We start from the raw sequence: 57,671 nt of genomic DNA, 5'->3' as shown, positions 1-57,671 counted from the left end.
GTGTTTTTATCTTTACTAGGCATTTGCTTCCATTTCCTCTGCTAGCCACGCCTGTATAGCAGCGGCTGACATCAAGCCTTCAAGTTCAGCGCAGTGGGAAAGCTCAATTTCTGCAAACCAACAGTTGTATGGCGACTGACTGATTAACGCCGGACTCGCGGTTACCATGTCGTTGACTTTGGTCACCAGTCCGCTTACTGGCGCGTAAACACGTCCAACCCATTTTCCTGCTTCCAGTGACCCGCAAGTGCCGCCGACTTCAACAGCAGTCCCCGCTGTTGGTAACACTAAATATAAAATATCACCAGTAATATTAAGGCCATAGGGTGTTAACCCAAACAACACTTTATCGCCTACCCGTTTGATCCACTGGTAATGGGTATCATACAATAAATCTTCAGGAAACTTCCATTTGTTTACGCTCATTAGCTCCTGCTCCTTTCCCGGCTTAGCAACTTAGTCTTCTATAGCCATTAATAATAATTCAGCAACATCCATTACCTGCAAGGGTAATTTTTCAGTCCTGGCCGCCTTTTCCAGCATTTGTTCACACTGCTGACAGGCAGATACGACGATGGAAGCCCCCGTTGCGGCTGCTTCTTTTATCCGTTTACCAGCTATGGCATCTGCCAAACCGGCATCTGCACCTTGCAGATTTCCGCCACCACCGCAGCAAGTTGCTTCTTCTCCACAGGTGGCCATTTCTATGAATTTGATTCCTGGAATACTGTTAATTATTTGCCGCGGCGGATTGATAATGCCGCTGTTACGCCCTAAGTCACAGGGGTCATGGTAAGTCACTGTTTGGCTTAGTTCATTTGGTACTAACTTACCTGCAGCAACTAGCTCTGCCAGCATTTCCGTGGCATGAACCAGTCTAAATCCCAGACTCTCACCCAGCACCTCCGGATATACATGGCTCCAGACGTGATAGCAGGAAGCACAGCCAGTCACTAAGGTCTTAGCCCCCATCTTTCGTACAGTATCTACATTGTGCCGCGCAAATTCCTTAATCTCAGCAGCGTGTCCGGCCGCCAGCATGGGGAAACCACAACACCACTCTTCAGAACCCATCGTGGTATAGTTTACTCCTGCTTTTTGCAATAACTGTACCATGGCAACTGGAACCTGGGCTGCGCGGGGGAAAAAGGAAGATACACAGCCGACAAAATATATGACATCCGCCCCTGGTTCCTGATCCAAATTCTCTGGTATTTCATCCAACTCTTCCGCCCAGTCCAGCCTGGTAACATTGGCAAAGTTGGAGATATTTTTTTTGTCATGCAAATTATCTACCATCGCTGTATAGGCTGCAGGCGCTTTACCGTCAGTTACCAGTTTAGCTCGTAAATCCCGCCATAATGACTGTAGATCAATCCTCGCAGCGCAAGCACGCGTGCAAGCTCCACACATTGTGCATTGTGAAATCCGTTTCGCATATTCAGGGCTAATAGTTGCTTCACTGTTGCGAGCAAATATCTCCCGAGCCAGCGAAATCTTTGCGCGTGGAGCAGCTGACTCCCAGCCAATCTCCTTATATACCGGGCAGTCATTGCGGCAATTACCACATCTCCCGCAAATTAGGGATTCTTCGACCAAATTTTTATAAAAGCTGCCCGAACTCATACCCGTTCCCCTCCTATTTTGCCCCTGTACACCAGTGTGGTGGCTGCCAATAAGTCCATGCCCAAACTAAATAATGCCGGATTCAAGAGCAAGGGAGCTTGATACACTTTGCCAGGATTCATAATATTGTTGGGATCAAGTAATTTTTTTCGCTGTTTAAGCTCAACCAGCTCTGCTGCCGTGTGGCACCTGCCTACATAGGGTGTATTCCACAAACCAACACCATAAGGAGACCCACCATGCTTCGCCCCAATATCATGCAATTTTTTTACTAAAGCTAACCCTTGTAAGTAGCCAATGGTATTACGCTCATCAGCGTTGAACATCGTCATAACCATAGCATGTTTAACTGTTACAACATGTCCGTAGCTTTTTAAGCCCAGATTTTTTCGGCTCTCAAATAGTTCTATATCATGAAGATAGGCAGCTAAGCTATTAATAGGTAACCAAATCTCGGCCCCAAGCAAAGAGGGACCTTCTCTTTTTAAGACTAAAGAAAAAAAACGGTGCTGCCACTCATGCTCGGCTTCTTCGCCTAAATCGCCGGCAGTTGTAATTTGCAGACACTTGGTATAATTTTTCTGCGCGGCGGCTGTTTCTGTTGCTGAGCCGTCCGCATCAAAGGCTACCGTATAGGCTGTAGCAGCTCGCTGACTGGCCAGTCCCAGTCGGTGGCGTAACGCGTTACAGCCGGGATCGCTAAAATGCAAATTAAACGGAATTGCCGCAGATAGTACTGCACTCTCGATAAATAGCTGCATTTGTCTGGCATCTTCCAATTCGGCTAAGCCATGCCACTCGGTTTCTGGCTGTGGGCGAACCCTTAATTCTATTTCAGTCACTATTCCCAAGGTGCCCTCAGAATCAGCCAGCCAGGAAACTGGTGGCTTACTCATTGCATTTAACTCTTGCACACTACCATCAGACATAACGGTTTGCGCTGAAATTACCTGATCCACCACTGGACCGTATTTTAAGCTGCCAAGCCCATATCCCATCATGACTAACCAGCCGCCAACCGTTGCCGCCTGCGCACTGCTCGGGTATGAACACGTAGCTAAGCCAATGCGGTTGAGAGCACGTTCCAGCTGCCACCAGGTCATTCCTGCCCCGACCCGCACAATGCTCTTCTCTTGCTCAACTGCTACTATCTGGTCCAAACCGTTTAGATCAACCAATATCCCTTTACGCGTACATACCGTATTAAAGTAGACAGTAGAGCCCCCCGCCCGTGCGGTCATGGGGATTTGCTTCTCAGCTGCCAGCTTGGCAATATAAGCTACTTCTGCAGTATTTTTGGGTCTAATCACTATATCCGGCAGAGTATCGGCAATGGGGTTAACCAAAAAATCCGGCACTGGTGCCAAATCGCGTTGATAAAAGCCGCGCTCGAACAAATCTGTAGTTGCACGGTCACCAAAGGCTGTCTTCAAATTTTCTGATATTTGGGCGTCCATATCGTACTCCTTCCCTAAGCGAGATTAGGCTTTGCTTGCACACTACTTATTCAGGCTTAGAATATTTCGCATGTTCCTCAGTAAAAAATTTATCGGCATCGTCACCGTGGATTAGATTTTGCAGCCCGACAGCCAAATCATCAGGCTCCATTACACAAACCCACCCCGCATCATAGCTGTCACTATTGAGGAGTTTAGGATTTGTCGGCAGTTCGCCATTGGACTCAAGTACTTTACCTGACATTGGCACTTGAATTTTACCGGCCCACTTGCCTGACTGAATCGAGCAGAGTGTAGCCCCTGCTGCGAGTGCTTTCCCGATCCGTGGAATCCTAATAAAGGTAATCTCGCCAGCTAATTTTTGCAAAAAGTCAGTAACCCCGATGCGAATTGTGTTGCCTTCAACCTTCACCCATGCATGATCATGAGTGTAATATAAACCTTGCGGAATATTATATTGCTCCATTGGTTAATCACTCCTATTTACTTATCTGACTAATAGCCAACGCAGCAGCAGATCTTCGTTAATTGTAGTTATATTGCTTGCCAAGCTCTGCTGCCATTTACAGATGGCTGATCTGATATCAGAATCACACCACTTGGTACCTAACAAATAATCTTTCAGGGAATTAATATGGGAGTTCGCCCAACAAAGAAAGCCGTTACTTTCAAATTCTATAATTTTCCCGCCCTGGATAATGAGAATTGCATACCCTGGACAGACTTTCCCTGCCTGGTTAATGCATTCTCTGTTACCAGAGACATTCGGTGTAAAGCACTCCGGTAAATAATGGAGACGTATATAGGTTCCTTCGTTAATTTTCACTTGTCGGACTTGGGTTTGCTTGCCTGGCAGGTTAAGAAAGTCAGAACTTGTTAGGTCCTTGGCCGTGGCCTTTACAGCCGTCTTTAGTTTTTCGGAATATGGGACAGGCTGCAAACCCTCTGTCCATGTGGAAAAATTGGCAATTAACTGTTCTTCAATAGCCGTAAAGTCAGGTGTATATCCTAACTCTTCCTCCATGGTCGTTAAATACCGCTGCATAGATAACCTGGTCAGTTCGCGAAACCGCGGGCTGGGAAGGTTTAAGACATTGGACATAGTAGTCCTGTCAAAAGCTACTAAGATATTACCTGTGTACACAGCAAATCCATTAATGTCGCCAGCGCCATTTCCCGAAATCTTTTTACCGTTGACAACAATGTCAGCCGGAGGTTTAAGGTCAGCTCTGATATGGAAACTCGCCAAAGTTTTTATGGCAGGTTCCAAAAACTTGGCAAAAAACTCCTCACGCCGGCCTGCTAACAAAGGATTGCCGGCACGTAACACCAGTTGAAAAAAAATCTGTTCTTTAGCCAGTAAAACCATCCCCCCGCCAATATCGCGCCGGATAAGCGGGATATTATGGTCCTGACAGTATTTCACATTTACTTCTTGCTCTAGGTCATCATGTAAGCCGAGGCAGACGCAGGGTGCAGAAGGGCGGCAGATGACTAACCCTTCTTGCCTTGTTTGCGCCAATACATGATATATTGCTTGGGTCTCAGCCCACGGCATGAGTCCTAGCCGGTATAAGTTCATCTACACATTCCTCCTGTACCGGCAATAGCTGAACATTAAACACAGCACTAAATTGTTGCTCTAACTTACCCCTGACCTCATCAAGAGTGGTATCGATACCGAAATCGCACATAGTTGCCACTGGTCGGTTGGTGATGCCGCAGGGGTTGATTAAACTGAAATACCACATATCAGGATTGATGTTTAAAGAGAATCCGTGTATGGATACCCAGTTACGGACACCAATCCCAATCGCGGCGATCTTCCCCTTCTCGGTCCAGACGCCAGTCAAACCATTTTCCCGGAAACTTCGAATGCCATACTCGGCCAGTGTCCTGATAATTACTTCTTCCAGCATCCGGGAATAAAGGTGTAAATCCTGTCCATACCCCTTTAGGTCAAGTATCGGGTAGCCTACCAATTGACCAGGGCCATGATAAGTTACATCACCACCCCGGTCTACTTCAATAACTTCAAGTTCGGCTGCTAACAAGGTTTCTTGTGATGCTTTAACATTATCCTTGCTGCCAGAACGTCCCATAGTATACACAGGCTCATGCTCCAGTAATATCAGTGTATCGTCACCACGGCCGCTGCGGCGAACAGCCGAAAGATCCTGCTGTAATTTCCACGCAGCCCGATACGAAGTTCGCCCTAATAGTAACAGCTTACAGATCTTAGAACAGCTCGTCGCCACTTTTGCCTTCTAATCCGGGGTGAACATCAAAGCGGACCACACCGACGATCGCTTTATTGTTAACAGCTTTTTTCACTGCTGCGACTCCTTCATGCCCGAAACCAGCGCAGAGTTCAATGGCGCCAATTCCCTGCTCAACCAGTTCTTCGACTGTTTTCACGGCTGACTTATAGTCGCCTACCCCTACGACTGTCAACTCCACTGCCGGCGTAGTGATAATTGACCTGTGCTGTTTACTATTGGCCTCTGGTGCAATAAAAACAAATGCTGCTTTAAGCAATTTATACCCCTCCCTTAATTTTAGTATTTGATTACTAAATAGACAGGTGACCAAATTTTTCAAAAGAAGACCCGGCATGATAAGAACTGCGAACCATGGGCCCGGAACTAACTTGGGAAAAACCAATTTTAAAAGCTTCTTCCTGGAGCCACTTAAAAGTATCAGGGTGAATATATTCGACGACAGGTAGATGCTCTGCTGACGGACTAAGATACTGGCCCAGAGTGAGCATTTGGCAGCCAGCCGCAAATAAATCTTGCATTACGACAATTACTTCCTCTGTTTTTTCACCCAAACCCAGCATCAGACCAGATTTTGCCAATGTTACCCCGCTGTTTTGACGCACCCGCTTAATTAATTCTAAGGACCTGGCGTAGATGGCCTGAGGTCTTACAGCAGAGTACAGTCGTGGTACGGTTTCAATATTATGGTTAAGAATATCAGGCTTAGCATTCAATACCGTCTGTAGCGCTTCCTTACTCCCCTTAAAGTCGGGAATAAGAACTTCGATTGCTGCCTGCGGTAATTGTTCTCTGATCGCCCGAATGGTGGAGGCAAAATGTCCTGCCCCCCCATCACTGAGATCATCCCGGGTAACAGATGTAACAACAACATGCTTTAAGCCTAAATGCTTGGCCGTACTGGCTACCATCCCGGGCTCATTGGCATCAACACTATCAGGAATACCATGACTTACAGCACAAAACCGGCAATTACGGGTACAGCTATTTCCCAGAATCATAAATGTACACGTTTGATTTTTAAAACATTCACCAATATTCGGACAGTCTGCGCTTTCACATACAGTATGCAAATGTCCTTGTTCCAACAATGTTTTCATCTGATCAAGCGCTGGCCCCTCAGGCACAGGTAAGGTCAGCCATGGCGGTCTCTCTTTATCCATGTCTGATAATAAGTCCATTATTCTTCGAACGCTTCAAGAGCTTTAAGCACTGTTGTTGACAAGTAGGCCATAGATGGTGATCCGCCAAACGCTACGCCAACTGCCGCTGCTTCCAGAATTTCCTCTCTGGTAGCGCCCTCATCCAAAGCATTTTTTATGTGAATATTCATGCAGTATTCGCAACGTACAGCAAGCGCAATACCGAAACCAATCAGTTCTTTAACCTTGCGCTCCAGGTCGCCTTCAACATAAGCTGCCTGATCCATCTGTACAAAGGCGGCAAGAAGTTCTGGAGTGTCACCTTGCAACTTCCCCATTCCGGTACCTAATTCACTTAGTAATTCAACACTATCTCCTGACATGTACATCTCCCTACCTTTTCTAAAAAAATTTTTCATGAATTGATGATTTTTTAATTTAAATGAAAATTTTATGAGGCTGTTCTATCAGCTTCATTACCAGGGCCAGAAATTCTGCCGCCGGAGCCCCGTCAATCACCCGATGGTCAAATGCTAAGGATAATCCCATAATTGGCCGAATTACGATCTGGTCGCTAACAACAACAGGGGTCTTCACTGTCCGGCCAATTCCCAATATCGCTGATTCCGGCTGATTGATAATTGGGGTAAAGTAATCAACAGAGCCATAGCCACCAAGATTAGTAATCGTAAAACTACCGCCAGTCATTTCTTCGGGGTCCAGTTTATTTTTCCGGGCGCGTTTCGCAAAGTCCTTAACTTCCTTACTGATGTCAGCTAAACTTTTTTTGTTGGCGTTTTTCACCACAGGTACTACTAAACCGTCAGGAATCGCGATAGCTACGCCAACATTGACATCTTGCAATACTTTTATTTCCTCGCCACTTAGCGTACTGTTAATTCGCGGATAGAGTTCCAACGCTTTGGCAAGAGCTTTAACCAGCATATCGGTTATTGAGATCTTATCGACATCCTTAACGTCGCTATTGATAGTAGCACGTAAGGCTTGCAAAGCTGATAAATCCACACCGACATGCTGCGTAACTTTCGGTGCAACCGCCCAACTATTGGCCATATTCTCGCCGATAGCCTGACGCATTCCTTCATAAGGAATAACTTCAAGAGTAGGCCGTTCATCCGCTCCCATACTTATTTCTTCGATGGCTTTTTCCACATCTTCTCTGACTATCCGACCTTCAGGGCCTGTGCCAATTATCCGAGTGTAATCTACACCATTTTCCTGGGCCAAAGCACGGGCGGATGGAGAAATTTTAACCTTAACCCCTGGCTCTGCGCCAACTGCTTTCTGCACTCCTGGCTTACCGGCTGCTTTTGCTGCCGGGGCTGCTGGAGCACTACTAGCCGCTGCCGTTAATAAGCCGCTGATATCTTCGCCGGCATCTCCCATAATTCCCAGCAAACCGCCCACTGGCAGCTTGGCTTTCTTGTTCGCAACAATTTTAAGCAAAATCCCATCAGCTGGGGCATCAATTTTGTTAGCAATTTTATCTGTCATAACTTCCAGAAGAGCTTCCCCTTTTTTGACGGTGTCACCCTCGTTTTTTAACCACTTACCTACAGTACCTTCTTTCATGGACAATCCTAATTTTGGCATATTAATTTGTGTTGCCATTGCTGCTCCTCCTTCGCCAACCTATCAATTACATATTTCGATAACTATACCCTTTAGCAACTGCGGCTCGTAGCACTTCCTCCGCCTTGATCACTTTTGGGCCTTCAAACGTAAGTTTTATCTGTGCATCGTCTCCTGGCCGAACTTCCACTTCCCGTTCGCCATCTAAGGCAATTACACAAGGTGCCGCCACTTCAATTACTTCACCGACATTAATATAGTGATAATTCCGAACTGGTATCTGCTCATTGAGGCCTGGTGCAATTGGTGCACGTACCTGGAGATTTCCTGGGCCAATTTCAATCACCAAGCCCAAATCATCATAGGGTGTAACTGGTGCCAAGTTACCGGCGATGGCCGATATGCCAATATTGTGTGGCTCACCTCTGGTAACGACAATCTTGGTTATGCGTTCGGCATCCCAAACTGCGCGTGAACCAATAAAGGTGTCATTAAGTACTACAGCATCTACAAGGGCAATATCTACCGGCTCACCATTTTTATAAATAATCAACTTTTTACTGGGGTTAATAGCTGGAGCCCCAGTTACTAAACCTTGCGCCACAACTCCGGCCGCCAGGCCAGCAATCGTACTCTCAATCATGGTAGGAAAAACATTGTTGGTGCCAGTGGAAATGGGAAGAAGAGGAACATTCCGACATCCTTTTGCTACCATCCGGTTTGTTCCATCACCGCCCAAGGTAACTATGCAGGCAACACCACACCTAGCCATAACCTCTGCTGCATAAAAACTATCAATTTGCGTACCACTTAGGCATATATCTGCCTGGACAATTTCAATATCCGGTCGATGACGGCCGCAGATACTATCAACCGCACCGGGGACAATCCCGTAATATTCCGGCATATAGACAATCTTTTTAATACCGCTTGCAGCCAGACTCAAAATCAGACGACGCACAATATTGACTTTCTCCTGATTATCAAAGATCGTTCCGTACGCTACCAGACGGCGAATATCTTTACCTGATGCCGGATTAGCAATAATACCAACCTGCCCCATACTTCCCTTCACCACCTATACCATTAGTTAAAACAAACTTTTAACTGCGGCAATAATCTTCTCTTCACTCGGGATTACACAGCTTTCGAGCGCTGGACTAAACGGAATTGGTGTATAAGGCATTGCGACCCGTTTAATCGGGGCATCCAGAAGATCAAGTCCTTCTTCAGCAACCATAGCCGCAATTTCTCCGCCATAACCGCCGATTTTAACTGCTTCATGCACGATAACCAGTTTACCGGTTTTGCCTACAGATTTCAGGATACTTTCCGTATCAAGCGGTACGAGCGTACGGGGGTCTAATACTTCAACATTAATTCCTTCCTGAGCCAACGCTTCAGCTGCAGCCAAGGCCTTATGTACCATCCAGGACCAGGCTACAATGGTAACATCAGAACCCTCTTTCTTTATGTCAGCCTTGCCCAGCGGGATAATGAATTCCCCTTCAGGCACATCACCTTTAATACCCAACAATTGCTTATGTTCGATGTACATAACCGGATTATTATCACGAACGGCTGCAGCCATTAACCCTTTGGCATCTGCAGGAGTCGAAGGCATTACCGTTTTTACGCCAGGAATATGGGTAAACCAGGCTTCCATGGATTGTGAATGTTGGGCTGCAGCACCCATGCCGCCGCCGCATGGTGTCCTAAGAACCATAGGAATTTTGGCTTTGCCGCCAAACATGTAGTGCATTTTTGCGGCCTGATTGAATAATTCATCCAAGCAAACGCCCATAAAATCAACAAACATAATTTCGGCAATCGGCCGCAAGCCGGCTGCTGCTGCACCTACCGCTGCACCAACAATTGCTGTCTCGCTGATAGGGGTATCAATTACCTGACCAGGGAATTCATCAACCAGACCAGCTGTCACACCAAAACAACCACCAAACTTACCAACATCTTCACCCCAGATATATACATTGGGGTCACGCTTCATTTCCAGTCGCATTCCATCTCTAATGGCCTCAGCATATGTCATTTCTTTCATCATGGTTTCACCCTCCAAAATTAGATTTATTCTGCGTAAACGTCTGTTAACGCGTCTTCGGGGTTCGGATAAGGACTGTTTTGCGAGAAGAGGATTGCCGCGTCAATTTGTTTTTCAACTTTTGCCTTAATTTCCTCTAATTCTGATTTGGTGGCATACTTAAGTTCCACAAGTTTCTGTTCGAAGCGGGGTATCGGGTCTTTTTTCAGCCAGGCTGCTTGTTCTTCAGGATCTTTGTAGGCGCCGGGATCACCTTCAAAATGGCCGCGCCATCTCCAGGTTTTGCATTCCACTAAGCTGGGGCCGTCGCCTCTGCGGGCGCGTTCAATAGCCTCGGCGGCAGCTTCGTAAACAGCGATGACATCATTACCATCGACTACTACGCCTGGAATTCCATAAGCGGACGCGCGGTCAGCAACATCAGTAACTTTCATATGGTCACGCTGGCAATTGGAGATACCGTACAGGTTGTTTTCGCAGATAAACACTACAGGCAGATTCCAGATGGTAGCCATATTTAAGGCTTCATGGAAGGTACCACGATTTGATGCAGCATCCCCGAAAAAGCATACCGCTACCGAGTCGGTTTTCTTATATTTACAGGCAAACGCTGCGCCTACAGAAATTGGCTGCCCAGCACCAACAATGCCGTTGGCTCCTAAAATGCCTAATTCAACATCAGCAATATGCATTGAGCCGCCTTTACCTTTGCAATAACCAGTCGCTTTGCCGAATAATTCAGCCATCATTAAATCAACCTTGCCACCTTTGGCAATTAAGTGTCCATGTCCACGATGCGTACTGGTGATATAATCCTTGTTTGTTAAACTAGCGCAAACACCAGTCGCAACCGCTTCCTCCCCTAGGTATAGATGCACAAAACCAGGTAATTGGTTGTCGGCAAATAGTTCTACCGCTTTACTTTCAAAGGCTCTTATGGTCATCATGGTTTCGTAAAAACCAAGCAGTTTCTCTTTCTTAAGTTCCATAATTCTCCCCCCACTTATTTTTTCACAGTAAATAATTTTGGCCACTCGATCATGGTATGTCAATATATACCGTTAGTGCGGCTACAGCTACAACTATGGTGTCACCTTCCCCCAGCGCAGACAAATGTAGGCCCTGTACATTTAGCCCTCCAGCCACGATTTCGGTGGTAACAGTCCCAAAGGGGACTATTGCTTGTACTTCGGCTATATTGACTTTATCTGGCTCTGAACACCCGACCCGAATCTCAACAACCATTTCATTGGGGTCACTAATCCCGACAATGTCAAACAAACCGCACAAGCAGCTTCGTGACATGGCATCTTTGACTGCTCTCTGGGCTGCTTTGGTAAAATTGCCGCCATGCAAATCAGTGCCAATACCTATCTCGACAATATATCGCCTACGTTTCATTATTTCACCTCCGTTCTTACCCCCGGTTTTAGCTGTAGTCATTGGTAATGACTATACACCAAACTAATATTGCAAGATATATGCCAAGAATAAAAGGAATCACATAATCCTAATCAGAATTACGTGATTCCTCTTGCTTTTCGCGTTACCAGAATATTTTGCACTATTGCTCAGACATTCTGCTGCCTAGTGTAGTAACTATTATTTATGTAGTCACCTGTAGTAGTGTGTAGCGTTGTACCTACTACACATCGCTACAGTACTTCACTGTGATTATTCAATAGCATATTTCTTTAGTTTCCGATACAACGTACTGCGGGCAATACCCAGCGTAGCAGCTACTTTGCTGAGATTTCCCCGTTCCTTTGCCAATAACAGCTTAATTTCTTCACACTCTTTATCTGATATCTCACTCTTAATTTCTTGATAATGACACACTCCGGTATTTTGGTATGTTGCTTTCATTGGAAGTTCTCGCCCAGGTGAACAACCAAGCTCAGGCGGTAAACATGCTATTGAGATACTCTGATTTTCAGTGAGATTACAAGCTCGTTCAACAACATTATGAACTTGCCTGACATTACCCGGCCAGTCATAACAATTAATACAGTCTAAGACATCAGCCTCTATCGTATACTCACAGCTTTGCTCACTACCAATCTGTTCGACAAAATAACGAAATAGCATTTCAATGTCATCGCGACGATCACGCAAGGGTGGTATCTCAATCGTAAACACATTTAACCGGTAATATAAATCCTGACGGAAAGTCCCATTTGCCACCAACCTGTTTAAGTCTTTATTAGTGGCACAGATGACACGTACGTCAATTGGAATGACTTTGTTCCCACCAAGACGGGCAACTTTCTTTTCTTGTAGTACTCTGAGTAAAGCCACCTGTTGTTCTAAAGGCATATCCCCTATTTCATCAAGAAACAATGTTCCACCAGAAGCTAATTCAAAATTGCCAGGTCTGCCACCCCGCTTGGCCCCGGTAAAGGCCCCCTCTTCATAGCCAAATAATTCACTGCCGATAAGTTCGCGTGGTATGGCCCCACAGTTTACGGCAATAAAGGGGCCATTGCGCCGTGAACTCCGGCAGTGAATTGCCTGGGCAAACATCTCTTTACCGGTACCACTTTCACCCCGCAGTATAACATTGGAGGAAGTCGCTGCCGCTAACGATGCCTGGCGTATTGCCTCTGAAATTTGCTCACTCTTGCCGATAATGTCACTAAATTTAAATGTTGTATAATTACCACTAAACCGATTAACCAGGTTGTGGACTTTTTCCATCGGCCGCAAAATAATAACGCCACCATTTATACAGCCCTGTTTATCGAATATAGTTTCACCAGATATTACACAACGACTTGGCCCCATTTCCGTGTCGGTAAAAAACTCGACATCAGCATAAGCTTCTTTACCATTTAATAATGTCTGAATTAACTGATTTTTCCCTTTAAAAATAGTCTGCACCAAAGCTCCATTAAGGATATTACCAGTCTTCCCCAGAATTTTTTGGGCTATCGGATTAAACTCCCTTACCTTACCCAAGCGGTCAAAGAAAATTACGCCATCTGACATGGTGTTAAATATACTGGACAAGCGTTTATTCATCAGTGATAACTCATAATTTTTTTGCTGAATGCCGATTTGCATAGTTATTGCATTAGCAGCAGCGGCTACCATTGCCAAAGTATGAGAGTACGCGGCCTGGGCCGGTCCAGATATATCAAGTAAGGCGACAATTCGGCCGTCATAACCATAAATAGGTGCAGCCGAACAAGTCCACCAGTGGTGTTTGCGGCAGTAATGTTCTGCACCGGAAACTTGTACTGGTGCTCCAATCTTTAGCCCCACAGCGATTGCGTTGGTCCCCACATGTTCCTCCCGCCAACTCGCACCCTGAACAAAGTGAATATGCTTAGCACTTGTCAACACATCATGGTCCCCAAATCTTTCCATTATATACCCATTCTCGTCACTCAAAACAACAATAAAACCAGAATTACGAAAAAACTCGTAGATATTGGCCATGAATGGTTTAGCAATATCAACAATATCCTGTTTTCTTTCTAACATCATGCGGATATCAGACGGCTTCAGAACGTTCTGAGATCTACCATCATTGGGGTTAAGGTCTATTTGGGAACACCTGACCCACGATTCAGCAATTTGCGGTAAAATGATCCGACTTTCTAACTCGCCGCTGCTAATAAAATTTTTCCACAGCAGCGCTTTACTGCTACTGTTTGTTGAGTTGTCGCTTGTCATTATCCATAACACCACCTACCTATAAATTACAACTCGGAAATCGCACATGTTATCATTAATTAATTCTAGAGTGAATGTTTAATGCCCTTCCACATTAGGATCTAAGGGGCAAATCTATTACAAGCTATTAGATAATATATTGCAAGATTTATGCCAATGAATAAAGCAGGAAGCACATAACTCCTCATTGTAGTTATGTGCTTCCTGCATCTGTACTCTTGCCATATGTTATTCCTAAACCTAGTGCTATACTCGTCAACTAGTATACTGTTTGTGTAGTACCATGTAGCAATGTGTAGCGTTAAGTGACTACACATTGCTACACTATTGCTTACAGCTTGCGGCTGCCGCGTTTGGTTATCGCTACACCATCTTTACACAGCGGACACTCTTCACTCTTGTAGGTAGGAACCGTTAAGTGAAGCAGCGCCTGAGCTGGAATGCCGAAATCGGCCTTGCCGCTGCTGCGATCAACCAGCATGCCGACAGCAACCGGAATACCGCCGTGTTCGCGCACGACATCAACGACCTCTTTTACTGAGCCGCCGGTTGTTACAATATCTTCAACGATCAGGACACGTTGTCCTTTCTCAATGACAAAACCACGTCTGAGCGTCATCTTACCATTTTCGCGCTCAGTGAAGATAGCACGAGTACCGAGATGTTTTCCCACTTCATGGGCCAGGATAATACCGCCGGTTACTGGGCCGATGACAAGCTCAATATTGTCGTTTTTGAAGCGCTCTGCCATGGCAGCACAGAGGTTCTCAGTATGCTTAGGATACTGCAGTACCTGAAATTTTTCAACATATAACGGACTATGTAAGCCAGAGGTTAGTAAAAAATGACCTTCTAAGATAGCCCCTGTTTCCACAAAAATCTGCCGAACTTCTGCTTCGTTCATTACGCCTTCCTCATTTCTTCTAAAATTGCCAGCGCGGCCGCCCGCGGATTTTCTGCCTTGGTAATTGGCCGGCCTACTACTAGATAATGAGCGCCTGCCTTGAGCGCCTCGGCTGGGGTAGCTACCCGGCTTTGGTCATTTAAGGCCGCACCCTGCGGACGTACACCAGGAGTAACAATGGCAAAATCCGGGCCACAGGCCTCCCTGATTCGCTCAGCTTCCTGCGGTGAGGCGACCACACCATCTAGCCCTGCTTCTTGGGCCAGTTTAGCCAAGTGGACAACTTGTTCAGGAATGCTGGTAGTCGAGCGCAGAGCAGCCCATTCGGTGTCATTCATGCTTGTCAGCACAGTAACAGCAATCAGCTGGGGCCGCGGTATATTGAGGGCAGCTGCGGTTTCAGCTACCTGTTCAGCCGCTGCCCGCATCATAGCCGGACCGCCTGACGCCTGAACGTTAATCATGGCTGCACCCAAACGAGTCAACGAAGCTGCGCCTTGAGCCACCGTATTGGGGATATCGTGCATTTTTAAATCCAGAAAAACGTCTTTGCCTTTCTCACGCAAATAAGTCAAACATTCCATGCCTACACCATAAAAAAGCTGCATGCCTACTTTATAGTAGCTTACGGCATCGCCTAAGCTCTCAACAAGCTCCCTGACTTGTGCCATTGTGGCAAAATCAAGGGCTACAATCAATCGATTACGTACTTGTTCCACACTTTTTCCTCCATCGTACACGTTTTAGCCGCAGTTGACCTTGCCGACAAGGTCACTAACCTGGGTTAAACCACGTTTAGTAAGGTAGTCTCTAATTCCTTCGGCCACGTCCACAGATACATAGGGATTAACAAAATTAGCTGTGCCAACTGCCACTGCACTGGCTCCTGCCAAGATAAATTCAAGTGCATCTTCGGCATTCATAATACCGCCCATACCAATTATCGGCACTTTTACAGCTTTGGCTACCTGCCATACCATTCTTACCGCAACCGGCTTTACCGCCGGACCGGACAAGCCGCCAACTGTGTTGCCCAGAACAGGCCGCCAGGTCTTGATATCAATTGCCATTCCCAGCAGGGTATTAATAAGCGAAATAGCGTCGGCACCAGCAGCTTCTACGGCTTTTGCCATAAGCACGACGTCAGTGACATTCGGCGACAGCTTGACAATCACAGGTAGACTCGTTTTTTTCTTTACTTCCCGTACTACTTCACTCGCACTATCCGGGCAAGTTCCAAAGGCAATCCCGCCTTGTTTTACATTCGGGCAGGAAATATTGACTTCCAGACCAGCAATCCCGGACTGATCCAGCCTGGCTGCCAGCTCGCCATAGTCTTCTACCGTATTGCCAGAAATATTGACAATAACCGGTACTTGGTAGGCAGCTAATTTGGGCATGGTGTTAGTAATAAATTCATCAACACCAGGGTTTTCCAGACCAATACAATTCATCATGCCAGCTGGTGTTTCCGCTATGCGCCGCCCGCTATTGCCCACTTTAGGCGCCAGCGTTGTACCCTTAACGACAATAGCGCCCACTTGGTTCAAATCAACGAAATCGCTATATTCCAGACCAAAGCCAAACGTGCCTGACGCAGTCATAACCGGCGTCTTCATTTTTATTCCCGCAATATTGACTGCCAACATTGATTCATCCTGGTTCACCATACCACCTCCTGGGCCCAGAATACCGGGCCATCAGTACAAACCTTATGGCGTTTGCCACTGGTACTAGCACAGGTGCAGGACAGACAGGCACCCACGCCACAGGCCATGTAATCTTCCAGTGATACCTGACAAGGAACAGCATACTGGGCTGCAACCGCCGCCACACCTTTGAGCATAACATGCGGTCCGCAGGCGTAGATGACATCGAATTTTTGCTGTTTAAGCAGTTCAGGCAGTAGATCCACAGTGAAACCATGATGGCCAACACTGCCATCATCTGATGTAATATGGATGTTTTGACATACGCTGGCATAGAGGTTAGGCCAAAATAACTCTTGCTCATTGCGCCCCCCCATCAAGATGGTGGCTGGACGAGAACAAAAGGCTCTAGCCAATAGCAATAGTGGTGCCAGTCCCATTCCGCCGCCTACGAGCAGGGGTCGTTCAGCACTTACGTTAAAACCAGTACCAAGCGGCCCCATACAATTGATGGTATTGCCTGGCTGAAGTTTCGTCATAAGCTCCGTACCACGACCGACAACGCGATATAGTAAAGTCAGCGTGCCTTTAGCCGCATCACAGTCTGCAATGCTAAACGGACGCCGGAGCAGCGGGTCAAGTGTATCAGCGGCTACCCGAATATGAACAAACTGACCAGGCCGGGTATTGCTGGCAATCTCCGGCGCAACTACTACTAATTCCCACACATCCCCAGCAATAATATTATGTTTGATTACCTGAGCAGTTACACAGGTTTTAGTCACTGTTTCTTTCGCCTCCGCTTACATAGTCTTGCAGCGCCAGTACATAGAGAAACTTTCTTTGGCGGATGATGCTAAGTACATCAAGCACCGCGTTGGCTGTATCCATCGAAGTCAGACACAATAGTGAATGCTCGACAGCGGCCCTTCTGATTTTGAAACCATCACTATCAAAATCCCGTCCTTTAGTCAGGGTATTAATAACCATATTGATTTTTCCCGCTTTAATCATTTCAATAATATGAGGCTGCTGTTCATGAAGTTTGGGTACCATGCCAACAGTCAAGCCTAGGGAACGGAGATAACTAGCCGTGCCACTGGTGGCGATTAGTTCATAGCCCATTTTGGCAAATTCTTTGGCAATCTCACCTACTTCTACTTTGTCTTTATCGGCGACTGTCACAAGGATAGTTCCGGTTTGTGGCACATTCATCCCGGCACCGACAATTCCTTTATACAGTGCCCGGGAATAGTTATAGTCAATGCCTAATACTTCACCAGTAGACTTCATCTCTGGCCCGAGGGAAATATCAACCTGCTGCATTTTAGCAAAGGAGAATACCGGAACTTTTACGGCAATATATTCTTTAGCAGGCAGCAGTCCTGTTGTATAGCCCATTTCCTGCAAGGTCTCACCGAGGGCGACGCGGGTAGCAACATCTACCATCGGCACGTCGGTAATTTTGCTAAGATACGGAATGGTCCGGCTGGAACGGGGATTTACTTCAATTACATAGACCTCTTCATCCATGATTACATATTGAATGTTGATAAGACCTTTTACTGTAAGTCCTCTAGCCAGCAGTCCGGTGTATTCAACAATGGTGTCAATGACCTTTTGGGAGAGCGTTTGCGGCGGATAAACGGCAATACTGTCGCCAGAGTGTACCCCTGCCCGTTCGATATGTTCCATAATGCCGGGGATGACGAAATCCTTGCCATCAGATATGGCATCCACTTCAACCTCAGTACCTTGCATATAGCGGTCAACCAGCACCGGATGTTCAGGAGAGGCTTTAACAGCCCGTACCATATAATCTTTTAACTCGTCTTCGTTGTAAACAATCTCCATGGCCCGTCCGCCAAGCACATAGGAAGGACGAACAACAACAGGATAACCAATACGTGCGGCAGCCTGCGGTGCCAACGCGGCATCGGTGATCGATTCACCTTTAGGACGTGGAATATTCAGCTTACTTAGTAATTCATCAAATTTTTCCCGGTCTTCGGCCCGATCAATATCTTCCACACTTGTACCAAAAATCTTGACCCCGGCCCGCGACAACGGCCCAGCCAAATTAATGGCGGTCTGTCCACCGAACTGGACAATAACGCCTTCTGGTTTTTCTTTATCAATGATATTAAGCACATCTTCCGGGGTAAGCGGTTCAAAGTACAGGCGATCAGACGTGTCAAAGTCGGTAGAAACAGTTTCCGGGTTGTTATTAACAATGACAGATTCGATCCCCAATTCTCGAAGTGCCCAGACTGAATGCACTGAGCAATAGTCGAACTCTATGCCCTGACCGATCCGAATAGGGCCTGAACCCAGTACCATGACTTTACGTTTATCGGTTGTCACGACTTCATCTTCTTGCGCGTAGGTGGAGTAGTAGTAAGGGGTAACAGCCTCAAACTCAGCAGCGCAGGTGTCAACCATTTTGTAGCATGGCACAATATTGGCTTGTTTACGCATCTCCCGGATTTGGTATACTGTTTTGCTAGCAAGTTCGCCAATGCTTTTATCAGCAAAACCCATTTTCTTGGCAGCCAAGAGTACGTCGGTGGACAGGTCCTGGCTGATTTGCCGCTCCATAGCCACAATATTTTCAATCTTATCTAAGAAAAATTTGTCAATCGCCGTTATCGCATGAATTTCGTCTACCGCAATACCGCGCCGCAAGGCTTCGGCAACCATAAACGCCCGTTCATCATTGGGCAGATTGAGCTTTTCAGTTACTTCCTCATCACTCAGCTCGGCAAATTCAGGAATACATAGGCGGTTCAGGCCAATTTCCAATGAGCGCACAGCCTTCAAGAGTGCTCCCTCAAAGCTGCGGTCAATGGACATAACCTCACCAGTAGCCTTCATTTGGGTACCCAGAATCCGGTCGGCAAAACTAAATTTGTCAAACGGCCAACGCGGGAATTTCACAACCACATAATCTAGTGCAGGTTCGAAACAAGCCTTGGTCTTGCCGGTCACGGCATTGGTAATCTCGTCTAAGGTATAGCCGATAGCAATCTTGGTAGCTACTTTGGCAATCGGGTAGCCAGTAGCCTTTGAGGCCAGAGCACTGGAACGGCTGACCCGGGGGTTTACTTCAATAACAATGTAGTTACTGCTTTTCGGGTCAAGCGCGTACTGGACGTTACAGCCACCTTCAATCCCCAAAGCGCGAATAATCTTTAGAGATGCACTTCTCAGCATCTGATATTCGTAATCTGTCAATGTCTGTGACGGAGCTACAACAATACTGTCACCAGTATGAATGCCGACAGGGTCAAAGTTTTCCATATTACACACGGTGATGCAGTTGTCAGCAGCGTCACGGATGACTTCATATTCGATTTCTTTCCAGCCAGCGACACTGCGCTCAATTAGTGCCTGACCAATAAAACTGTATTTTAGACCTCTATTAACTGTATCAATAAGTTCCTCATCATTGTGGGCAATGCCGCCTCCAGTTCCGCCCATCGTATATGCTGGACGCACAATGAGTGGATAGCCAATTTCCTCGGCAAATTTGAGGGCACTGTCAATATCCTCGACAATGGTACTGGCCGGAATAGGTTGTCTAAGTTCTTCCATCGTGGCTTTAAACAGCTCTCTGTCTTCTGCCTTTTTGATGGCTTCCAGCGGCGTACCCAAGAGTGCTACCTGATACTTTTCCAGTACACCTTTATCAGCGAGCTTAACCGCTAAATTGAGACCTGCCTGACCGCCCAAAGTAGCTAACAGCCCATCAGGACGCTCTTTGGCAATAATCTCTTCCAGATATTCCGGCGTCAACGGCTCAATATATACCCAGTCAGCGACATGGGTGTCAGTCATAATGGTCGCCGGGTTACTATTAACAAGCACTACCTCAAAGCCTTCTTCTTTCAGCGCCCGGCATGCCTGGGTACCGGCATAATCGAATTCAGCGGCTTGGCCGATGACTATCGGGCCTGAGCCAATAACCATAATCTTTTTTAAATGTTCTTTTTTTGGCACCGTTAGTTCCCCCTCACCATACTCTGCGTTTTGTCGAGTAAATTCATGAATTCTTCGAACATATAGGTACTGTCATCTGGACCGGGGGCTGCTTCGGGGTGATATTGGACCGAAAATACCGGCAGGCTGTTATGCCTTAAACCTTCGATTGTATTATCATTGACTGCGCGGTGAGTTATTGTCACATCAAGCCCGGCCAGTGATTGTTCTTCGATCGCATACCCATGATTTTGGGAAGTGATATATATACGGCCTGTGGTCAAATCCTTCACCGGGTGGTTTGAACCGCGATGACCAAACTTCATTTTATAGGTATCGCCGCCTAATGCCAGCGCTAAGAGCTGATGGCCCAGGCAAATACCAAATATCGGTTTTTTACCGATCAGTTGGCGCACCGTCTCCACCGGCGCATCTTTCGGATCGCCAGGTCCATTGGACAAGAAGATACCGTCAGGATTGAGGGCTAATACTGCCTCTGCCGGTGTATTGGCAGGTAATACGGTTATATTGCAGCCGGCTTTGGCCATAGAGTTTAAAATGTTGCGTTTAATCCCAAAATCCATAACCGCAACATGCGCTCCCCGGCCTGGTATTCTATATACTTCCGGCGTTGTAACCTCTTTCACTACCTCAATGCAGGGTGGTGTAGCCAACAACTCGGCAATCTCAATTTCGGTGGCGCTTGCTGGTACGATAACGCCTTTCATAGTGCCGTGCGCACGTATCCGCCTGGTAATTGCCCTGGTATCAACCCCATATATACAGGGAATATCCCTTACTTTAAGATAAGAAGCCAAGGAGTCTTCCGCTTGCCAGCTGCTGGGTCGGCCACATAATTCACTGATTACAAAGCCGCGCACGAAGGATTGTCGGGCTTGTTCAAAAAGTTCAGCTACACCGTAGTTCCCGATGAGCGGATATGTCATTGTTACAATTTGTCCACAGTAGGACGGATCTGTTAATACTTCCTGGTAACCGGTCATACCGGTGTTGAATACTACTTCCCCGACTGTTTTAGTACCGGAAGCAAGCATCCCTTGGAAAACACTGCCGTCTTCCAATATCAGTTTGCCATTCATTTAAGCACCTCGCCATTTTGCATAATTATACTGCCGTTCACTATAGTAATTAGCGATTTACCCCTTAAATTCCTGCCTTCAAAAGGAGAATGTTTACCGCGAGTATAAAATTTTATGCAGTCTACAGTCCATTTATATTCAGTATCAATAATCGTAATATCGGCTGGTGCGCCCGCTTTTAAGACCCCACTTGCTAATCCCAGGAGTTTTGCTGGTGCATAGGACATTTTTTCAATTACTTGAGTCAGCGTAAGTTTACCTGTATGATAAAGCCCTGTCAGGATCACGCCAAGTGCTGTTTCCAGGCCGGCAAAACCACTGGGTGCATAACGAAATTCCACGTCTTTTTCTTCAAATGCATGGGGCGCATGGTCTGTTGCGATGGTATCGATTGTCCCATCTTGCAGGCCGGCAATCAGAGCTTCCACATGGTCTGCCGAGCGGAGCGGCGGATTTACTTTAAAAGCAGTGTTAAAGGTTCTTACTTCTTCGTCTGTCAGTGTCAAATGATGGGGCGTAGCTTCTGCGGTTACTCTCACGCCGCGCTCCTTAGCCTCACGAATAAGCTTAACCGCGCCTTTGCTGCTGACATGGGCAATGTGCAGAGGAGAGCCAGTATATTCGGCCAGCATAATATCTCTGGCAACCGCAATATCCTCGGCAACTGACGGACGGCCCTTGACTCCCAGCATAGCTGATACCGCGCCTTCATGCATAAACCCTTCGCCAGCCAGGCCCTCATCTTCGGAGTGCGTAATAACCGGACGGTTAAACATTCCTGTATATTCAAGGCCGGTTTTCAGTAAGCTGGTGCTGTCCAGATGACCACCGTCATCTGAAATCGCGACCGCTCCGGCCTGGATCATATCACCGATTTCAGCTAGTTCTTTGCCTTCTAAGCCTTTACTGAGCGCACCAATCACCTTGACATTGACAACACCTTCTGTTTGCCCGCGATGGATGATGCCTGACACGATAATCGAGCTATCCACAACAGGCTTGGTGTTCGGCATACAGGCAATAGTGGTAAATCCACCGGCTGCTGCCGCCCGTGTACCTGAAGCAATATCCTCTTTAGCCTCAAGCCCGGGTTCGCGTAAATGGGCATGCATATCAATAAGACCTGGTGCAACAACTAACCCAGCCGCGTCGATCACTTGGGCTTCGCCATCATCTATGTTCTGACCAATGGCGGCAATTTTGCCGTTCTCTATTAAAATATCGCCGACAGTATCCATACCTTCTGCCGGATTTATGATTCGTCCACCTTTAATTAGCAGCTTCAATGTGAGTCCCTCCCATCAACACTAAAAATAGCAACGCCATTCTGACTGCCAAACCATTTTTCACCTGTTCTTGGATTGCCGATTGTTCACTATAGGCAATGTCTGGAGCAATTTCCAGACCGCGGTTCATCGGACCAGGATGCATCAAAAGCGCATCTGGCTTGGCTAACGCTAACCTGGCAGCATTAACACCAAAGAGACGAGCATACTCTCTGGCCGAGGGGAACAAGCCTTTTTTCTGCCGCTCGCGCTGAATCCGCAACACATTAACAACATCGGCTTGGTCAAGCGCCTCTTCAATCCGGTTGTGTACCTTTACACCGATTTTTTCTATATCGCGTGGCAATAGTGTCTGCGGCCCGGCAAGATGCACCTCGGCTCCCATTTTTTGCAGACCCCAGATATTGGAGCGTGCTACCCGGCTGTGCAGGATATCGCCGACAATCGCCACTTTAAGTCCCGCAATGTTCTCTTTATACTGTTTAATGGTAAACATATCAAGCAGCCCCTGTGTCGGGTGTTCATGTGCCCCATCACCAGCATTGATGATAACCGGTTTTACGGCATTGGCAGCATAGTGCGATGAGCCTTCGGCTTCATGACGCATAACGATAATGTCTACGCCCATGGCTTCTACCGTAAGGAGGGTGTCGCGCAGGCTCTCCCCTTTGGCCACACTACTGGTGCTTGTGGAAATGTTAATCACATCAGCCCCAAGATATTTACCAGCCAGCTCAAATGAGGTACGTGTCCGGGTGCTGTTCTCAAAAAACAGATTCACAATGGCTTTGCCGCGCAGGGTTGGTGCTTTCTTGATATCCCTGTCAATAATATTTTTCATTTCTTTCGCCGTATCCAAGATCAAATTCATTTCTGCGGCAGACATCGTTTCAAGACCCAGGATATCTTTGTTTCTGAGCGATACTTGAGCTTTACTCATGATACACTCCCCCTTAGAATTTTTTTAAAAATAAAACTCCCTGCCAAAATAATGCAAGGAGTTTTATCATAGCCATGCCATAAGCATAATCAGCTACCAACATCCTTGCCGACCTCTCTGTGTCAATTTAAAGGATAGTATTTGCTATTGTCAGGTATAATAAAAGCCTTCTTGCCGTGAAAAGCGCACAAGAAGGCGTAAATAATCCTTACCGTCCCCTTGCCAGCCTCACAGGACCAGCTTAAAGGCCATATTCTTATTAGCAATAATAATAACAGAATTCGCCAAGGCTTGTCAAGAGTAGCTGTCCTTAATTTTACTTTTGCCTTCCGCCACATTCGGATAATCAATTTCATTCTAAAACCATTGAAAGACAAGCTATAAAAATTCAATGGAAAAATGAAAAATTAAGAATACAATGACCCCGATATGACTTTGCCTCTTACATGGCACTCCTTGATACCAAAAAGTACTTATTTGAATTGACAGAGTAGCCTATTTTCGTATACGCTGAGTAATGTAAATCAGATAGGGAGCGCACAAATGATGGTATTTAAAAAGCTACTCAAGATGAGCAGACAAGTTTTGCTTCTATGGATTATCTACTGGCTGGGCAACCAAATTACCGCCGTAACCGGTTTGCCTGTCCCAGGTACGGTATTTGGCATGATCCTGCTGTTTGGGCTTTTGTTGTGTGGCATTCTTAAACTTAGCTATATTCAGGAGGCTGCCGATTTTTTACTTAAGCATATGTTGTTTTTCTTTATCCCGGTTGCTGTCGGTCTAATGAATTGGGGCGCCGTGTTTTATGAACATGGTGTGGTATTGGCGGCTGCTTTGCTGGCCGGAGCTGTTTTACCGTTCTTTACGGTAGGTATAATTACACGGGTGCTGCACAAGGAGGGGCAATGATGGACACGGCTCTAACACTTGCTTTTGTGATCATGACGGTTGCCGTTTATCTGTTGAGCCGGTACCTGTATTTCAGATACAATAATCCACTCATTAATATCGTCCTGCTGAGTGCAGCGGTTATTATCGCTGTTCTGGTTATCTGCAAAATGCCTTATCAAGCCTATGTTCCGGCAAAAGACGTGATGACGTTTTTACTCGGACCGGCTACGGTTGCTCTGGCCGTGCCGCTATACCGGAACCGGCATTTATTGAAACAATACGGTTCGGCAATTTTTATGGGGGTTGGTATCGGCACGCTGGTATCCATGGCAACTGTACTGTTTATTACCAGGGCCGGTGGCTTATCAAGAGAAATCATTGTATCAATTATCCCGAAATCTTCAACCATTCCGTTTGCCGTCGAAGTGGCGCAACTGGCAGGCGGCAATTCTGCGTTGGCGGTAGCTTTCGTTGTGGCTACCGGAACGTTTGGCTCGGTAATCGGGTTAACCCTGCTTTCCTGGTTTAAAATCTATGATCCTGTAGCCCGCGGGCTGGCCATGGGGACAGTATCGCACGGCCAAGGGACCGCAATGGCTCTCCTTGAAGGCGAACAGCAGGGGTCTATGGCCGGAGTGGCCATGGCGTTGGCTGGGGTGTTTACTTCGATGTTGGCGCCTGTACTTATTGCCTGGCTTGTACAGTGATCGGACTATGGATTAGACCAATTCGACGCGCCGCCGGAAAGGTCTAGAGAATCAGAGGCGATTAGCGGCGGAACTTGTCATTGTACCCCTGCCGCACAGCTTTATCTTCCAACGAGGAAATTTTGTCATGATTTCCGGCCACAATTACCAGGCCGCGCCTGCTATGATCAGCCAGTGTATCCACAACATAACTCCTCGGCAGCAGCGCTGGGATTGGAGCTTTGGAAAACGTCGCCGGCCACTACGATCAGATCAATTTGTTCATCCTACACAGGCTGCCTAATTTTTCGACAAAAGCCTGCTGTTCCGGCAGCCTGTCGCGCCCCTCAATGGTCTTGCCGAAATGCCAGGCGGCTGTATGTAAAATCCGCATGATGGTTGCTCCTTTATACTATAGTAAAACACACGCATTGAGGGACTTTCGCCTTACATACAAAAATCCCTGCACAAAACACGGTTTTCTATCCCGGTTGCAGCTGCTTTTAACAAAGTGCACTACCGTGCTGGATCATTCCGGTGAAAGGAAAAACTGTCTCAAAAACACAAAGGCCGTGGAGAAACAACAGTTTCTCCACGGCTCTTCATTACGATCTTATCTAGATAGTACCCGAATACCGTGACGCGCCCCAATCTATTATCCTACTGTTGGTAAGGTTATCACAGCGTTAACCCGAATAGCCAAACCGTAAAGAAATATCCTTGGCAACAGCTTTAACTTGCGGTATGAATGCGGCCACAACTTCATCCGTCATCCGAACAGCAGGACCGGCAACACTAATCGCAGCTTTAATTTTCCCGGAATGATTGAATAGCGGTGCGGCTACACCGCGTATTCCCGACAAGTAATACTCATTATCCAAGGAATAACCCTGTTGCCTGATTGTTACCAGTTGCTCCTTGACAGTGCGCAAATCAATAACTGTATTTTCCGTGTGCTTGATAAACAAACCGGCCTGGACAGTCTGTGCAAGCAGGTTATCCACTTCAACAGGATTTAGATAGGCAAGTATGGCAAGTCCCAGCGCTGTACAGAAAGCAGGAAACCGAGTTCCAACATCAAGACCGATCCGTAACGGTTCCCGACTTTCAATCCGATCAATATAGATCACCGAATAATAATCCAGCACTGCCAAATTTACTGTTTCTCGGGTAGCCAGCGCCAGATGTTCCAAAAACGGGCGGGCCGTCTTGCGAATTCCAATCTGATTTACAACCCTGTTGCCGATCTCAAATAACTTGAAATTAAGTTTATATTTTTCCGAGGCCGTCTGTTCGACATAACCATGAATTCGCAAAGTAGTAATGATGCGGTATATCGTCGCTTTACCCAAGCCCAGTTCCCGGCTTAACTCGCTGATGCCCATTTCCTCTACCCGGCTTAATGTTTCCAAAATAATCAGCGCCTTTTCTACCGAATGTACGGCGATGGCAGAACCAGTCATATGGATCTCTCCTTTAAAAGTGCTAGTAGCCGGATATATTATAGAGCAAGTCCCTTGGCCAGGAAACCATTAATAAACCCGCGCCTTAAACTACTTGTATTGCTCATTATTATGACACAGTCTCTTGTAGCATCATTTTATCAATTTTGTCCGCCAATTCTCCGACTTCCTGAATGGTTCCGGCAACATGGGAAATTGCGTTGGCAATTTCGGAAACCACTTTTTGGACTTGCGTAATTTCGCCGTTAAGACCTTCACTGCTCTTTTGTATATCATCAATAACTCCGGCGATTTTATTTACAGACTCGGCACTATCCGTTGCCAGTTTTCTAATTTCCTGGGCAACAACGCCAAAGCCCCTGCCCTGGTCACCAACCCGGGCCGCTTCAATAGCAGCATTCAGCCCCAAAAGATTTGTCTGCCCGGCAATACTTTTAATGAAGCCTACAATCTGATCGGTTTCATCCACTTGCTTTTTCGTAGCACGAACAACGGTAGCCATATTCTCACAAGTTGCCGCCGCTTCCTCAGACTGAGCGGTGATTTGTTCTGTAGTTGCAGCCAACAGGCTCACACTTTCAGATAATTTGCTGGCCATCCCGGCTAACAGATCATAGTGTGCCACATTTTCCTGGACAGATATCATTCCAATCACTTCACCTGTTTCATCCTGGATCGGCACAGAACATACGACAAAAGGAACGCCCCAGAGGGATGCATCTTTCCGTTCCACCACACGATGCTTTTCATGGATGGCAGTATAAGCCGCCATACCGACACGGACGGGTGAACCAACCGGAACTTTTAAATCAAGCGTTTTACCAGGTTTATACGCTAATATTTGCTCACAGTCGGAAACAACAACACCCACATCATTCAAAAACAGTTGGGAAATAACAGGAATAGCCTTAACGTAATTTGCAATAACCGGATTCAAATTATGCCCCTCCTTATGCCCGCAGCTTGCGTTATAGTCTGATTATATCCATCCTGAGTCCGTAAATTTACATATTGTGTCCGTCAGCGAGTAATCCAAGCTAGATTACCAGCAGTGTCAAAGGGTAACTCCCAAAAATCTGATAGCATTTCTAAATTGGGATTAGCAGCAATTTCAGGAATTAACGCCCGTGAAATATAGAATTGATCCAACTCCAGTGTATTTTTTAACCAAACCATTCTGGCGTCTTTTGCCTCTACAGGTCCACAAATCATAAGCGCGGCGGCGATTGCTTCCCTGGCTGACTCCATAGTAATCGGTATGCGGCCTTTCTCGGGGCAGGCTCCTGTTAAACAATTAATAGCCGTGGCCTTGAAATCAATTTTATCCACCACTCGCCGTGTGGTTAAGTCGGCCATACCGATTCCCACCGCATTTCCATAAGTGTCATCGGCCAAATCCAGCACTACGATCCGGGTGTATTGGGGAAACTCAGCTTCCGGTTCAGCCACATTATAGATCCTGCCAACGACATTGGTATCCATACCTGTGCCAGAAATTTTTTTACCAATCTCCTGCACCACAACCAAGTCCAAGCTGTCAAACGGAAGTCGGGCCATCATTTCTTTTGATTCTTGCAATAATTCTATTTCTATTGCTTCCAAGCATTCTGGTTTAGCAGCCCTGATAACCGTCGTTTCATGATAAAAATTTTCTACCAACCCCATCCCAAACAAAACCGGGACTTTCTTTAACACATACCGCGCTACTACCGGTATAACCTGATTAAAGCCACGTTGTACCGCAAACCGGTGCGCTATTTGTGCGCCTTTATGTTTTCCCAAGCCAATGGTGATAAGCTTCATCAGCCCACTTTCAATGGGACCGTCGAAATCAGTATGCGCCTTTATCCTATGAACTAAAACAATACCGTCGGACTGGGCCGCCATTTTATCAATGAAAACCGGAATACCGGTTGCGGTAGTCCCCAGCAAAATGACTTCCATAGATGAGCGGATAGGCACACCTATGCTTTTTTCGGTTATGCCCAGCGTCTCAAGCACCATAACCTGACCTGCTGCCGAGGCGCCGCCGTGACTCCCCATCGCCGGTACAATAAAGGGTTCGGCTCCCAATGCTTTTAGCTCTTCAGCCAACGTCCTTACAACTAAAACATGGTTGTCAATTCCCCGGCTGCCTACGGCAATCGCTATGCGGGCACCACATTTTACCTGCAAATTTAGTCGGGCAACTTCCTGTCTAACCACATCAGCCACGTTTTTTATTGCGGGAACATCGGAATGCTGCTTAACTAATGCTACTTGGGGAAAGCTCACAATCCACCCTTCTTTCTTACCTTTTCCGGACAAAGAACCCTTGTCTGTTCCCTGTAATCGCAGAATGAAATCCATATTCCGAAAATAACCATTTGGCAACTACGTACATTAGGCTTCGAACGCTCCCGCAGCCCTTATAGTTTCCCCCGCTTCTCAATGGCCTTGACCAGCTTGGTAAGCGTTTCATTTACCGGGGTGGGAATACCTAACGCCTTCCCTGCCGCCACTATGGCGCCGTTAATGGACAGTACCTCGGTTCGGGAACCACGTTCAATGTCCTGCCGCATGGAAGCCTTATTATTGTACGTTCCTCTGGCTACGCTCCGGACATGCTCCAAAATATCGTCAACCATAAAGGAAATTCCCTGGGCTTTGGCTACAGCTGCGCCTTCCTGTACCACGGCCGCTTGCAACGCGGCTGTCTCCTCATGCTCCAGCAACTGCCCGTTAGTTAGCAGCGTAATTGCCCCAAGCGCGTTAATCCCCACATTGACCAGCAGCTTGGTCCAGATCAGGCTGTCAACATTCTGACTGATCTGCATTTCAACGCCAGCCTTAACAAAGATATCAACAACCTTTTGCAAGCGTGCGGTTATCTGTCCGTCCAATTCTCCGATGGAAATGGACCCCCTTTCACTGGGCTGAATTTTTCCCGGTCCCAGCACAGTACAGCCAAAGGCGGTAGTCCCGGTAATAATCCGGTCGCGCCCCAGCACGGCTGACAATGTATCCACATTTCCCACACCATTTTGAACCGTAAGCACAGTTGTGGCCGGTTCGATAATCTTAAGACAATCTTCGGCCGCTTGTTGATTGTCATACGCCTTGACGGCAAAAATAATTAAGTCCGGTCGTCCGGCCTCTTCCATCTGGGTAGTCACTTGCACTTTAAATACTTCGGTACCACTTGGCCTTACCACGGTCAAGCCTGCTGACCGCATCACACCCACATGCTCTTTATTAATATCGACAAAGGTTACATCCTCACCACTTTTGTACAGGAAAGAACCAAATAAGCCGCCAATAGCGCCGGCACCGACAACAACAATCTTCATAGAACAACCTCCTCAGCTTAAAACAATTGGGTTATCGGATTGAATCTGCCTACTATACGAAACAAATGCCGTGGAAAAAGGTTCATCCACGACATTTTTGTTTTGCCCGCAACCGCCTCCTACTTATACTCAGTTTATGCTAGTGAGTGATTCGTCTATTGTATCCTTAACCGGTTTATTCGCCCAATATCCGGCCAAAATCGATCCCGTAAGATTATGCCATACGCTAAAAATGGCACCCGGTACGGCGGCAAGCGGCTCCAAATGAGCAATCGCCAAGACAACAGCCAGCCCGGACATCTCAATACCGATTTCAAAGGTAATGGCTCGGGATTGCTTTTCCCCCAACCCCAGAACCTTTGACGACCCATACCCAAGAAGTAAACCCAGGCCGTTATGCATAGCAACGGCAACAAAGGCGATCAGTGCTACTGTGGCTAACTTGGCGGCACTCATGGCTACAACTATCGCAATCGCCCAAATGATAGCAATTACCGAAATAACCGGAACAATTTTCATAATCCGGTCAACAAAGCGACTAAATAGGCCGCGTAATACCATGCCGGTAATAACCGGCCCCAACACGATTTTTACGACATCCATAAACATTGCCTGTGCGTTGACATGAACTTCCGCACCGGCAAGCAGCATAAAGGTGGCAGGCAGCAAAAAAGGCGCCAAAATGATGTTAAAGCTGGAGACCGTTACCGATAAGGCTGTATCGGCTTTTGCCAGAAAACTCATTACATTGGAAGCCGTACCGCTGGGACAGCAGCCAACTAAAATTAATCCGGCCGCCAATGCCGGCGGCAAGCCTAGCAGCTTGGCAACAAAAAAACCAACAACAGGCATAATGAGATACCGCAAGACAATTCCGGTAATAACATCTCTTGGTCTGGACAACACCAGCTTAAAGTCTTTGACTGACATTGACAGTCCCATTCCAAGCATAATGACTCCCAATAAATAGGTTACTAACGGTCCCTGCATCTTCAAAGAGTCAGGATATAAAAATGCCAGTCCGGAGAAAAGGATTAGCCAAACGGGAAACAATTTAGTTATTGCCATGGCAATTCGCTCTAACAGTGCCATTTAGAATCCCTCCAATTTTTGTGTTTATGTCAGTTTAATAAAGCTGCTTTAAATCCTCTTCTTTCATCCCAAAAGAATGCTCTGGTCCGGGAAATACCCCCTCCTGCGTTTCCTGATAAAAACAATTGAGTGCATCCACCATTTGCGCATTCAGTTTGGCATATTGTTTGACCATCTTGGGTACAAATCGGTCAAACATACCCAATAAATCCTGGGTTACTAACACTTGCGCATCACAATATGGACCTGCGCCTATCCCCATAGTCGGAATCATCAATTGTTCGGTGAGCATCTGCGCGACCGGCGCCGGAATGCATTCCAGTACAATAGCGAACGCCCCGGCTTGTTCAAGTGCTTTTGCATCCTCCAGCAACTGTTTGGCAGCTTCAGCATCTTTACCCTGAACCTTAAAACCACCCAATTGTCCTGCTGTTTGTGGTGTTAAGCCAATATGCCCCATAACCGGAATACCGCCGTTCACCATGGCTGCCACGACAGGTGCAACATTTTTGCCACCTTCAAGTTTTATGGCATCGGCGCCGCCTTCTTTCAAAATACGGTTAGCGTTGCCAATTGCATCTCTAATGCCGGTATTATAGGAACCGAAAGGCATATCACCAACCACAAACGTGTTGGGAGCACCTTTAACCACCGGTTTTGTATGATGGATAATATCCTCCATGGTTACCGGTACGGTACTATCATAACCCAGGACTGTCATTCCCAGCGAATCGCCAACCAGAATCATTTCAATGGGAGTTTTTTCGATCACAGCTGCCAATAGAACATCATACGCGGTAATCATGGTGAACTTTTCTTTTTTCCCTTTCATAGCCTTACACTCTGGAATGGTCATCTTTTTTTTTGCCATACTATCCGCTCCTCTACATTATTTTTATGTCCCGCTATAGTGCAAGACAATTTACCTTAAACTAAGAACACGTCTATAGAGAGCCACAACACAATGTTGTTCTCTATTTCGAAACAAGTGTTTCTGTTTTTTTCGCAAAAAGAAATACTTGGAGTCAAATGAGCCAAGCTGTACTCTGCAAAATATACAGACTATTTTGTTATTTGTGTCAATAATATACCGTTCGCTAATTTTTGTCAATAGGCGCAACATCATTTTTAGCCTGGAGGCTTTATATAATTACGTTATCCATCTTGGCAGGCACAGGCAAAAGCACGCACAAGATTGCCGTTCTGTATTAACTGAAATCTGAAAGAGTTTTTGCATGATTTGTTGAATTATATCTATTAAAGAAGAATAACATTAGCATTCTTGTCCCGCCACTCTTTTTCGGTATCTCTACCGCTTTGACTGGCGGCGGAAAGTAACTTCAGCTTTTCTTCAAATATTTCGATAGTTTGACCATCGATGCCAGCCGACCCACGTTCCTAACTAAAGCCTGTGCCACGTTCACGCCGCCTCTATACCGGTCGCCGTCTGGACGGTAATCAGGTTTCCTCCAGACTCTTCTCAGGATACCTGTCTGTTCTTGGTTTTGACGACTCCTGCAACTTTCGACACTTCAACAGCGGTTCATTTTTATTCGTCTCCATTGGCACTCACCTGACAAACTCTTGGTTCGCCTTTTCCGTAACGCTCACTACCATGGCTTTTGTCCACAGCAGCCTACGATGGTTTGAGTCCTCCACCTGAATGGCGGTTCGGAGGGCCTTCCTCCATCTTTAGTTAAGCGTAGCGATGCTTGTTGTTCGCAAACATCGCCTTCGTGGCGCACGACAGGTTCGCTGCCCCCCTTGTCTATTTTTATATCATACTTCCGATACTACTATCTTGCTAATTGCCGTATTGCAATGCCTTGTATAGACTGTATCTTTCTTTATGCGGGACAGATAGCCCGTCCCTTGTCCCGTCGATATTTTAATGTCCTGCCGCGCTGTTGCTAAACGCCCTGGGGTGAAAAAGCTTCTCGGCAAGTACCTTTAGACCCGGTGAGCAACGGGCTGGTTCAATTACCATTCCTTGCTCCATATTCCTCCAGACAGGTGGTAGGTCATCTACTCTGTGGGCCATGCCGCCGTTATCGTCAGGGGCAGCATAATAGACCTTTTTTATGCCGGAGTTGATGATCCGAGTGAGACACATGGGACAAGGCTCCACGGAGGTGTAAATGACAAGCCCTTTCTTGCTGCTTCGAGGGTTGTGCCAGGACGGGTCACTTGAATTCGTCGACCGTGTAGTTCTCAATTTGTCTTCATAGTGATTTAGAAGATCCATCTCTGCATGCAGGTCGCTGCGGAAATAAGGGTCATGCTGCCGGTTGTGGCTCTGTTCTACAATCTCGCCGGTCGCTTCGCACACAAGACAGGCACCTATTCCACCGTTATGCTCTTTGGAGCCCAGCAGCGCTTCCTTTACAGTAACTAGGATGAAAGGATCATCCTCATAGCGGGGATCAGGCACGTAAGCGTTGATTTCCTTTTCGATTTCGTCAAGATCTAAGGATTGGGTAACTGACTGGCTATTCACGGCAGAAATAGGGGAAATGGCGAAAAACAAAATTAACAGCATGATAAGGAGTATCTTGACAACTGCCCAGTTAGAAGGGCGATATTTTATATTACCATTATATATCATACTCTTTCCTCCCTAAATGATCTGAATTTTTATATCGGCCTTTGTGTTGGTGAATTACGCAAAATTTAAGATAAGTTATTATCTCTTGAATAATTTTAAATAATTACCTATATATCCATTATAAGGTACGATTAAGACTAATACAATTATAAATAATACCAGCTAAATGGTCTAAGAATGTCTCTTCCCAATAGAACGGTTTCGTACCGGGACAAAAGGGAGTCAGCGGGGACGTTTCCTTTTTATCAACAAAGTTGACGGAACAGAAACGTCCCTTATTATCTCCGGGATGTTCTCATGATGTCAATCTGATGATTAAGCCCCTGAATGTAAATTTCATCAGGAACAAAACTCTTTTCTAATGCCTTTTCGGTCGTCGCTGCCATGAGTTTATTAGTAGCAATTTCTTTTCCAGCCTTATTTAACAATTGTAAATAACCGGAAATTATAGGTTCAACTTTTTTATTTTTAGAAGTTAGGAGCATCCCTTGGGTGGCGTAAATTTCTCCAATTACTTCAGTATTCATCATAAAAGCAGTTCTCTTAATCCAGTGGGAAATTACTTGAAAATGAGATCTTCCTGTATTACCACAGTTAGACATCATAATTATTTTTGGTATTTGCCTTTCTGGTTTTGCAGTACTTCTGTATTCCCCTGTTACAGTCTTTTCCATATAACCATAACCTAAATCATACGATTTCATTATACTTCTATCCATATAGACTTTTAACGTTCCAGAAATATCATAAATGTACAGTGGGGTAGCGAGGAGAAGAACGTCGGCTCCGTTTTCAAGAGAAACTATTTCCGTCATATCATCATTAATCACGCATTGTCCATGATTAAAACGGCAGGATAAGCAACCTTTACAATATTTAATATCTTTTTCTGCCAAAAAGACATTTATTATTTCTGCTCCTGCTTCCTGGGCTCCTTTTAAAAAGGCAGTAATCATGACGTTAGTATTACTATCTCTTCCTTTAGGACTCCCATTAATAGCCACTATTTTCATTGATTTCCCTCCCACTCGATTTAGTAAGTATAACCTGTTTCGATATGTATACTAGCTGGCCTATTTAGAAGCAAAAGCCATAATAAGTATAACTAACCCAAATTATATAACTATTTACATTCGTTAAGTCAACTTTATTTCCTGTCTCGGAGAGTAGAAACTCCCTGGTGAGGAATACGCTGGGACGGTGATACTGCCTTACGTTGAGTCAATGGAATACAAGAGAGGTGTTTTACTTTTGGCATTGACCCAAAAGTAACAAAAAGTCTAGGCCCTAAGCCTCCAAAAGCTGAAAAGCCGGACTAGGGACGTCTTTTAATAAATCAACAGATCAATGATTAGTTTTTTGTTAGGAACACGGAGCAAATCCCTGTTTGTGGCTAATCATCTTCATTCTAAAACCATTGAAAAGAAGGTAATAAACGTGGTACGTGCAGAAATATTATACAGTATATATACTCAGTGTATTATAAAAACTTTATTGAAGGTGAATACCTATAATTTCAAAATTTAAAGATACAGCACAGCATGTCATGTTACGCACACAAAATCAAATTTATATTGCGCCTAGTCAAGCGCTTCGTGGATATGTAGCACACTATACCATCTCTTTTGCAAACAATACTATTTTGCCGGACACTCTAACATTGATACCTGATGCAAGTGGCTGTCTGATATTCACTTATGATGGTTCTTCTTTTACAAGCAAACTATGGGGGGCAACCACTAAAATTTTTGTCGTGAAAAATGATGTGAACGATTGCCCTATGCGGCTATTTATTGAATTGCTGCCTGGCGGATTATTTTATTTAACAGGCATAAAGCAAACCGATTTGACAAATTTACAGCTGCCAGTATGTCAAATAAGCAGACATCTACATTCACTTGTTGCCGCTGCGTTTGAAAAGGCAAAGAACCTTAGCAATTTTATAGATAGCCTTAACTTGATTTTATTATCCTATATGCCAAACAGAATTTTACCACAAGTTTTATTTTCGGTAATCGAGAATATTAAACGTTACAAAGGCTGTTTAGCTGTTAAAGAACTTGCAAATATCGAATTTTACAGCAATAAACATTTAAACCGGCTTTTCAACGATTATCTGGGTATAAATGTTAAAACCTATTCAAACATCGTCAGAATCAATTATGTGTTGCAAAAAATGAGTAATGGACATCACTTACCTGTAGATATTGCCCAAACAGCAGAATTTTATGATCAGGCCCATTTTATTCATACCTTTAAATCCATATGTGGTACAACTCCTAAAAAATATTTGGAAAACATGTCCGAATTTTACAATGAACCATTTAAATTTTGATGTATCATTTAAATGTATTTTAAAACGAGGGGAGATATATCATGAAATTTACCTGTCCACTTATTGCTGTAAATGATATTGAGGTTTCGAAAAAATTTTACAAAGAGATTCTTCATCAAAAAATCATCCTTGATTTCGAGGCTAATGTCACATTTGAAGGGAATTTTGCCTTGCAAGAAAATTTTGCAGAATTGGTTGGCTTCAACAAAAATGATATTGTTCAAGGATCAAAAAATTTTGAACTGTATTTTGAAGAAGATGATTTAGATAGCTTTGTAAAACATCTTAAAAACAACTCTGGAATTAAATATATTCACGATGTGAAAGAGTATAACTGGGGTCAACGCGTCATCCGCTTTTATGACCCTGATATGCATATGATTGAGGTAGGAGAAAGCATGGAAAATGTCATTAAGCGTTTTTTGAACCAGGGATTATCTGTTGAAGAAACAGCTAAACGAACTATGCACCCCATCGAATTTGTAAAGAAATGCTTATAAAGCAAAGAGTAAAACTTATATAGTCTATAGCAAACAAAACTATCCATCTAGTTTTGTTTGCTATCTAATGATCAGACCAATGAAAAATGCATCTTCAATGTTTTGAGGATGCATTTTTTTAATAAAACAAAAAGCTTCTGAGAAATCATCTCAAAAGCTTCCTTTTGGTGCGGTAGAATGGATTTGAACCATCACGAGGTTGCCCCCGCCAGCCCCTCAAGCTGGTGCGTCTGCCGTTCCGCCACTACCGCGTATTCGATTTTAGATCTTCGACTTACGATTTTCGATACGAATATCGAATGTCGTATATCGAACGTCAAGTTGGTGCGGCCGAGTGGATTTGAACCACCACGAGGTTGCCCCCACTAGCTCCTGAGGCTAGCGCGTCTGCCGTTCCGCCACGGCCGCATTTTAAAACATCATATTACTGAGTTCATAGGGTTTTAAAGCTGCATTTATCATCTGCTGCGCTATTGAGGTTAGCGCGTTTGCCTATCAACAGAATTCATTATATCATCTTATAATTAAATGTCAACTAGAAAAATTGTATTTCGCCAAACTTATTGCAAAAGTTAGACTTTGAAAGTTTTCAGACTGAAATTAAATTTTCGCCAACAAGCAGCGCCCCTGCAGGCGTACTGGAAAAGTGCTCCAGGTTGATACCCTGGAGCACTGCAAGACATTTTTCATTTATCGGATTTAGCAACTTCATCCTTTTTCTCATGCAGATTCGCGTTTATCGGGCGAAATGGGGTTATGGTTGAAATAGCATGTTTGTAAACCAACTGCTGTTTTCCGTCATTCTCAATTATTACAGTAAAATTATCAAATCCTCTTACAGACCCACGTAATTGGAATCCGTTAACCAAATATATAATTACCGGCACATTTTCTTTTCGTACTTGATTTAAAAAGCTGTCTTGCAGATTAATGACCTTGTTAGTCAAATGAAACCCCTCCGTATTCTGTTCTTCTCTTTTTCTATTTTACCTTACACCAAACTTTACCGCAACCTGCTTGTAAATTGTTTCCACTAAATTGTTGTAATTATCAAAGTCATCCACATTATACCATGTAATATAGGGCATACGCCGATAAAAAGTTAATTGCCGCTTCGCAAAATTACGAGTAGCCTGTTTTAAACGGTCGACAGTAGTTACTAATTCCTGGCCGGCAAGCAGGTACTCAACAATTTCTTTATAGCCGATCCCCTGCATTGCTTGGCAGTTGGGTGGTACACCCTGCTGCAAGAGTTCTGACACTTCAGTAACTAAGCCCTGTTCTAACATCTGATCAACCCGGCGATTAATCCGTTCGTATAAGGAGGTACGTTCCATAGTAAGGCCAATCACCACAACATCATATAGCAATTCATTTGTTGCCGCTTTATTCTGTGAAATAGTCTCGCCACTGAGGTAATATACTTCAAGGGCCCTGATTACCCGCCGCTGGTCATTAGGATGCAGTCTGGCAGCTGTTACTGGTTGAACCTGCTGCAACATAGTATGTACGTATTGATTGCCATATTGTTCTGCCATCCCGGTCAGCTTCTGGCGCAATTTTTCATCACTAGGCGCCGGGTTGAACTGATAGCCTTCAAGCAATGCCCGCACATAAAGACCAGTACCACCTGCCAGGATCGGAATGCGGTTGTCGTTATTTATTTGGGTAATACACTTTTGAGCATACTGTTGAAAATCAACTACATTAAATTCTTGCTGTGGATCGAGAATATCAATCAGATGATGAACAATACCCTCGCGTTCCACTATATCTGGTTTGGCAGTACCAATATCCATACCCCGATATACCAGCATAGAATCACCAGAGATGATTTGTGTATCCAGTTTTTTAGCCAAATCAATGCTGATTTTAGTCTTACCGACAGCAGTAGGTCCAATAATTACAATTAGTTTGTTCATGATTGACCTCCGCCAGCCAGTTGGGGCTTGCAATCAATAATGCCATAGTTAATTCTACTATATTTACCGCCAACTATTGTATGCATTCCCAATCGAGAAAATTCACTACTGCCCGCAGCTTCTTTGACCACAACCTTCTGTCTGGCCACCCGGCATGCCTGGCTAATCACTTCCGGTGTAAGCGGCTGCATATTCGCTAACGTCCTAATAGGATTTACATTAGAGCTCTTTAATATAGGAGCACGAAACATAGGATCAAAATAAACGACATCAAAACTACTATCTGCTAGTACTTCGAGTTGCTCGCTGCAGTCTACATTTTTTACCGTTACGCGTCGCAAAGCGCTTGTAATATAAGGTTGGGAATCGACCGTAAAGTTTTGTAGTCCATAGCCAGTTATCAAAGCAATTACCGGTGAACTTTCAAGTCCGATAATCACGCCGTTTTCACCGATCACAAAACTGGCAACAATGGCATCTGTCGCGAGTCCTAACGTACAGTCAAGAACGGACATGCCCGACCGTAAGCCCATAGCAGTCACCATATGGTCATGATTTCCATTTAGTAGATTTTTTATGCGTAATTCAGCCATACTTAAGTGAAAAAAGTACTCCCCGGCAGCAGTGTGTACGACTGGACCAGTAGTTGTAGCCACAATAAGTTCACTTATCGCATACTTTTCCTTAAGGGCTGCCACTGAATAATTATCGCGCGAGATAAACGGCACTGATAATTTGTCCGCTATCGCTTTTGCTTGTTGGATAATACTTGGCAAAGTTTGTTGGGCAGTCGTTACAATTAAGTCCATATACTCATCACCTATGTACGTTTAAACATTTTCGCCAGCTCATCTGGACCAAATCTAATGATAGTAGGGCGACCATGTGGGCAAGTGTAAGGCAAGTCAGTTGTATATAGTTCACTTAGTAAAGCCTGTATTTGCCGCATAGTGAGCGTCTCACCTGCTTTAATGGCGCTCCGGCATGCCGCCATTTGTAAATAGGCGTGACGCAATTCCTGGGCCGTAGGTTGGTGCATATCTGCAACTAGCTGCAAAACTTGCCGTAGTACAGCTTCTGCATCAGCTAGCGGTATGTCCACAGGCATCTCGATCAGCCTCATGGTATCAGGGCCAACTTGTTCGAGCGTAAAACCAAGCTGATACAATGTATCCTGATTTCCGGCAATGCTGTCACAATCCTCTTTGTTAAACTCCAGATATTGAGCTACTAGTAGCTGTTGTGATGGTACACGCCCTGTAGCGCGACTCATACGGTCATAAAGTATTCGTTCATGGGCAGCATGCTGGTCAATGATATACAGGCCATCTTGACCCTGAGCTACAATATAGCAGGTCTCAATCTGTCCCAAAGGATACAAGGGACAGGCCGTATCATCAGTCATAGTTTCACTACATTCACGCAACTGTTCCTCTTGCTGTATAGCCTGCCTGACATCAGCCAAGGGAGTATTTTCTTCACGCCATAAGCTTGGCGCCCACGACTGTGTTCCAACTTCCCCGATGTTATTAGCGGCAATATACTTATGGGCATTACTATACCGCTCACTGCCAGTACCGGGAAAGTGTGGACGTATTGCTGCTGTCCCTGGTTGGACCGTTGCGGCAGCTTGAATATTGTGAGACATCGGCGCAGCTAAACTAGCAGAAACGGCTTTATATACTGCCCGGTAAATCTTTTGATCATCACTGAATTTAACTTCTTTTTTCTGCGGATGAACATTAACATCAACTGTTTCAGCCGCAATATGGATATCAAGAATAGCTAACGGATGCCCGTTTTTCGGCAACAAGGAAAAGTAGGCATTATCTAAGGCTTTTGCCAGCATCCTACTATTCACCACCCGCTGATTAACCATAAAGGTCTGCCATTGACGAGTGCTTTTAAGCAAAACCGGCTTGGCTACATAACCTGATACAGTAATACCGTCGTTACTGAATTCTACTGGTACCAGCTCTGGGGTAACCTTATGGCCATAAATATCGGCAATTGTATCAAGCAAGCGTCCAGTACCGCCGGTAGAAAATGTCAACCGCCCATTACTGATTAGTTTAAACGCAATTTGCGGATGAGACAACGACAACTTGGTGACAATTTCACTAATATGGCCGCTTTCGGCAGGTGGTGTTTTTAAAAACTTACGGCGAGCCGGCGTATTGAAAAATAAATCAGTTACTGTTATGGTAGTGCCACACCCCGCCCCGGCCTCGCGAGTATCGGCAACTATCCCCCCATTAATCTCCACATATGTCGCCAATGGTTCTGCTTGTAAGCGGGAGGTCAACGTAAATTTCGACACGGCGGCAATACTTGGCAGCGCTTCCCCACGAAACCCGAGTGAGTTGATTGCTGCTAAATCTTCAGCAGTACGAATTTTACTGGTCGCGTGGCGTTTTACTGCTAATTGCGCATCTTCATAACTCATCCCTTTACCATCATCAGTAACGCGAATGGCTTTTATTCCACCTTCGGCAATTTCAATTTCAATGTTCTTGCTGCCGGCATCAATTGCATTTTCAACAAGTTCTTTAACAACAGCTGCCGGGCGCTCAACAACTTCACCGGCAGCTATCTTATTGGCTGTATTCTCATCTAAGATATGAATAACTTGCTGACTCATATGCTTCCGTTTTCCTCTCTGGCTTGATTTTGGAGACGATATAATATATTAAGCGCCTCTAGGGGCGTAAGAGTCATAATATCAAGCGCTAGTAGCTCATCAGCAATACAGGAGCTAAACAAGGACACTGTAGTTACGGCAGCAGCCTCGCCACAGCGTTCCTTAGCAGGTTGCGACGCATTTATCGCTGTTGGCTTGCATTGTTCCAATTCATGCAAAGTTTGCTGAGCCTTTTCAATAATTCGCTTCGGGAGCCCGGCAAGCTGAGCAACATGGATGCCATAGCTCTTATCGGCACCGCCTGGTATTATACGGCGCAAAAATACAATATCATTACCACGCTCTTTTACAGCTACCGAGTAATTTTTTATTACTTTACTATTGTCAGCTAACCCTGTTAGTTCATGATAATGCGTAGCAAATAAGGTCTTAGCTTTAACCTTATCCTTGATATACTCAACAACCGCCCGGGCAATACTCATACCATCAAAGGTACTTGTTCCCCGACCAATTTCATCCAAGATAATTAGGCTATTGGCGGTAGCATATTTCACAATTTGGGCAGTCTCAGTCATTTCCACCATAAATGTGCTTTGGCCTGTGGCCAGGTCATCACTAGCTCCTACCCTGGTAAATATACGATCAACAGGACAGATAGATGCTTCCCTCACCGGAATAAAACTACCAATCTGTGTCATAATTGTGAGTAATGCCACCTGTCTCATATAGGTAGACTTACCTGCCATGTTAGGTCCGGTAATAATCAATATTTCACTGTCGCGATGATTTAGTTCCGTATCATTAGGCACAAACATTTCACCGTGCAAGAGGCGCTCAACTACCGGGTGACGTCCGTCTTTTATAATAATATCTCTAGTTTGATTAAGCTTAGGCCTGACAAAATTATAGCGAGCCGCAACTTCACTGAGAGAAATAATGACATCTAACTGCGCTATTTGCAAGGCAGTCTGTTGGATTTCACCAATACGTTCTTTTATATAATCTCTGATAACAGAAAACAGTTGGTACTCAATGTTGATAATTTTTTCTTGGGCTCCAAGTACTTTGGTCTCAAACTCCTTCAATTCTGGCGTAATATACCGTTCGGCGTTAACAAGCGTCTGCTTGCGGACATAGTTTGGCGGTACAGCACCAGTATTGGCATGAGTTATCTCAATGTAATAACCAAAAACCCTGTTATATCCTATTTTTAGAGATTTGATGCCCGTATTTTCGCGTTCACTGAGTTCCAGATCATGAATCCATTGTTTACTATCGTGGGCAATACTCCTAAGTTCATCAAGCTCTAGGTCATAGCCAGTTCTAATAATACCGCCTTCACGGATACTAAATGGCGGATTGTCGGTGATAGCAGTATCTATCATATTTGTTACATCAACATGAGTCTTAATAGTCATACCAATATCTGCCAATAGTTGAGACTGACATTCTTGTAGCTTTATTTTTATCTCTGGCAACACTGACAGTGATGTTTTAAGCGCCGTTAGATCACGGGCATTAGCACTACCTACCTCAATCCGAGTTAGAATGCGTTCAAAATCGTAAACATTGCCAAGAAGCTCTTTTAGCGGCTCACGCACCACCCGTTTATCCAGCAAATCGGCAATCGCATCCTGACGTTTAGAAATAGTAATGGGGTTTAATAAGGGAAACTCTAACCACTTTTTAAGCAGTCTGCCGCCCATAGCTGTTTTGGTAAAATCCATTACTGACAGCAGTGTGTCTTTACGTCCGCCCTCGCGCATATTCCGGGTAATTTCTAGATTGCGTAAGGTAGAGGCATCTAATACTAAATACTCCTGGGTGTTGATTCTTGTTAGTTTGTTGATATGGGAAAGATGGCTTTTTAAATTATAGTGTAAATAATATAGCAGGTAACTTACTGCCGCTTGTGCCGCCGGGTTTGCAGGAAGCTCTTCTGCAATAAAATGTTTTTGTGGTAATTCCGCAGCTACTGTAAGGTCTGCATTTGACAAAGTAGTAATAGCACAAGTAGAGACTCGTTGTGATAAGAAACTATTTATAGCTGTAATACCTTCTATTTTACCAACCAGCACTAATTCTGCCGGCAGCAGACGATACAGTTGGTCACAAACCGTATTGGTCCGCGAACTGCCTGAAAATATGGCCCACACACATTCACCTGTCGATATATCGGTTGCGGCCAAACATAATTCATCATCTTCCTCATATAGCAGCGCTAAGTAATTATTGGCCTTATCAGGCAGACAAGACTCCGATAGAATCGTCCCTGGCGTAATAATTTTGACGACTTCTCTGCGCACAATTCCTTTTGCTTGCTTGGGATCTTCGACCTGTTCACAAATAGCTACTTTATAACCTTTATTAATCAATCTAGCAATATAATTGTCAGCAGCATGGTAGGGTATACCACACATCGGAACCCTTTTGTTATTGCCCCCCTCGCGAGAAGTTAAGGTAATCTCCAGCTCACGCGAGGCTACCTCGGCATCCTCAAAAAACATTTCATAAAAATCGCCTAACCGAAAAAACAGTATCTCGCTGTTAAGTTTACTCTTTACCTCCCGATACTGTTCCAGCATCGGAGTATAATTTGTTGCCATGCTGTAAATTCTCCTCTGCTTTTTAGAGCAAGCGCCCCTTTAAAACCCAAGTTTGGGCTTTGTCAATTTGTATATTTACTAAATCACCGATCTTCTCTGTACCGGTTTTCTCCCATAATACAATCTTATTGGTACGAGTTCGTCCCATTAATTTCATCTCATCATTTTTACTTGCACCTTCAACCAATACTTCAACAACAGTCCCTGTTAGCTGTTTGTTTATTTCCAGGCTTATCTCATTTTGGACAGCCATCAGCTGGTTAAGGCGCTCCTTTTTGACTGCCAGTGGCAGTTGGCCCTCATATTGGGCTGCCGGTGTTCCAGAGCGCTGCGAATATAAAAAAGTATAGGCTACATCATACCTGACACTTTTGATAAACTCAAGAGTTTCAAGAAATTGCTCTTCATTTTCCCCGGGGAAGCCAACAATTAAGTCGGTTGTTATACTGGCGTCAGGAATGGCCTTACGAATGTCAGCAACAAGTTGACGATAATACTCTGTAGTATAGCCGCGATTCATCTGTTCCAGGATAGAATTACTCCCGGATTGTACGGGAAGATGAAAGTGCTCACAAATTCTTTTACTGTTTTTGATAATGTCAATCAGCTTAGTATTCATATCTCTCGGATGGGATGTCATGTAGCGAATACGAGCTATGGTTTCAATTTGATCAGCAGCTTGCAGTAAATCGGCAAAATCCACCTGAGTATCAAGATCTTTACCATAGGAGTTAACGTTTTGACCAAGCAGGGTTATTTCTTTAAACCCCTCTGCTCCTAGCTGCCGAATTTCGGCTAGTATATTTTCCAGTGGGCGGCTGCGTTCACGGCCTCTGACATAGGGAACTATACAATAGGTACAAAAATTGTTGCAACCATACATAATAGGTACCCATGCCGATATCTGACTTTTATGGACAGTTGGAACATCAGGTGCCAAACGTTCAGCCTGATCCCAGATAGAAACAACCTTCTCCCCGCTTGTTTCTATCTGAGCAATAAGTTCCACCAGTTGATGCGTATTGTGTGTCCCCATAACCAGACTAACATGAGGGAACTTCTTTACTATTTTATCTTTATCCTTTTGCGCCATACAGCCAACAACACCGATAATTATATTGGGATTGATTGACTTTAGCCTTTTCATCTCACCAATCTTGCCATAAATTTTCTTTTCAGCACTTTCCCTGACGCAACAAGTATTTATCAAAATTACATTAGCCTGATCAATACTTTCTGTAGCTTCATAACCGATTGTCCGCAATTGACCAGCTAACCTTTCTGAGTCGTTGAGATTCATCTGACACCCAAAGGTGATCGTATGAAAGAGTTTATGAGCTTTTTCTTTCTGGTCCAAATCCATCTATGTATCAACTCCAATGGCAAAGTTATATATCTTCATCTTTTTTACGTGTTGCCCAAATCATTCTAAAACCTATAAGGATAACAAAAATACCAAAAATCCGTTTAAGCGCGCTTGCAGGCACAGCTTGAACAAAATTAGCACTGATTAAAGCCCCCAAAACAGCTCCGCCTGCCATATAAGCTGCCGCTTGATAATTGATAAGTTTCTCTTTATAAAAATACCATACACTAACAATAGATGTCGGTATTATAACTAACATCGATATTCCTTGTGCGGTATGCTGCGCTATCCCTAATAAAAAAACCATCATAGGTACTAACACTACGCCACCGCCAATACCCAAAAGTCCACTTAAAATACCAGTACTAAGTCCTATGCCAAAAACTAGCAGTATCATAGTCATGTTAGTATCATCCTTACGCCTACCCCAATCAGCAAAATAGCAAATAGCTGTTTTAAGCGAATGGCCGGAACTTTTTTCATTATCCGCACACCGATACTAGCACCTACCATGCTGCCGACAATTAAATTAAGAGCCACATTTACATCAATATTACCATGGAATCCATAGATAATACTACTAATGAATGCTGTAGGAATAACGATTGCCATCGACGTTGCTTGGGCAATATGTTGGGTAATATTGAAATAGGTTACCATAATCGGCACAATAAAAATACCGCCCCCCACCCCCAGCAAACCACTGAGGATACCTACTCCAAATCCGGCACCCGCAAATTTCAACCGTTCTGACACAGAAAAGACCCCTTATTATCAATCAATTGCCTGTAATGCCAAGCCTTATTTTACTATAATCATTCAATACTTAACCGTTTAACAGCAATATTTACTTCTTTAACCATCATACCTGTCATATACTCAACCATTTCTTTTATACGTATTTGGGCATCATGCACCACCTGCCAAATAGGCTGCCCATATTTTATGATTACATCAAGCGAAATCGAAATACCTTTTTCTTTATCATGGGAATTTTTAATATTTATTTGTCCGGTTTTGGTGATAACACCCTCACTTATTGCAATATAATCAACAACAGCCGCTATCGCGGCATCTGAAATAAGCAGTTTTCCGTAGTAGCTAAAGGTTGGACGGACAATCGACTTTTCACCCAGTTTGCGTCGTTGCTTGGAACGAGTTTTTTTTAAAAAAACATCAAGTGAATCAATCAGATAACCAGAAAAATGTGGTTTAAGTTCAATTGTTGGCACCGGAATAATATGTTTTCCCTCTTTTAATCGACTCTCCCTCGCTTTGGCAATTTCACCTTTGGTAGCAATATCTTCAATCCGGATTATTTTGCTGATTGCTGGCAGCCCTAATACATCAACGATCTTTTCCACCATATTTGTTGATGTGCCAAGTAGCAAGATACGTTCAGGCAGTATTCTGGCAATAGCTTCTTTAACTTCATTAGCATGGTCAGGTTCCATAAATATGGCACGTTTAACAGCTTTAATTTTGCTAGGTTCTTTTTTTGCTGAATGGCCTGCAATAATTTTACTGTCCATAATTAACAGCCCGTCATCAATGATTGTGTCAACATCATACTCGTGTGCTACAATTAACGCCCGATGGCTTTTGCCCGTTCCACTTGGACCTACCAAAGCGATGGTGTCCATAGGCAGCCTCCTGATAAATTAGTAATAGGGTATAGCATAAAAATAAACACCTTTGCAGGTGTTGTCAAGTAAAAAGTATTACATTGACAAAAAATCAACAAGAGTGGCTGAAACAGTAAAACTGCCTAATTTTTCAGGATATCGACCAGGTATAGCATGAAAATCAGAACCACCTGTTACTTTTAAATTATATTTGTTAGCAAACGCTAAATATTTATTAGCTGATGCTTGATCGTGTTCTGGATGATACACCTCCAGTCCATGAATACCAGCTTTAATCAAATCAAGTACCAATTTATCGTCACCTATGAGGCCCGGATGCGCAAGTATGGCGGTACCTCCAACTTGCTCTATCAGCTTGATGACCTGTTCTGGAGTTAGTTTGTAATGAGGAACATAGGCTGGAGAGTTTTTACCTAAAACTTGTTCAAAAGCTTCTCGTATTGATTTAAAATGGCCATCTTCAACAAGCACTTTCGCAATATGTGGTCTCCCTATAGCCCGCGTTTGACCAGCTGTGTCCATTACCCTGTTATAATCAATGGAATAGCCCAACTTATTAAGCTTATCTACTATCAGACGCGACCGCTTTAACCGATCAGCAAGGATACTTTCTAATTGGTCTCTGAATCTTACATTATTTATATCAATGCAATATCCTAGAATATGTACTTCATGCCGTGGCAAATCAGTACTAAACTCTATTCCAGGAATAATTGATAGCCTCGAGGCAGCGGTATGTACATATCCATTTAACTCCGCATAAGCAGCTACTGTATCGTGATCAGTAATCGCAATATAACTCAACCCAGCAAGTTCAGCCTGACGAACTACTTCATGAGGTGAAAGTCGCCCGTCAGAGGCAGTAGTATGAATATGCAGATCTGCAGTCATGACTTGTTCAAAGTAGCCGCTAATTGAATTAGAGTCCGAACGCCTACTCCGGTACCGCCCTTACGATTATATCCCTTATCTTTATCTGTATCAGCTGTGCCGGCAATGTCAATATGCACCCATGGAGTATTTTCGGCAAACTGCCCAATAAACAATCCAGCTGTAATCGTGCCCCCTGGCCTGCCACCAGTATTTTTAAGATCAGCAATAGAACTTTTTATTTGTTCAAGATACTCATCATCATTCGGCAATTCCCACATTTTTTCCCCTATTTGCTGAGCAGCTACAATAATAGTCTGACACCACTGCTGGTTGTTAGTAAGAACGCCGGAATAAACCGTACCAAGACCAATGACACAGGCTCCTGTCAAGGTTGCTAAATCAATTATTTTTGTAGCCCCGAGTTGCTTAGCGTAGGTAACTGCATCAGCTAAAATTAACCGTCCTTCGGCATCAGTACTCAATACCTCAATTGTTTTACCGTTCATGGACGTCAAGATATCCCCTGGTCTAAAGGCATTACCTGACGGCATGTTTTCTGTACATGGTACAACCGCTATAATGTTTACTTGGGGTTTTAGTTGGCCGATAGCCCGCATCGCTCCTAAAACGGCAGCAGCACCTGCCATATCGCCTTTCATCTCATCCATTTTTTGACTAGGCTTGATTGATATGCCACCACTATCAAAGGTAATACCTTTACCAACAAAAGCGATTGTTTCCTGACTAGCCGGGTCCCCTTGATATTTTAAGACAATTAATTTAGCTGGTTCAGCACTACCTTGCGCTACAGCCAGTAATGCGCCCATACCTTTTTGCTGCATATCTTCTTTTTCAAGTATGCTAAGTTCGAAACCATATTGCTCTGCTATCTCCTTAGCATGAGAAGCCATCTTAGTTGGAGTCATATACTGGGCAGGATGATTAATCAAATCCCTGGCAAAATTTACACTTTCCGCAATGCTTCTGCCAATTTGAGCGCCTTTGGCAATCGCGTCAGCTTGTGATGTATCTGCTTCAATTAGTACCAGCTTTTTAATTTCCGGATTATCATTTTTGGTTGTTTTATAATACGTAAACTGATACAAGCCCATTACAGCACCTTCAGTAACAGCTTGTACCGCCTGGCAGGCTTCCAGCTTATCACTAGCGCGGTGGATGATGGTTGCTACGGTTTGAGAATGCACTTTTTTAGCTGCACGCATAGCCGCAGCCATCAGTGCCCGCACTTTGTCTAATGTGATTTCACTTTCTTTACCCATCCCCAGAAGAAGAATACGTTTAGCCCCGATAGCGCCAAATGTATGCACAACTGTAGTTTTTCCGTATTTGCCACAGTCTGGTATATCACGGATTATATCACTTATATGCGAATCTAACGCTTTGTCCACGACTCCTGTTGCCCCACCTGGAGTCATTACTCCTTCAAATACGTTAACAATGACTGTGTCACATAGTATTTCATTTATTGAACCAGCAACAACTTCAACATTCATTTTTATACCCATTCCTTTCGCCAGTATCAGGCCCAAAACGGCATGAATCATTATTACCATTGCGCTTGATATATTTTACATCAATATGAACTCCGAACTATTATATTATGCCATAAATTACTCAATAAAACACTAAAACCTGTTCACTGTGAACAGGTTTCAAGCATTATCTATTGTTAACGAGGTTCAACGATTAATTTAATAGCCGTTCGTTCTTCGCCATCAATAAGAATATCTGTGAAGGCCGGGATACATATTAAATCAACACCATGTGGCGCTACAAATCCTCGAGCAATTGCAACTGCTTTAACAGCTTGGTTAAGTGCTCCTGCACCGATTGCCTGCATCTCGGCGCCACCCCGTTCTCTCAGCACTCCAGCCAAAGCCCCTGCTACAGAATTAGGATTGGATTTTGCTGATACTTTCAAGACGTCCATGTTTATATGTGCCTCCTTTGATAAAAAAACATTTATTAGTTCTATAAATTAGATATATTCGTGGTACGGGAAAAAATTCCTTTTTTCACATGCAATAAATTCTAATTATTTCAACAAATTCATGTCCTATTTATTTATTAAACACAAAAACACGACCATCTTCCCGAATCCCGATAAGATTATGATGATCATTATCTTGTTCACGCATGTTTTCCAACATGTCTTCAATTACCGCTTCTTGAAATAGCAGATCTTCCTCCAACATACTATCATTGTGGTCAGTAACTAAGCGTTCACTAAAACGTTCTTGTAGAAGTTTAATCATCAAGTTGATTTCTCCGCGTGTCAAGGTCTGTACATCGCGAATAACAGTTACTATCGCTACCTGTTCGTAGGAACTCAATTCAATATCAATGCTAATATCGGCAATACCTTCAAGCATATGATATGCCGCAATACTATTAATAATTAGCTGTTTAGTACGTTCAAATTCTCCATACGTGGGAATACCAGAAACCATAAAGGTAAGTTTTAATAAGTTTACTTCTGGATTAAAATTAATAGTGCCAATCTCAGGATAGCGCACCAACATAGATATAATTAAATTTGCTCCATCAGAAACTTGTTGATCTGTTTGCGAAAGTTCAGGCATATATTTTCACCGTCCAATAAAATTATCCAATAGTAATATAAAGATTACTTACAAAGTTTCTGATTAAGTATTCTCTAGAAGATAATTAAATCCTGCTTTTAATTTATTGGGAAAAAAGCTAAAAAACGGCTTTTACCTAAAGGTAAAGCCGTTTTAAATAACTGTTTAATATCTATTTAGCATAATCAACAGCACGTGTTTCACGAATAACTGTAACTTTTATTTGACCTGGATATTCAAGTTCACTTTCGATCTTCTTAACAATATCTCGTACTAAACGAACAGCCGTTAAATCGTCAATTTTATCTGGCTTGACCATAATGCGAATTTCGCGACCTGCCTGAATAGCGAATGATTTTTCTACGCCATCAAATGATTCAGCGATTTCTTCCAATCGTGTTAATCGCTTCAGATAGCTTTCTAACGTTTCTCTGCGGGCGCCTGGGCGCGCAGCCGATATAGCATCAGCAGCTGCTACAAGTACGGCTTGGACAGTTTTCGGTTCTTCATCACCATGATGTGCACCAATTGCATTAATAATCTCAGCTGCTTCACGATATTTCTTCGCCAAATCAGCTCCAATGGTTACATGAGGTCCCTCAACTTCGTGATCTACAGCCTTACCAATATCATGGAGTAAACCAGCTCGCTTAGCTAACATTACATCAACGCCAAGTTCACTTGCCATAACCCCTGCTAAGTGTGCTACTTCAATTGAATGTTTGAGTACATTTTGACCATAGCTGGTACGGAATTTTAATCGTCCGAGAAGTTTTATCAGTTCAGGATGCAAACCATGAACTCCTGTGTCAAAGGTAGCTTGTTCGCCTGCTTCCTTAATTTTCTGTTCAACTTCCTTTTGAGCCTTTTCAACCATTTCTTCAATGCGTGCAGGATGAATACGGCCATCAACTATAAGTTTTTCCAGTGCGATTCTAGCAACCTCGCGCCGGACAGGATCAAATCCTGACAAAATGACTGCCTCAGGTGTATCATCAATAATCAAATCAATACCAGTGAGTGTCTCCAAGGTTCGAATGTTACGGCCTTCACGGCCAATAATCCGGCCTTTCATTTCATCATTTGGTAAAGAAACTACCGATACTGTAGTTTCGGCAACATGATCAGCTGCACATCGTTGAATAGCTAATGATATGATTTCTTTAGCTTTCTTTTCCGCTTCTTCTTTGGCCTGTTGCTCCAGATCCTTGATGAGCATTGCTGTCTCATGCTTAATTTCTTCTTCAACATTAGCAAGTAGTAACGTACGGGCATCTGCGGATGTCAAACCAGACAGTCTTTCAAGTTCAGTTAGTTGCTTGGCATAAAGTTCATTAATTCTCTCTTGACTTTTATCCACCTCAGTCTCTTTACGACTAAGAATCTCTTCCTTCTTTTCAAGGGAGTCAATTTTCCGGTCAAGATTTTCTTCTTTTTGCACCAAACGACGCTCTAGCCTCTGAAGTTCTGTACGACGTTCTTTAATCTCCCGCTCAAGCTCGCTTCTTTGCTTATGAATCTCTTCTTTAGCTTCTAATAACGCTTCTTTTTTCTTAGATTCGCCCGATTTTTCAGCATCTTCTAAGATTCGTTTTGCCGCAATTTCAGCAGAAGCAATTTTGGCCTCAGCTATATTTTTACGAACCCAATAGCCTGCACCAGCACCCAACAGTCCAACTAAAATTGCGGTAATAATAATTTCTAGTATACATTCCACCTCCTTTTTTTAAGACTAATATTAAGGGTAAAGCCGAGTTTAACTCGGCTTTTACAAGCAGCTTTTCGTTTGCAATTGCAGCACCCAAGCTCTCCTAAAAGTTTGTCTAAATAGATTTAGTTTGATTACACGATTGGATAATTTTATTGTAATTGTTTTTCAAATGTGTGTCAAGGAGCCATATCCCTAAGATGCTCTAAAACTTTGCTAACTGTCGATGCTTTAAAGCCTTTGGCAGAGAAACGGCGAATTAGTTTATGCACATCTTGATTCGCATTATTATGCAAAAATTTCATTGCCATTTTTATAGCTGCCTGATATTCCAAATTACTATCCCAATCTCTTAATTTCTCATTAATCAAATCAATTGGTAAACCTCTACGCCTTAGCCGTAGACAGGTTTCTTTTAAACTATATTTGTTGCTTTCGGCAAGCCGTTCTATAAGCATGTCACAAAGCGCAGCATCATTTAGATAACCGCGCTTTGTGACATATTCAACAGCCTCGTCGACTGCCTCTGCATCATAACCCTGTTTTAAAAGTTTTTGTTCTAGCTCCTGTTGACTATAATTTCTGATGTTTAAAAGCTTAACAGCGGCTTCCGATACGTTCCTATTCATTAGCCTTCGAAAACCTCATCATTATCTTCAGCAAAGGACTCATCACCATCATTAGTTACATGATCAATTTTGGTATCGCCAGCAAGTAAATTTTCACGAATTTTTTTCTCAATTTCATCAGCAATACTCCGGTTTTCCTTGAAGAACTCTTTGACATTTTCTCTGCCTTGCCCTAGACGCTGTCCATTATAAGAAAACCATGCACCACTTTTATTTATGATCTCAAGACCAACACCCATATCAACGATACTTCCTTCGCGGGAAATACCTTCTCCGTACATTATATCAAATTCTGCCACTTTAAATGGAGGTGCTACTTTATTTTTAACAACCTTTACCTTGGTTCGGCTACCAACAACATCATTTCCCTGTTTTAATGTCTCTGCTTTGCGAACATCCAAACGAATCGAAGCATAGAATTTCAAGGCTCTGCCACCAGTAGTTGTCTCCGGGTTACCAAACATAACACCAACTTTTTCACGGATTTGATTAATAAAAATAACAGTGGTTCGTGATTTACTAATAACACCTGTTAGTTTACGGAGCGCTTGGGACATTAGACGGGCATGCAGACCGACATGGGAATCACCCATATCACCGTCAATCTCATTTTTGGGCACCAAGGCCGCTACCGAGTCAATAACAACGACATCAATAGCCGCACTGCGCACAAGTGCTTCAGTAATCTCAAGCGCTTGTTCACCATTATCAGGCTGCGAAATTAAAAGATTATCAATATCAACACCCAGCTTTTTGGCATAAGAAGGATCAAGTGCATGTTCTGCATCGATAAAGGCAGCAATTCCGTCCGTTTTTTGAGCCTGAGCAATAATGTGCAATGCTACTGTTGTTTTACCTGACGATTCTGGCCCAAATATCTCAATAACCCGTCCCCGCGGCACGCCGCCGACCCCGAGAGCAATATCAAGCGGCAACGACCCTGTAGGAATAACCTCAATATTCATTTTTGCAGCGGCTTCGCCAAGCTTCATTATTGCGCCTTTGCCAAAATCTTTTTCTATTTGACGCATAGCATTTTCAAGTGCTCTAACTTTATCCATTTCTAGATTCTTTTCAAAATCTTTTGTCTTATCCATGGTAATATAAACCTCCCCGACAACTATAAGCACATTATACAAACATTTGTTCGTTTTGTCAATAATAAGATCGTGGTAAAGTTCATATTTATACTATATCTAGCGTCCTTTTGCTGGTTCAATATTAATGCGATAACCTTTGATCATGTTCTTATTCATGACAGACAATACTCGTTCTGCGACACTTTCCGGCACTTCCACAAAAGTGAATTTATCATAGATATTTATTACTCCAATAATGCTGCCCTCAATATCGGCCTCTTCCGCGATAGTACGAACAATATCTTGTGGCTGAATCTTTTGCGCTCGTCCAGCATTAATAAACAGCCGTACCATGCCGGGCTCGGCACCGGTATTGCCGAAGTTGGTCTTTTCAATAACAGCTTGCTCTTTATAGCCTTCTTGAAAAAGCTTCAGTGCAGCTGCAGCAAGATCAATTGGATCATAGTCAGCCGCTAAATCAGCAACAATGCTGCTGTACGCATCAAAACTGCCTCCAGCGATGGTCTGTGTAAGTTGCTTTTTAATAACCTCAGTCTGCCGTTCAAGGATGTCTGCCGGAGACGGCAGTTGCCGCCGTAAAATACGCGTTTTTACTTCTTTTTCGATAAGTTTTAACTGTCGATATTCACGCGGTTGAATAAAGGTAATTGCTACCCCTTTATTGCCAGCCCGCCCAGTACGGCCAATGCGATGAACATAGGATTCCGGATCTTGCGGAATATCATAGTTGATAACATGAGTTATATGATCAATATCCAGTCCACGCGCTGCTACATCAGTAGCAATAAGTATATCTAATTTGCCATCCCGGAATTTCTTCATAACTCGGTCTCGTTGTGCCTGACTTAGGTCTCCATGCAAACCATCTGAGATGTAGCCGCGTGCCGACAGTGAAACAACTAAATCGTCAACACCTCTTTTGGTCCGACAAAAAATAATTACTCTGCCGACAGTCTCAGAATCAAGGACTCGGCATAAACCGTCAAGCTTATCTCTGGTTTCATAATATATTTGATCAGTAAGCGGCACTGTCAATTGTTCTTTACTAATCGTTACCGTTACTCTATCCTTCATATATTTATTGGCTAAACCCATTATTTCTGTTGGCATAGTAGCCGAAAACAGCAAAGTTTGCCGTTCACCAGGAACATGCTGCAGGATACTTTCGAGATCGTCAACAAAACCCATATCCAGCATCTCATCTGCTTCATCAAGAATCAGCATTTTTACATTATCTAGCCTAATGGTATTCCTGCGAATATGATCTAAGAGCCGTCCTGGAGTTCCAACAACTACTTGGACACCTGATTTTAGGGTTCTAATCTGTCGGTCTATAGCCTGACCACCATAAATCGGTAATGTCTTTATTCGTTTAAATTTGCCAATTTTAGCCAATTCCTCTGATACCTGGATAGCCAGTTCTCTCGTAGGTGTTAATACTAGTGCCTGAATTTGTTTTATTTCAGTTATCCGCTCCATAATGGGTATACCAAAAGCAGCTGTTTTCCCTGTACCTGTCTGTGCTTGCCCCAAAACATCGTGTCCTGCCAAAACCAGCGGAATTGTTTGGTTTTGAATCGGCGAAGGTTCTTCAAATCCCATTTCAGTTATAGCTGCCGCCGTTTTTTTACTTAAAGAGATATTCCCAAATAAAGTTACTGTTTCTTTCACTATAAAACCTCCCTATATAGTAAGCAAATAATGCCTTACATGATTAAGTGCAGCTAATGCTGTCCGGTGTTTTATGTCAGCACGTGTTCCATTAAAGTAATGCTCATAACACACTTTTCCTGCCAAACCATCAATCGCAATATAAACAAGACCTACCGGCTTATCCGCAGTTGCTCCATCCGGACCAGCAATACCTGTGATGCCAACACCTATACCTGTTTGAAATTTTTCTTTAATGCCTTGGGCCATGCATTCAGCCGTCTCTTGACTTACCGCGCCTTTGGCGGCGATTATTTCTGCTGGGACACCGACTTGCAGTGTTTTAACAGCATTACTATAACATACTATTGATCCTACCAGATACTGTGAACTACCCGGAACGTCAGTAATACGACTAGTAACAAGTCCCCCAGTACAAGATTCAGCCAATGCTATTGTTAATTTTTTGGATAAAAGTAAGTTACCTACAGACTTTTCCATAGTTTCTTCATCAATACCAAAAACATATTCGTCTAATAGCGGGTGAATTTTTCCTTCGAGTTCATTAATTAATTGCATTGACTCCGCTTCACTAGCGGCGCGGGCAGTGATCCGCACATGAATTTCACCATTTCTGGCAAGTAACGCCAATGTTGGATTCGATTGGTTTGAAATATACTGCTTAATTCTTTCTTCTAAGGCCGATTCTCCTAGTCCATATGTCCGGAGAACCCTTGACACGATCGCGCCTTGAAGTCCAAATCGTTCAGCAAGGTATGGAACAATTGATTTCTCAAACATTTCCGCTAGTTCATGCGGCGGACCTGGCAAATTTATAATTATTTTTCCGGTCGTCTCTTCTTCAATAATAACCCCTGGCGCTGTACCACAAGTATTTTTAACAATTTGTGCGCCTTCAGGCATCATAGCCTGCCGTAAGTTGTTATTTGTCATACACAAGCGGCGCTCGTCAAAGAAACGCTGTATTTGCGTAGCACTATCTTCGTGCAAATACATTGGCTTATTAAGCAGTGAAGCAGTTACTTCTTTAGTTATATCTCCTTGTGTAGGCCCTAGCCCGCCACTTGTTATAACGATGTTGGCCCGTTCTAATGCTGTTTGCAAAACATTTTTCATTCTATCCCGGTTATCACCAACCGTAGTCTGATATAATACGCTAAAACCTAGCTCATTTAAGCGGGCTGCTAAAAATGGTGCATTAGTATTTACGATTTGTCCCAAAAGCAGTTCAGTTCCAGTATTTATTAATTCAATAATCATATAGCTGATTCCCTCCTAACATTATTTCATTCGCGTTACAAATTGGTAATTCCTTTCGATTGTTGAATTTTAGCAAAAAATCACTTAGATATTACTTAAACTTTAACAAAAAAAAGCAGAGCTTGACAGCCTCTACTATTTTTAAGCTTGCATTCTATTATTATGTGCAGCTACGCTTACTTCCTTTCGGCCAATAAATCATAGGTGAAGCCTTGTACAACTTCTGCCTGGACAATATCTCCAGGCAACAAACCCATAGCGTTTTCTACATAAATACAGCCGTCGACACCCGGCGCCTCCCGGTACGATCTGCCAAAGGCCACACTAGGCTGTTCTTGGTTATATCCCTCAATTAATATTGTCAGCAGTTTCCCTTCCATATCATGATTTAACTCTTCAGAAATTTGGCATTGCAAGGACATCAGTTCATGATAGCGTTCCTCTTTGACACTGTCAGGTACTTGATTTTCCATAACACCAGCAGGTGTATCCTCTTCTTGGGAATACGTAAATATTCCCACTCGCTCAAACTTTTGCTCAAGCAAAAAGGTTTTTAATGACTCAAAATGGTTATCTGTCTCACCAGGAAAACCAACAATAAATGAAGTGCGAATGGTTACCCCAGGAATAACAGCGCGAATTTTCGTCAGTAGTTTTTCAATATCAGATCGTGTGTCACGACGATTCATAGCCGACAGTATTTCGTCATCAGCGTGTTGCAGCGGCAGATCAATGTAGTTACAAATCTTCGGCTCAGTGGCAATAAATTCAATAAGTTCTTCATTAAAGTATTTAGGATAACAATAGAGCAATCGAATCCAAAAAACGCCTTCAATTTTAACCAGTTCTTTAAGCAGATTCATTAGTTGTGGCTCATCGTAACGATCGCGCCCATAGCTTGTTGTATCCTGAGCAATAAGGTTGATTTCTTTTACTCCCTGCTCAGTAAGTTTTTTTACTTCTTTTACTATTGATTCTATTGGACGACTTCGGTATTTGCCACGCACCAGCGGAATCACACAATAGGAGCAGCAGTTGCTGCATCCTTCCG

57 protein-coding genes and 2 tRNA genes (2 of these 59 running past the window's edge) are annotated in these 57,671 nt (G+C 44.0%); 4 read left to right on the top strand and 55 right to left on the bottom strand.

Features of this window, described 5'->3' with window-relative positions; translation table 11 throughout:
• From ACZ449_RS06440 to ACZ449_RS06325, 24 genes are all read right to left on the bottom strand, one after another.
• Window positions 1–23, bottom strand: partial view of a lipoate--protein ligase gene (locus ACZ449_RS06440; RefSeq protein ID WP_464260224.1) — the 5' portion only. The gene continues 1,108 nt to the left of window position 1, outside the view; the window shows 23 of its 1,131 coding nt (coding positions 1–23); its start codon is at window positions 21–23; its stop codon lies beyond the left edge, outside the window.
• Window positions 16–426, bottom strand: a complete 411-nt coding sequence (locus ACZ449_RS06435; RefSeq protein ID WP_464260223.1) for a glycine cleavage system protein H — start codon at window positions 424–426, stop codon at window positions 16–18. Before ACZ449_RS06435 ends, ACZ449_RS06440 begins: the two co-directional genes overlap by 8 nt.
• A 30-nt stretch (window positions 427–456) precedes the next feature.
• Entirely contained in the window at window positions 457–1,626 is a 1,170-nt protein-coding gene (locus ACZ449_RS06430; protein WP_464260222.1) for a (Fe-S)-binding protein, read from the bottom strand.
• Window positions 1,623–3,083 (bottom strand): FAD-binding oxidoreductase, encoded by a 1,461-nt coding sequence (locus tag ACZ449_RS06425; protein ID WP_464260221.1) that lies wholly within the window; start codon window positions 3,081–3,083, stop codon window positions 1,623–1,625. The genes ACZ449_RS06430 and ACZ449_RS06425 overlap by 4 nt, the downstream gene beginning before the upstream one ends.
• 46 nt (window positions 3,084–3,129) lie before the next feature.
• Window positions 3,130–3,549 (bottom strand): glycine cleavage system protein H, encoded by a 420-nt coding sequence (locus ACZ449_RS06420; protein ID WP_464260220.1) that lies wholly within the window; start codon window positions 3,547–3,549, stop codon window positions 3,130–3,132.
• 21 nt (window positions 3,550–3,570) lie between these two features.
• Entirely contained in the window at window positions 3,571–4,665 is a 1,095-nt protein-coding gene (locus tag ACZ449_RS06415; protein ID WP_464260219.1) for a lipoate--protein ligase family protein, read from the bottom strand.
• Window positions 4,628–5,341: a lipoyl(octanoyl) transferase LipB gene (gene lipB, locus ACZ449_RS06410; RefSeq protein WP_464260218.1), complete on the bottom strand. Its 714-nt coding sequence runs from the start codon at window positions 5,339–5,341 to the stop codon at window positions 4,628–4,630. Before lipB ends, ACZ449_RS06415 begins: the two co-directional genes overlap by 38 nt.
• On the bottom strand, window positions 5,322–5,621 hold the full coding sequence (locus tag ACZ449_RS06405; protein ID WP_464260217.1) for a DUF6506 family protein: 300 nt from the start codon (window positions 5,619–5,621) through the stop codon (window positions 5,322–5,324). The genes lipB and ACZ449_RS06405 overlap by 20 nt, the downstream gene beginning before the upstream one ends.
• A gap of 34 nt (window positions 5,622–5,655) precedes the next feature.
• Complete coding sequence (lipA, locus tag ACZ449_RS06400; protein WP_464260216.1) at window positions 5,656–6,543, bottom strand: lipoyl synthase; 888 nt, start codon at window positions 6,541–6,543, stop codon at window positions 5,656–5,658.
• A complete protein-coding gene (locus tag ACZ449_RS06395) occupies window positions 6,543–6,887 on the bottom strand; it encodes a carboxymuconolactone decarboxylase family protein (RefSeq protein WP_464260215.1) in 345 nt (114 codons plus the stop codon). The genes lipA and ACZ449_RS06395 overlap by 1 nt, the downstream gene beginning before the upstream one ends.
• 55 nt (window positions 6,888–6,942) lie before the next feature.
• Window positions 6,943–8,136: a dihydrolipoamide acetyltransferase family protein gene (locus ACZ449_RS06390; RefSeq protein ID WP_464260214.1), complete on the bottom strand. Its 1,194-nt coding sequence runs from the start codon at window positions 8,134–8,136 to the stop codon at window positions 6,943–6,945.
• A gap of 28 nt (window positions 8,137–8,164) precedes the next feature.
• Window positions 8,165–9,160 (bottom strand): ATP-NAD kinase family protein, encoded by a 996-nt coding sequence (locus ACZ449_RS06385; protein ID WP_464260213.1) that lies wholly within the window; start codon window positions 9,158–9,160, stop codon window positions 8,165–8,167.
• Window positions 9,161–9,187: 27 nt separating this feature from the next.
• Window positions 9,188–10,159 carry an alpha-ketoacid dehydrogenase subunit beta gene (locus ACZ449_RS06380; protein WP_464260212.1) on the bottom strand — a complete coding sequence of 324 codons (972 nt, stop codon included), beginning with the start codon at window positions 10,157–10,159 and terminating at the stop codon, window positions 9,188–9,190.
• Between the two features lie 23 nt (window positions 10,160–10,182).
• Window positions 10,183–11,145: a thiamine pyrophosphate-dependent dehydrogenase E1 component subunit alpha gene (locus ACZ449_RS06375; protein ID WP_464260211.1), complete on the bottom strand. Its 963-nt coding sequence runs from the start codon at window positions 11,143–11,145 to the stop codon at window positions 10,183–10,185.
• 49 nt (window positions 11,146–11,194) lie between these two features.
• Entirely contained in the window at window positions 11,195–11,557 is a 363-nt protein-coding gene (locus ACZ449_RS06370; RefSeq protein ID WP_464260210.1) for a Lin0512 family protein, read from the bottom strand.
• Window positions 11,558–11,830: 273 nt separating this feature from the next.
• Window positions 11,831–13,834: a sigma-54-dependent Fis family transcriptional regulator gene (locus ACZ449_RS06365; protein ID WP_464260209.1), complete on the bottom strand. Its 2,004-nt coding sequence runs from the start codon at window positions 13,832–13,834 to the stop codon at window positions 11,831–11,833.
• Window positions 13,835–14,165: 331 nt separating this feature from the next.
• The gene (gene pyrE, locus ACZ449_RS06360; protein ID WP_464260208.1) at window positions 14,166–14,738 is read right to left on the bottom strand and encodes an orotate phosphoribosyltransferase; all 573 of its coding nucleotides are present in this window, start codon (window positions 14,736–14,738) and stop codon (window positions 14,166–14,168) included.
• Window positions 14,738–15,457 (bottom strand): orotidine-5'-phosphate decarboxylase, encoded by a 720-nt coding sequence (pyrF, locus tag ACZ449_RS06355; RefSeq protein ID WP_464260207.1) that lies wholly within the window; start codon window positions 15,455–15,457, stop codon window positions 14,738–14,740. Before pyrF ends, pyrE begins: the two co-directional genes overlap by 1 nt.
• Before the next feature lie 24 nt (window positions 15,458–15,481).
• Window positions 15,482–16,408, bottom strand: coding sequence for a dihydroorotate dehydrogenase (locus ACZ449_RS06350; protein WP_464260206.1), 927 nt, complete (start codon window positions 16,406–16,408; stop codon window positions 15,482–15,484).
• Entirely contained in the window at window positions 16,402–17,172 is a 771-nt protein-coding gene (locus ACZ449_RS06345; protein WP_464260205.1) for a dihydroorotate dehydrogenase electron transfer subunit, read from the bottom strand. The genes ACZ449_RS06350 and ACZ449_RS06345 overlap by 7 nt, the downstream gene beginning before the upstream one ends.
• Window positions 17,165–20,386, bottom strand: a complete 3,222-nt coding sequence (gene carB, locus ACZ449_RS06340) for a carbamoyl-phosphate synthase large subunit (protein ID WP_464260204.1) — start codon at window positions 20,384–20,386, stop codon at window positions 17,165–17,167. Before carB ends, ACZ449_RS06345 begins: the two co-directional genes overlap by 8 nt.
• A gap of 2 nt (window positions 20,387–20,388) precedes the next feature.
• Window positions 20,389–21,465, bottom strand: a complete 1,077-nt coding sequence (gene carA, locus ACZ449_RS06335; RefSeq protein WP_464260203.1) for a glutamine-hydrolyzing carbamoyl-phosphate synthase small subunit — start codon at window positions 21,463–21,465, stop codon at window positions 20,389–20,391.
• Entirely contained in the window at window positions 21,462–22,751 is a 1,290-nt protein-coding gene (locus tag ACZ449_RS06330; protein ID WP_464260202.1) for a dihydroorotase, read from the bottom strand. Before ACZ449_RS06330 ends, carA begins: the two co-directional genes overlap by 4 nt.
• Window positions 22,735–23,691: an aspartate carbamoyltransferase catalytic subunit gene (locus ACZ449_RS06325; RefSeq protein WP_464260201.1), complete on the bottom strand. Its 957-nt coding sequence runs from the start codon at window positions 23,689–23,691 to the stop codon at window positions 22,735–22,737. The genes ACZ449_RS06330 and ACZ449_RS06325 overlap by 17 nt, the downstream gene beginning before the upstream one ends.
• 543 nt (window positions 23,692–24,234) lie before the next feature.
• Here ACZ449_RS06325 and ACZ449_RS06320 point away from each other — a divergent pair.
• A complete protein-coding gene (locus ACZ449_RS06320; protein WP_464260200.1) occupies window positions 24,235–24,603 on the top strand; it encodes a CidA/LrgA family protein in 369 nt (122 codons plus the stop codon).
• Entirely contained in the window at window positions 24,600–25,292 is a 693-nt protein-coding gene (locus tag ACZ449_RS06315) for an LrgB family protein (RefSeq protein ID WP_255451377.1), read from the top strand. Before ACZ449_RS06320 ends, ACZ449_RS06315 begins: the two co-directional genes overlap by 4 nt.
• Window positions 25,293–25,353: 61 nt before the next feature.
• Here the strand turns inward: ACZ449_RS06315 and ACZ449_RS06310 are convergent, their stop codons facing one another.
• From ACZ449_RS06310 to ACZ449_RS06265, 10 genes are all read right to left on the bottom strand, one after another.
• Window positions 25,354–25,476: a hypothetical protein gene (locus ACZ449_RS06310; protein ID WP_464260199.1), complete on the bottom strand. Its 123-nt coding sequence runs from the start codon at window positions 25,474–25,476 to the stop codon at window positions 25,354–25,356.
• A 63-nt stretch (window positions 25,477–25,539) separates the two neighbouring features.
• Window positions 25,540–25,665 (bottom strand): hypothetical protein, encoded by a 126-nt coding sequence (locus tag ACZ449_RS06305; RefSeq protein ID WP_464260198.1) that lies wholly within the window; start codon window positions 25,663–25,665, stop codon window positions 25,540–25,542.
• 292 nt (window positions 25,666–25,957) lie between these two features.
• Window positions 25,958–26,734, bottom strand: a complete 777-nt coding sequence (locus ACZ449_RS06300) for an IclR family transcriptional regulator (RefSeq protein ID WP_464260197.1) — start codon at window positions 26,732–26,734, stop codon at window positions 25,958–25,960.
• Between the two features lie 109 nt (window positions 26,735–26,843).
• Window positions 26,844–27,671: a methyl-accepting chemotaxis protein gene (locus ACZ449_RS06295; RefSeq protein ID WP_464260196.1), complete on the bottom strand. Its 828-nt coding sequence runs from the start codon at window positions 27,669–27,671 to the stop codon at window positions 26,844–26,846.
• A gap of 83 nt (window positions 27,672–27,754) precedes the next feature.
• Window positions 27,755–29,008: a nickel pincer cofactor-dependent isomerase, group 22 gene (locus tag ACZ449_RS06290; protein ID WP_464260195.1), complete on the bottom strand. Its 1,254-nt coding sequence runs from the start codon at window positions 29,006–29,008 to the stop codon at window positions 27,755–27,757.
• A 134-nt stretch (window positions 29,009–29,142) separates the two neighbouring features.
• Window positions 29,143–30,063 (bottom strand): ketopantoate reductase family protein, encoded by a 921-nt coding sequence (locus ACZ449_RS06285; RefSeq protein WP_464260194.1) that lies wholly within the window; start codon window positions 30,061–30,063, stop codon window positions 29,143–29,145.
• Window positions 30,064–30,192: 129 nt separating this feature from the next.
• Window positions 30,193–31,155, bottom strand: coding sequence for a bile acid:sodium symporter family protein (locus ACZ449_RS06280; protein ID WP_464260193.1), 963 nt, complete (start codon window positions 31,153–31,155; stop codon window positions 30,193–30,195).
• A gap of 34 nt (window positions 31,156–31,189) precedes the next feature.
• The gene (gene panB / locus ACZ449_RS06275) at window positions 31,190–32,026 is read right to left on the bottom strand and encodes a 3-methyl-2-oxobutanoate hydroxymethyltransferase (protein WP_464260192.1); all 837 of its coding nucleotides are present in this window, start codon (window positions 32,024–32,026) and stop codon (window positions 31,190–31,192) included.
• 1,017 nt (window positions 32,027–33,043) lie between these two features.
• Complete coding sequence (locus ACZ449_RS06270) at window positions 33,044–33,760, bottom strand: nucleoside deaminase (protein ID WP_464260191.1); 717 nt, start codon at window positions 33,758–33,760, stop codon at window positions 33,044–33,046.
• 278 nt (window positions 33,761–34,038) lie between these two features.
• Window positions 34,039–34,773, bottom strand: a complete 735-nt coding sequence (locus ACZ449_RS06265; protein ID WP_464260190.1) for a flavodoxin family protein — start codon at window positions 34,771–34,773, stop codon at window positions 34,039–34,041.
• 533 nt (window positions 34,774–35,306) lie between these two features.
• On the opposite strand from ACZ449_RS06265, the gene ACZ449_RS06260 reads away from it, so the two are divergent.
• Together ACZ449_RS06260 and ACZ449_RS06255 are read left to right on the top strand one after the other, a co-directional pair.
• On the top strand, window positions 35,307–36,095 hold the full coding sequence (locus ACZ449_RS06260) for a helix-turn-helix domain-containing protein (protein ID WP_464260189.1): 789 nt from the start codon (window positions 35,307–35,309) through the stop codon (window positions 36,093–36,095).
• 41 nt (window positions 36,096–36,136) lie between these two features.
• The gene (locus ACZ449_RS06255) at window positions 36,137–36,595 is read left to right on the top strand and encodes a VOC family protein (RefSeq protein ID WP_464260188.1); all 459 of its coding nucleotides are present in this window, start codon (window positions 36,137–36,139) and stop codon (window positions 36,593–36,595) included.
• Between the two features lie 165 nt (window positions 36,596–36,760).
• On the opposite strand, the gene ACZ449_RS06250 is transcribed toward ACZ449_RS06255, so the two are convergent.
• From ACZ449_RS06250 to rimO, 21 genes are all read right to left on the bottom strand, one after another.
• Window positions 36,761–36,846 (bottom strand) — tRNA-Leu (locus ACZ449_RS06250).
• Between the two features lie 71 nt (window positions 36,847–36,917).
• A tRNA-Leu gene (locus tag ACZ449_RS06245) sits at window positions 36,918–37,003 on the bottom strand.
• Window positions 37,004–37,281: 278 nt separating this feature from the next.
• Window positions 37,282–37,542 carry an RNA chaperone Hfq gene (gene hfq, locus ACZ449_RS06240; protein ID WP_464260187.1) on the bottom strand — a complete coding sequence of 87 codons (261 nt, stop codon included), beginning with the start codon at window positions 37,540–37,542 and terminating at the stop codon, window positions 37,282–37,284.
• 39 nt (window positions 37,543–37,581) lie between these two features.
• Complete coding sequence (gene miaA / locus ACZ449_RS06235; RefSeq protein ID WP_464260186.1) at window positions 37,582–38,517, bottom strand: tRNA (adenosine(37)-N6)-dimethylallyltransferase MiaA; 936 nt, start codon at window positions 38,515–38,517, stop codon at window positions 37,582–37,584.
• Window positions 38,514–39,326, bottom strand: coding sequence for a class I SAM-dependent methyltransferase (locus ACZ449_RS06230; RefSeq protein ID WP_464260185.1), 813 nt, complete (start codon window positions 39,324–39,326; stop codon window positions 38,514–38,516). The genes miaA and ACZ449_RS06230 overlap by 4 nt, the downstream gene beginning before the upstream one ends.
• Before the next feature lie 11 nt (window positions 39,327–39,337).
• Window positions 39,338–41,158, bottom strand: a complete 1,821-nt coding sequence (gene mutL, locus ACZ449_RS06225; protein WP_464260184.1) for a DNA mismatch repair endonuclease MutL — start codon at window positions 41,156–41,158, stop codon at window positions 39,338–39,340.
• Complete coding sequence (gene mutS / locus ACZ449_RS06220; protein WP_464260183.1) at window positions 41,155–43,764, bottom strand: DNA mismatch repair protein MutS; 2,610 nt, start codon at window positions 43,762–43,764, stop codon at window positions 41,155–41,157. Before mutS ends, mutL begins: the two co-directional genes overlap by 4 nt.
• A gap of 22 nt (window positions 43,765–43,786) precedes the next feature.
• The gene (miaB, locus tag ACZ449_RS06215; protein ID WP_464260182.1) at window positions 43,787–45,127 is read right to left on the bottom strand and encodes a tRNA (N6-isopentenyl adenosine(37)-C2)-methylthiotransferase MiaB; all 1,341 of its coding nucleotides are present in this window, start codon (window positions 45,125–45,127) and stop codon (window positions 43,787–43,789) included.
• 25 nt (window positions 45,128–45,152) lie between these two features.
• The gene (locus ACZ449_RS06210; RefSeq protein ID WP_464260181.1) at window positions 45,153–45,533 is read right to left on the bottom strand and encodes a sulfite exporter TauE/SafE family protein; all 381 of its coding nucleotides are present in this window, start codon (window positions 45,531–45,533) and stop codon (window positions 45,153–45,155) included.
• Window positions 45,530–45,886, bottom strand: coding sequence for a sulfite exporter TauE/SafE family protein (locus tag ACZ449_RS06205; protein ID WP_464260180.1), 357 nt, complete (start codon window positions 45,884–45,886; stop codon window positions 45,530–45,532). The genes ACZ449_RS06210 and ACZ449_RS06205 overlap by 4 nt, the downstream gene beginning before the upstream one ends.
• Window positions 45,887–45,945: 59 nt before the next feature.
• Window positions 45,946–46,773, bottom strand: coding sequence for an Asp23/Gls24 family envelope stress response protein (locus ACZ449_RS06200; RefSeq protein WP_464260179.1), 828 nt, complete (start codon window positions 46,771–46,773; stop codon window positions 45,946–45,948).
• Window positions 46,774–46,851: 78 nt separating this feature from the next.
• Entirely contained in the window at window positions 46,852–47,667 is an 816-nt protein-coding gene (locus tag ACZ449_RS06195; protein ID WP_464260178.1) for a PHP domain-containing protein, read from the bottom strand.
• Window positions 47,664–49,163 (bottom strand): leucyl aminopeptidase, encoded by a 1,500-nt coding sequence (locus ACZ449_RS06190; protein WP_464260177.1) that lies wholly within the window; start codon window positions 49,161–49,163, stop codon window positions 47,664–47,666. The genes ACZ449_RS06195 and ACZ449_RS06190 overlap by 4 nt, the downstream gene beginning before the upstream one ends.
• 176 nt (window positions 49,164–49,339) lie before the next feature.
• A complete protein-coding gene (locus ACZ449_RS06185) occupies window positions 49,340–49,600 on the bottom strand; it encodes a stage V sporulation protein S (RefSeq protein WP_094607502.1) in 261 nt (86 codons plus the stop codon).
• 130 nt (window positions 49,601–49,730) lie between these two features.
• Window positions 49,731–50,252 (bottom strand): hypothetical protein, encoded by a 522-nt coding sequence (locus ACZ449_RS06180; RefSeq protein ID WP_464260176.1) that lies wholly within the window; start codon window positions 50,250–50,252, stop codon window positions 49,731–49,733.
• Between the two features lie 172 nt (window positions 50,253–50,424).
• Window positions 50,425–51,969, bottom strand: a complete 1,545-nt coding sequence (rny, locus tag ACZ449_RS06175) for a ribonuclease Y (protein WP_464260175.1) — start codon at window positions 51,967–51,969, stop codon at window positions 50,425–50,427.
• 170 nt (window positions 51,970–52,139) lie between these two features.
• Window positions 52,140–52,589 (bottom strand): regulatory protein RecX, encoded by a 450-nt coding sequence (locus ACZ449_RS06170; protein WP_464260174.1) that lies wholly within the window; start codon window positions 52,587–52,589, stop codon window positions 52,140–52,142.
• Window positions 52,589–53,650: a recombinase RecA gene (recA, locus tag ACZ449_RS06165; protein WP_464261825.1), complete on the bottom strand. Its 1,062-nt coding sequence runs from the start codon at window positions 53,648–53,650 to the stop codon at window positions 52,589–52,591. Before recA ends, ACZ449_RS06170 begins: the two co-directional genes overlap by 1 nt.
• A gap of 135 nt (window positions 53,651–53,785) precedes the next feature.
• Window positions 53,786–55,360 carry a DEAD/DEAH box helicase gene (locus ACZ449_RS06160; RefSeq protein WP_464260173.1) on the bottom strand — a complete coding sequence of 525 codons (1,575 nt, stop codon included), beginning with the start codon at window positions 55,358–55,360 and terminating at the stop codon, window positions 53,786–53,788.
• A 12-nt stretch (window positions 55,361–55,372) separates the two neighbouring features.
• Complete coding sequence (locus tag ACZ449_RS06155; protein ID WP_464260172.1) at window positions 55,373–56,620, bottom strand: competence/damage-inducible protein A; 1,248 nt, start codon at window positions 56,618–56,620, stop codon at window positions 55,373–55,375.
• Window positions 56,621–56,796: 176 nt separating this feature from the next.
• Window positions 56,797–57,671 carry the 3' portion of a 30S ribosomal protein S12 methylthiotransferase RimO gene (gene rimO / locus ACZ449_RS06150; RefSeq protein WP_464260171.1) on the bottom strand. Its footprint extends 454 nt past the window's final position, so only the last 875 of its 1,329 coding nucleotides appear in the window; its start codon lies beyond the right edge, outside the window — the gene reads right to left on this strand; it ends in the stop codon at window positions 56,797–56,799.

It is taken from the genome of Desulfosporomusa polytropa (assembly GCF_055380075.1).
The sequence above is the reverse complement of the archived record's forward strand: the minus strand, read 5'-3'. Positions and strand labels throughout refer to the sequence as shown.

Excerpts from the sequence above, each read along its gene's own strand:
- ACZ449_RS06435 (WP_464260223.1), bottom strand. The coding sequence starts at position 426 with ATGAGCGTAAACAAATGGAAGTTTCCTGAAGATTTATTGTATGATACC.
- ACZ449_RS06430 (WP_464260222.1), bottom strand. The coding sequence starts at position 1,626 with ATGAGTTCGGGCAGCTTTTATAAAAATTTGGTCGAAGAATCCCTAATT.
- ACZ449_RS06425 (WP_464260221.1), bottom strand. The coding sequence starts at position 3,083 with ATGGACGCCCAAATATCAGAAAATTTGAAGACAGCCTTTGGTGACCGT.
- ACZ449_RS06420 (WP_464260220.1), bottom strand. The coding sequence starts at position 3,549 with ATGGAGCAATATAATATTCCGCAAGGTTTATATTACACTCATGATCAT.
- ACZ449_RS06415 (WP_464260219.1), bottom strand. The coding sequence starts at position 4,665 with ATGAACTTATACCGGCTAGGACTCATGCCGTGGGCTGAGACCCAAGCA.
- lipA (WP_464260216.1), bottom strand. The coding sequence starts at position 6,543 with ATGGACTTATTATCAGACATGGATAAAGAGAGACCGCCATGGCTGACC.
- ACZ449_RS06395 (WP_464260215.1), bottom strand. The coding sequence starts at position 6,887 with ATGTCAGGAGATAGTGTTGAATTACTAAGTGAATTAGGTACCGGAATG.
- ACZ449_RS06390 (WP_464260214.1), bottom strand. The coding sequence starts at position 8,136 with ATGGCAACACAAATTAATATGCCAAAATTAGGATTGTCCATGAAAGAA.
- ACZ449_RS06385 (WP_464260213.1), bottom strand. The coding sequence starts at position 9,160 with ATGGGGCAGGTTGGTATTATTGCTAATCCGGCATCAGGTAAAGATATT.
- ACZ449_RS06380 (WP_464260212.1), bottom strand. The coding sequence starts at position 10,159 with ATGATGAAAGAAATGACATATGCTGAGGCCATTAGAGATGGAATGCGA.
- ACZ449_RS06375 (WP_464260211.1), bottom strand. The coding sequence starts at position 11,145 with ATGGAACTTAAGAAAGAGAAACTGCTTGGTTTTTACGAAACCATGATG.
- ACZ449_RS06370 (WP_464260210.1), bottom strand. The coding sequence starts at position 11,557 with ATGAAACGTAGGCGATATATTGTCGAGATAGGTATTGGCACTGATTTG.
- ACZ449_RS06365 (WP_464260209.1), bottom strand. The coding sequence starts at position 13,834 with ATGACAAGCGACAACTCAACAAACAGTAGCAGTAAAGCGCTGCTGTGG.
- pyrE (WP_464260208.1), bottom strand. The coding sequence starts at position 14,738 with ATGAACGAAGCAGAAGTTCGGCAGATTTTTGTGGAAACAGGGGCTATC.
- ACZ449_RS06350 (WP_464260206.1), bottom strand. The coding sequence starts at position 16,408 with ATGGTGAACCAGGATGAATCAATGTTGGCAGTCAATATTGCGGGAATA.
- carA (WP_464260203.1), bottom strand. The coding sequence starts at position 21,465 with ATGAATGGCAAACTGATATTGGAAGACGGCAGTGTTTTCCAAGGGATG.
- ACZ449_RS06325 (WP_464260201.1), bottom strand. The coding sequence starts at position 23,691 with ATGAGTAAAGCTCAAGTATCGCTCAGAAACAAAGATATCCTGGGTCTT.
- ACZ449_RS06320 (WP_464260200.1), top strand. The coding sequence starts at position 24,235 with ATGATGGTATTTAAAAAGCTACTCAAGATGAGCAGACAAGTTTTGCTT.
- ACZ449_RS06315 (WP_255451377.1), top strand. The coding sequence starts at position 24,600 with ATGATGGACACGGCTCTAACACTTGCTTTTGTGATCATGACGGTTGCC.
- ACZ449_RS06305 (WP_464260198.1), bottom strand. The coding sequence starts at position 25,665 with ATGCGGATTTTACATACAGCCGCCTGGCATTTCGGCAAGACCATTGAG.
- ACZ449_RS06300 (WP_464260197.1), bottom strand. The coding sequence starts at position 26,734 with ATGACTGGTTCTGCCATCGCCGTACATTCGGTAGAAAAGGCGCTGATT.
- ACZ449_RS06285 (WP_464260194.1), bottom strand. The coding sequence starts at position 30,063 with ATGAAGATTGTTGTTGTCGGTGCCGGCGCTATTGGCGGCTTATTTGGT.
- ACZ449_RS06280 (WP_464260193.1), bottom strand. The coding sequence starts at position 31,155 with ATGGCACTGTTAGAGCGAATTGCCATGGCAATAACTAAATTGTTTCCC.
- panB (WP_464260192.1), bottom strand. The coding sequence starts at position 32,026 with ATGGCAAAAAAAAAGATGACCATTCCAGAGTGTAAGGCTATGAAAGGG.
- ACZ449_RS06270 (WP_464260191.1), bottom strand. The coding sequence starts at position 33,760 with ATGATATATAATGGTAATATAAAATATCGCCCTTCTAACTGGGCAGTT.
- ACZ449_RS06265 (WP_464260190.1), bottom strand. The coding sequence starts at position 34,773 with ATGAAAATAGTGGCTATTAATGGGAGTCCTAAAGGAAGAGATAGTAAT.
- ACZ449_RS06260 (WP_464260189.1), top strand. The coding sequence starts at position 35,307 with ATGTTACGCACACAAAATCAAATTTATATTGCGCCTAGTCAAGCGCTT.
- ACZ449_RS06255 (WP_464260188.1), top strand. The coding sequence starts at position 36,137 with ATGAAATTTACCTGTCCACTTATTGCTGTAAATGATATTGAGGTTTCG.
- miaA (WP_464260186.1), bottom strand. The coding sequence starts at position 38,517 with ATGAACAAACTAATTGTAATTATTGGACCTACTGCTGTCGGTAAGACT.
- ACZ449_RS06230 (WP_464260185.1), bottom strand. The coding sequence starts at position 39,326 with ATGGACTTAATTGTAACGACTGCCCAACAAACTTTGCCAAGTATTATC.
- mutL (WP_464260184.1), bottom strand. The coding sequence starts at position 41,158 with ATGAGTCAGCAAGTTATTCATATCTTAGATGAGAATACAGCCAATAAG.
- mutS (WP_464260183.1), bottom strand. The coding sequence starts at position 43,764 with ATGGCAACAAATTATACTCCGATGCTGGAACAGTATCGGGAGGTAAAG.
- miaB (WP_464260182.1), bottom strand. The coding sequence starts at position 45,127 with ATGGATTTGGACCAGAAAGAAAAAGCTCATAAACTCTTTCATACGATC.
- ACZ449_RS06210 (WP_464260181.1), bottom strand. The coding sequence starts at position 45,533 with ATGACTATGATACTGCTAGTTTTTGGCATAGGACTTAGTACTGGTATT.
- ACZ449_RS06200 (WP_464260179.1), bottom strand. The coding sequence starts at position 46,773 with ATGGACACCATCGCTTTGGTAGGTCCAAGTGGAACGGGCAAAAGCCAT.
- ACZ449_RS06195 (WP_464260178.1), bottom strand. The coding sequence starts at position 47,667 with ATGACTGCAGATCTGCATATTCATACTACTGCCTCTGACGGGCGACTT.
- ACZ449_RS06190 (WP_464260177.1), bottom strand. The coding sequence starts at position 49,163 with ATGAATGTTGAAGTTGTTGCTGGTTCAATAAATGAAATACTATGTGAC.
- ACZ449_RS06185 (WP_094607502.1), bottom strand. The coding sequence starts at position 49,600 with ATGGACGTCTTGAAAGTATCAGCAAAATCCAATCCTAATTCTGTAGCA.
- ACZ449_RS06180 (WP_464260176.1), bottom strand. The coding sequence starts at position 50,252 with ATGCCTGAACTTTCGCAAACAGATCAACAAGTTTCTGATGGAGCAAAT.
- ACZ449_RS06170 (WP_464260174.1), bottom strand. The coding sequence starts at position 52,589 with ATGAATAGGAACGTATCGGAAGCCGCTGTTAAGCTTTTAAACATCAGA.
- recA (WP_464261825.1), bottom strand. The coding sequence starts at position 53,650 with ATGGATAAAGTTAGAGCACTTGAAAATGCTATGCGTCAAATAGAAAAA.
- ACZ449_RS06155 (WP_464260172.1), bottom strand. The coding sequence starts at position 56,620 with ATGATTATTGAATTAATAAATACTGGAACTGAACTGCTTTTGGGACAA.